General features: G+C 37.8%; 42 protein-coding genes, 2 riboswitches and 1 other annotated feature. Of the genes, 30 read left to right on the top strand and 12 right to left on the bottom strand.

Annotation, left to right across the window (positions count from 1 at the left end; all coding sequences use genetic code 11):
- Positions 1–204: 204 nt before the first annotated feature.
- A complete protein-coding gene (locus SNE38_RS17105; protein ID WP_336046959.1) occupies positions 205–984 on the bottom strand; it encodes a class I SAM-dependent methyltransferase in 780 nt (259 codons plus the stop codon).
- A gap of 349 nt (positions 985–1333) precedes the next feature.
- Here SNE38_RS17105 and guaC point away from each other — a divergent pair, with 349 nt between their 5' ends.
- Positions 1334–2317, top strand: coding sequence for a GMP reductase (guaC, locus tag SNE38_RS17100; RefSeq protein ID WP_191703470.1), 984 nt, complete (start codon positions 1334–1336; stop codon positions 2315–2317).
- Positions 2318–2386: 69 nt separating this feature from the next.
- Positions 2387–2618 (top strand) — a binding site (T-box leader).
- Between the two features lie 83 nt (positions 2619–2701).
- Positions 2702–4291, top strand: coding sequence for a 2-isopropylmalate synthase (locus SNE38_RS17095; RefSeq protein WP_336046958.1), 1590 nt, complete (start codon positions 2702–2704; stop codon positions 4289–4291).
- 322 nt (positions 4292–4613) lie between these two features.
- Here SNE38_RS17095 and SNE38_RS17090 read toward each other — a convergent pair whose 3' ends face one another.
- From SNE38_RS17090 to SNE38_RS17080, 3 genes are all read right to left on the bottom strand, one after another.
- On the bottom strand, positions 4614–5609 hold the full coding sequence (locus SNE38_RS17090) for an LLM class flavin-dependent oxidoreductase (RefSeq protein WP_336046957.1): 996 nt from the start codon (positions 5607–5609) through the stop codon (positions 4614–4616).
- A 60-nt stretch (positions 5610–5669) separates the two neighbouring features.
- On the bottom strand, positions 5670–6242 hold the full coding sequence (locus SNE38_RS17085; RefSeq protein ID WP_191703467.1) for a YdcF family protein: 573 nt from the start codon (positions 6240–6242) through the stop codon (positions 5670–5672).
- 64 nt (positions 6243–6306) lie between these two features.
- Positions 6307–7278, bottom strand: coding sequence for a TDT family transporter (locus SNE38_RS17080; RefSeq protein WP_336046955.1), 972 nt, complete (start codon positions 7276–7278; stop codon positions 6307–6309).
- A gap of 212 nt (positions 7279–7490) precedes the next feature.
- On the opposite strand from SNE38_RS17080, the gene SNE38_RS17075 reads away from it, so the two are divergent.
- Both SNE38_RS17075 and SNE38_RS17070 read left to right on the top strand, forming a co-directional pair.
- Positions 7491–8054, top strand: coding sequence for a DNA-3-methyladenine glycosylase I (locus SNE38_RS17075; RefSeq protein ID WP_336046954.1), 564 nt, complete (start codon positions 7491–7493; stop codon positions 8052–8054).
- The gene (locus SNE38_RS17070; RefSeq protein ID WP_336046953.1) at positions 8011–8400 is read left to right on the top strand and encodes a hypothetical protein; all 390 of its coding nucleotides are present in this window, start codon (positions 8011–8013) and stop codon (positions 8398–8400) included. Before SNE38_RS17075 ends, SNE38_RS17070 begins: the two co-directional genes overlap by 44 nt.
- A 380-nt stretch (positions 8401–8780) precedes the next feature.
- On the opposite strand, the gene SNE38_RS17065 is transcribed toward SNE38_RS17070, so the two are convergent.
- From SNE38_RS17065 to SNE38_RS17050, 4 genes are all read right to left on the bottom strand, one after another.
- Complete coding sequence (locus SNE38_RS17065) at positions 8781–9200, bottom strand: universal stress protein (RefSeq protein ID WP_191703464.1); 420 nt, start codon at positions 9198–9200, stop codon at positions 8781–8783.
- A 10-nt stretch (positions 9201–9210) separates the two neighbouring features.
- A complete protein-coding gene (locus tag SNE38_RS17060) occupies positions 9211–10644 on the bottom strand; it encodes a SulP family inorganic anion transporter (protein WP_336046952.1) in 1434 nt (477 codons plus the stop codon).
- A 183-nt stretch (positions 10645–10827) separates the two neighbouring features.
- A complete protein-coding gene (gene yfkAB, locus SNE38_RS17055) occupies positions 10828–11943 on the bottom strand; it encodes a radical SAM/CxCxxxxC motif protein YfkAB (RefSeq protein WP_191703462.1) in 1116 nt (371 codons plus the stop codon).
- 163 nt (positions 11944–12106) lie between these two features.
- Positions 12107–14041: a right-handed parallel beta-helix repeat-containing protein gene (locus tag SNE38_RS17050; protein ID WP_336046951.1), complete on the bottom strand. Its 1935-nt coding sequence runs from the start codon at positions 14039–14041 to the stop codon at positions 12107–12109.
- 274 nt (positions 14042–14315) lie between these two features.
- Here SNE38_RS17050 and SNE38_RS17045 point away from each other — a divergent pair, with 274 nt between their 5' ends.
- The 6 genes from SNE38_RS17045 to SNE38_RS17020 all read left to right on the top strand — a co-directional run bounded on the left by SNE38_RS17045 (position 14316) and on the right by SNE38_RS17020 (position 26234).
- A complete protein-coding gene (locus SNE38_RS17045) occupies positions 14316–15434 on the top strand; it encodes an AAA family ATPase (RefSeq protein WP_336046950.1) in 1119 nt (372 codons plus the stop codon).
- Between the two features lie 27 nt (positions 15435–15461).
- Complete coding sequence (locus SNE38_RS17040) at positions 15462–16817, top strand: vWA domain-containing protein (protein WP_336046949.1); 1356 nt, start codon at positions 15462–15464, stop codon at positions 16815–16817.
- A gap of 128 nt (positions 16818–16945) precedes the next feature.
- Positions 16946–17776, top strand: coding sequence for a DUF2785 domain-containing protein (locus tag SNE38_RS17035; protein WP_336046961.1), 831 nt, complete (start codon positions 16946–16948; stop codon positions 17774–17776).
- Positions 17777–18088: 312 nt separating this feature from the next.
- Complete coding sequence (gene acnA, locus SNE38_RS17030; RefSeq protein WP_336046948.1) at positions 18089–20785, top strand: aconitate hydratase AcnA; 2697 nt, start codon at positions 18089–18091, stop codon at positions 20783–20785.
- A 626-nt stretch (positions 20786–21411) separates the two neighbouring features.
- Entirely contained in the window at positions 21412–23580 is a 2169-nt protein-coding gene (locus SNE38_RS17025) for a 5'-nucleotidase C-terminal domain-containing protein (protein ID WP_336046947.1), read from the top strand.
- Positions 23581–23921: 341 nt separating this feature from the next.
- The gene (locus SNE38_RS17020; RefSeq protein WP_191703456.1) at positions 23922–26234 is read left to right on the top strand and encodes a YhgE/Pip domain-containing protein; all 2313 of its coding nucleotides are present in this window, start codon (positions 23922–23924) and stop codon (positions 26232–26234) included.
- A gap of 260 nt (positions 26235–26494) precedes the next feature.
- On the opposite strand, the gene SNE38_RS17015 is transcribed toward SNE38_RS17020, so the two are convergent.
- Together SNE38_RS17015 and SNE38_RS17010 are read right to left on the bottom strand one after the other, a co-directional pair.
- Positions 26495–26788 carry a YxcD family protein gene (locus SNE38_RS17015; protein WP_336046946.1) on the bottom strand — a complete coding sequence of 98 codons (294 nt, stop codon included), beginning with the start codon at positions 26786–26788 and terminating at the stop codon, positions 26495–26497.
- Complete coding sequence (locus SNE38_RS17010; protein WP_191703454.1) at positions 26776–27237, bottom strand: hypothetical protein; 462 nt, start codon at positions 27235–27237, stop codon at positions 26776–26778. The genes SNE38_RS17015 and SNE38_RS17010 overlap by 13 nt, the downstream gene beginning before the upstream one ends.
- Positions 27238–27483: 246 nt before the next feature.
- On the opposite strand from SNE38_RS17010, the gene SNE38_RS17005 reads away from it, so the two are divergent.
- From SNE38_RS17005 to SNE38_RS16970, 8 genes are all read left to right on the top strand, one after another.
- Entirely contained in the window at positions 27484–28467 is a 984-nt protein-coding gene (locus SNE38_RS17005; RefSeq protein WP_336046945.1) for a diaminopimelate dehydrogenase, read from the top strand.
- Positions 28468–28701: 234 nt separating this feature from the next.
- Positions 28702–28965 carry a YhdT family protein gene (locus SNE38_RS17000; protein WP_336046944.1) on the top strand — a complete coding sequence of 88 codons (264 nt, stop codon included), beginning with the start codon at positions 28702–28704 and terminating at the stop codon, positions 28963–28965.
- Positions 28965–30410 (top strand): sodium/pantothenate symporter, encoded by a 1446-nt coding sequence (gene panF, locus SNE38_RS16995; RefSeq protein ID WP_336046960.1) that lies wholly within the window; start codon positions 28965–28967, stop codon positions 30408–30410. Before SNE38_RS17000 ends, panF begins: the two co-directional genes overlap by 1 nt.
- A gap of 122 nt (positions 30411–30532) precedes the next feature.
- Positions 30533–31267 carry a GTP cyclohydrolase II gene (locus tag SNE38_RS16990; RefSeq protein WP_191703452.1) on the top strand — a complete coding sequence of 245 codons (735 nt, stop codon included), beginning with the start codon at positions 30533–30535 and terminating at the stop codon, positions 31265–31267.
- Between the two features lie 14 nt (positions 31268–31281).
- A complete protein-coding gene (ribD, locus tag SNE38_RS16985; protein WP_191703451.1) occupies positions 31282–32394 on the top strand; it encodes a bifunctional diaminohydroxyphosphoribosylaminopyrimidine deaminase/5-amino-6-(5-phosphoribosylamino)uracil reductase RibD in 1113 nt (370 codons plus the stop codon).
- Positions 32387–33460: an FAD-dependent monooxygenase gene (locus SNE38_RS16980; RefSeq protein WP_191703450.1), complete on the top strand. Its 1074-nt coding sequence runs from the start codon at positions 32387–32389 to the stop codon at positions 33458–33460. Before ribD ends, SNE38_RS16980 begins: the two co-directional genes overlap by 8 nt.
- 9 nt (positions 33461–33469) lie before the next feature.
- Entirely contained in the window at positions 33470–34042 is a 573-nt protein-coding gene (locus SNE38_RS16975) for a 5' nucleotidase, NT5C type (protein WP_191703449.1), read from the top strand.
- A gap of 148 nt (positions 34043–34190) precedes the next feature.
- Positions 34191–34787 carry a transcriptional regulator gene (locus SNE38_RS16970; protein ID WP_191703448.1) on the top strand — a complete coding sequence of 199 codons (597 nt, stop codon included), beginning with the start codon at positions 34191–34193 and terminating at the stop codon, positions 34785–34787.
- A gap of 42 nt (positions 34788–34829) precedes the next feature.
- Here the strand turns inward: SNE38_RS16970 and SNE38_RS16965 are convergent, their stop codons facing one another.
- Positions 34830–35210, bottom strand: a complete 381-nt coding sequence (locus tag SNE38_RS16965) for a nucleotide excision repair endonuclease (protein ID WP_191703447.1) — start codon at positions 35208–35210, stop codon at positions 34830–34832.
- Between the two features lie 359 nt (positions 35211–35569).
- Between SNE38_RS16965 and SNE38_RS16960 the strand changes: the two genes are divergently transcribed.
- Both SNE38_RS16960 and SNE38_RS16955 read left to right on the top strand, forming a co-directional pair.
- Entirely contained in the window at positions 35570–36442 is an 873-nt protein-coding gene (locus SNE38_RS16960; RefSeq protein ID WP_191703446.1) for a DMT family transporter, read from the top strand.
- Positions 36443–36553: 111 nt separating this feature from the next.
- Positions 36554–37294 carry an alpha/beta fold hydrolase gene (locus tag SNE38_RS16955; RefSeq protein ID WP_191703445.1) on the top strand — a complete coding sequence of 247 codons (741 nt, stop codon included), beginning with the start codon at positions 36554–36556 and terminating at the stop codon, positions 37292–37294.
- A gap of 125 nt (positions 37295–37419) precedes the next feature.
- On the opposite strand, the gene SNE38_RS16950 is transcribed toward SNE38_RS16955, so the two are convergent.
- Positions 37420–38241, bottom strand: coding sequence for a TetR/AcrR family transcriptional regulator (locus SNE38_RS16950; protein ID WP_191703444.1), 822 nt, complete (start codon positions 38239–38241; stop codon positions 37420–37422).
- 93 nt (positions 38242–38334) lie between these two features.
- Here SNE38_RS16950 and SNE38_RS16945 point away from each other — a divergent pair, with 93 nt between their 5' ends.
- From SNE38_RS16945 to SNE38_RS16900, 10 genes are all read left to right on the top strand, one after another.
- Entirely contained in the window at positions 38335–41421 is a 3087-nt protein-coding gene (locus SNE38_RS16945; protein ID WP_191703443.1) for an efflux RND transporter permease subunit, read from the top strand.
- A 100-nt stretch (positions 41422–41521) separates the two neighbouring features.
- A complete protein-coding gene (locus tag SNE38_RS16940) occupies positions 41522–42697 on the top strand; it encodes a M14 family zinc carboxypeptidase (protein WP_191703442.1) in 1176 nt (391 codons plus the stop codon).
- A gap of 67 nt (positions 42698–42764) precedes the next feature.
- A riboswitch (TPP riboswitch) is annotated at positions 42765–42863 on the top strand.
- Positions 42864–42916: 53 nt separating this feature from the next.
- Positions 42917–43015, top strand: a riboswitch (TPP riboswitch).
- 72 nt (positions 43016–43087) lie between these two features.
- Positions 43088–43780 (top strand): thiaminase II, encoded by a 693-nt coding sequence (gene tenA, locus SNE38_RS16935; RefSeq protein WP_191703441.1) that lies wholly within the window; start codon positions 43088–43090, stop codon positions 43778–43780.
- 23 nt (positions 43781–43803) lie between these two features.
- A complete protein-coding gene (locus SNE38_RS16930) occupies positions 43804–44412 on the top strand; it encodes a thiamine phosphate synthase (protein WP_191703440.1) in 609 nt (202 codons plus the stop codon).
- On the top strand, positions 44396–45502 hold the full coding sequence (gene thiO, locus SNE38_RS16925; RefSeq protein WP_191703439.1) for a glycine oxidase ThiO: 1107 nt from the start codon (positions 44396–44398) through the stop codon (positions 45500–45502). Before SNE38_RS16930 ends, thiO begins: the two co-directional genes overlap by 17 nt.
- Before the next feature lie 7 nt (positions 45503–45509).
- Positions 45510–45707: a sulfur carrier protein ThiS gene (gene thiS, locus SNE38_RS16920; RefSeq protein ID WP_191703438.1), complete on the top strand. Its 198-nt coding sequence runs from the start codon at positions 45510–45512 to the stop codon at positions 45705–45707.
- 3 nt (positions 45708–45710) lie between these two features.
- Complete coding sequence (locus SNE38_RS16915) at positions 45711–46478, top strand: thiazole synthase (protein ID WP_191703437.1); 768 nt, start codon at positions 45711–45713, stop codon at positions 46476–46478.
- The gene (locus SNE38_RS16910; protein ID WP_191703436.1) at positions 46475–47512 is read left to right on the top strand and encodes a ThiF family adenylyltransferase; all 1038 of its coding nucleotides are present in this window, start codon (positions 46475–46477) and stop codon (positions 47510–47512) included. Before SNE38_RS16915 ends, SNE38_RS16910 begins: the two co-directional genes overlap by 4 nt.
- Positions 47513–48255: 743 nt before the next feature.
- Positions 48256–49530 carry a histidine--tRNA ligase gene (locus tag SNE38_RS16905; RefSeq protein WP_336046941.1) on the top strand — a complete coding sequence of 425 codons (1275 nt, stop codon included), beginning with the start codon at positions 48256–48258 and terminating at the stop codon, positions 49528–49530.
- 339 nt (positions 49531–49869) lie between these two features.
- Positions 49870–49957 (top strand): cold-shock protein (locus SNE38_RS16900; RefSeq protein ID WP_336046590.1); only part of this gene is annotated, 88 nt, incomplete at its 3' end.

Here is a 49957-nt window from a genome sequence, read left to right as displayed (position 1 = left end):
GATATTTTATAAAATTGATTGGAATGGAGGGCGACTCCAGCGGGAACAGCACGACGCCTGAGACTACAGGCTCAGGCCGTGCCCGCGGAAAGCGTCCCGGAATGGAAATCAATTTTTACACATAGCAAAATAATGCCGTTTTTCTCTCAGAGAAAAATGGCATTATTGGTTTTGCCTCAACCTCTATATTTTTATAAATCTAGATTAAGCATCTGCACATAATACAAAGCTATTTAATGACAAAACAGCTTCTTGCTGTTCATTCATTAAGTAAGCAAAGCTTTCTACTAATGTTTGAATTTTGGCAGGAACTTGCGGGAATTCATTGAGAAGGTAATTGCTATAATCCACTTCCCATTGACCATCTTGCAAGTAGCTCGCATCAACCATCTGTTCATTCGTAATCGTGAACTCTGTACTTTCTAGTATTTTTTTGATATGTGATTTATGAAATAGATTCTGGATATTGCCATCATCTTCAATAAACGCTGTATATAATGCTAAAATATTTGCTGCGCAGAAATGTGCCCGCTGACTAGGCATCGTATAATCAATGTCCCACTCTGCAAAACATACTCGTTTCGCTACAGTCCGTATTTTCTGCATGTAAGCTTCCAATATTTCAGTACTTTGAAAATACCAAGAACAATGAGATAAAACAACGACATCAAATTGTTCTTCAATTTGAAACTGTAGAAAATCTGTTTCGTAATAAAAATCGATAATCTGTCCTAGAGGAGATTTTGCGATTGTTTCCGATGCTTCTCCTAATGTAATGGGCGCACCGTATTCTTTAGATGCAATATCAATGGCTACAACTTGCCCGGTAGGTCCAACTGCATCTGCCAATACAACCGTGGTGTCTCCTTGACCACATCCGATTTCCAATACTCTCATACCCTTATTTAATTGAAAAGCACGTACAAGTTCTAGGCGATGCATTAATTGCGTTCGTTGAATTATATCGTCTCCAATAATTTTCATACAGTTTAGTAGATGTTCCAATTTTTTCAGCTCCAATTATCTTTCATAATATTGAGCTACTTATTGTAAGCTCAATTTTGAACTAGGTTAACTTTCATAAACTTGACTACCATCAATTCATCGACTCCTTTTCCTCTGTTCATTAAATCATTTTCCTGTCTATTGGAGCAATGTTTATTTGAAGAAAGTATAAAAATCAGGGGAAAAAGACATAAAACCGAACAATTCTGATAAACATTAAAAAATAATTCGTTTTTAGTTGACATCGCTTTCATTATTTTGTAAAGTAACAAATGACGAATGATTATGTAAAAACAAATAAAAATGTTCGTGTTTAGGAGTGTTGAAAATGGTAGATACAGTTTTCGATTATGAGGATATTCAATTAATACCAGCAAAGTGTATAGTAAAAAGTCGCACAGAGTGTGATACTGCTATTACATTAGGAAACCATACATTTAAAATTCCAGTTGTACCTGCAAATATGCAGACGATTATTGATGAATCATTAGCTGAGAAGCTTGCTGCTGAAGGTTATTTTTACATAATGCACCGCTTCCAGCCGGAAAAGCGTGCAGAATTTATTCGCAGCATGCAGAAGCAGGGCTATATTGCTTCGATTTCGGTTGGCGTAAAAGATGAAGAATATACATTTATTGAAGAATTGAAAGATGCCCAGCTTGTACCGGAATACATTACAATTGATATTGCCCATGGTCATTCAAATCAAGTAATCGAAATGATTGGACATATTAAAAAGCATTTACCGAATAGCTTTGTTATTGCAGGAAATGTTGGGACGCCTGAAGCTGTTCGTGAGCTTGAAAATGCAGGCGCGGATGCTACTAAGGTAGGTATTGGACCAGGTAAAGTTTGTATTACTAAGATTAAAACAGGATTTGGTACAGGTGGCTGGCAATTAGCCGCACTTCGTTGGTGTTCAAAAGCTGCTACGAAGCCAATTATTGCTGACGGCGGAATTCGTACACATGGTGATATTGCAAAATCGATACGTTTCGGTGCATCAATGGTTATGATTGGTTCACTGTTTGCAGGTCATGAGGAATCACCAGGTCAAACGGTTGAAATTGATGGCAAGCAAATGAAAGAATATTTTGGTTCGGCATCGGAGTTCCAAAAAGGTGAGCGCAAAAATGTAGAAGGCAAGAAAATGTATGTCGATTCTAAAGGGTCTATTTTTGATACATTAACAGAAATGGAGCAGGATCTGCAGTCTTCCATCTCTTATTCAGGCGGTAAAACATTGGCGGCGATTCGCACGGTTGATTATGCAGTAGTAAAAAACTCAATTTTCAATGGCGATCGCATTTAATATTAATTAAATTTTCAGATAACTATTGACTTCTTTGGAAATTGTCGTTAAACTACATTTCAAGACAATAGTTAAGCAATGAATGGAAATAGTAAATAGCCTGTATACTTTTAGAGAGCCAGTGTGTGGTGGAAACTGGCAGATACAACTATTGAACTCGTCCATGAGCTACGACCTGAAAATGAGTAGGGAAGTCGGCAGTCACCGTTAAAAGACTAGACATCAATTGTCGTTAAGTGGAACGTTTCAGCAATGTGCGTTCAATTTAGAGTGGTACCGCGAGTTCAACCTCGTCTCTATCGTAGTGGATAGAGGCGGGGTTTTTTATTTTGAGCTCCTGTTTGTTGCATTGAAATGAATAAAAGATGAAAAGGGGAAATGAAAATGAGCAGAAAAATTTGGGTTTTTGATACGACATTACGTGATGGCGAGCAAGTGCCTGGGGCTAAACTGAATTTATACGAAAAAGTTGAGATTGCCCAGCAATTAAAAAAGCTTGGTGTTGATATTATTGAAGCCGGTTTCCCAGCATCTTCACAAGGCGATTTTGATGCAGTACAGGCAGTTGCAAAAAAAGTAGGAAACAGTTCAGACATCATGATTACTGCATTGGCACGGGCTGTAAAAGATGATATTGATTCGGTATACAATGCGGTGAAATATGCACACAATCCGATGATTCATATGGTGCTTGGCACATCGGACATACACGTAGAAAAGAAATTCAGTAAATCAAAAGATCAAATTCTGCAAATTGGTATCGATGCAGTGAAATATGCAAAAACACTTTTACCACAAGTTCAATATTCCACAGAAGATGCATCCCGTTCGGATTTTGAGTATCTTTGGAAGACGATTGAAGCCGTCATGAAAGCTGGAGCGACGATGATTAACGTCCCCGATACAGTCGGATATGCAGAGCCGGAACAGTGGGGTGAAATGATTGCGAAATTGAATTACCGCATGAAAAATTTAGACGACTCGGTACTACTTTCTGTACACTGTCATAATGACCTTGGGATGGCTACGGCCAATACATTGGCAGCCATTAAAAATGGTGCGGATAAAGTGGAAGTAACGATGAATGGTATTGGGGAACGCGCAGGTAATGCGGCGCTGGAAGAAGTAGTGATGGCCATTAAAACGCGCGGTGATGTTTATGATGTGTTTACCGATATTAATACGAAAGAAATTATGAATACATCCCGCCTAGTTTCAAGCTTTATGGGTCTTGATGTGCAAGTAAACAAAGCAATTACTGGAGACAATGCATTTGCACATTCTTCCGGTATTCACCAGGATGGTCTGTTAAAATCCCGTGATGCGTATGAAATCGTGCATCCGGAAGATGTTGGACTGGAAGATATGGAATTAATATTAACGGCAAGATCAGGACGTCATGCTGTTAAAAATTCACTTTCCAAATTAGGGTTTAATGATTTTACCGATGAAGAATTTGAAGGGGTATTTGCGGATTTCCTAAAGCTGGCTGACTCGAAAAAAGAAGTTTATGACCATGATTTATATGTCATTGTTGAAAATTACTATGAGAAATCGGAAAAGAATAATCCGAGTAAAGAAACATTCTCAGATCAATTTTATGATATTGAAGATCTGCAGATTATTTCAAATTCGACATTCCCTTCTGCCAGTGTGAAAATTCGACGTGGGGAGGATGTATTCAAATCAAGCGCAGTCGGTTCTGGACCGGTTGATGCACTGTACTCAGCCATTGCGGATGTAACAGGCATTCAAGTGAAGCTTATTGAATACAATATCAGCTCTGTATCGCGCGGACAGGAGGCGTTAGGAAAAGTAAAAATCATTGTCGAGCATAATGGTGAAAAATACATCGCAAAAGCGGCAGATACAGACATACTAAAAGCCTCTGCATTAGCCTATATTAATGCGATTAATAGTATCATCGTAGCAAGAATAGCACCGCAGCCTCAAGTGACGATCGCGACGGTATAATATATATTATTGGAAAAAAGTAGATTTTTTATTATATAAAGTAAGAGTTATTAAAAAGCTGATACTCTATGAATTGATTGGAGTATAGGGGCGAGTGTAGCTGACGGCTATCGCCTTTCGCTACAAGCAAAGCTTCCTACGCGAATAGCGAAATTATTTTTGTGACAATTAATCGCAGGAGTATGACGCTTGAGACTACAGGCTCAGGCCACGCCCGTGGAAAGCATCCCCGGATTGAAAAGCAATTCTAGCAAAAATCTAGAAAAATATCCATTTTCTCTGTGAGAAAATGGATATTTTTCGTTATGTCCCAGGTTGGTTCTTATTTATTAAACTGCTCCATCAACAAACGATAACTGTTTAAACGTTGGTCAATTGTATAGAGATTACAGTTAATCATCGCTTCATCAAAGCCGAAGTATTCCTGCTCCTCTTTTATCTGATTGGCAACTTCCTCTGCTGAACCGATTAACATAAGAGGACGGTTTTGTTGAAGAATCATTTTATCCATTTCCGTTAATGCGTAGTCATTCGCTTCTTCAGGAGAAAGTACGTTCAGCAGTTTGCCTCGCATTAAATTCAACCGGGTGATTTGCATTGGCATAGATAAGTATTCCGCTTCTTCTGTCGTTTCGGCAACACTGACAGCATATGTCGTAATGATATTAGGTTGTTCCATAAAATATGAAGGTTGGAAACTATTTCGATAGACATCAAAAATAGATTTCGACATTTGCCCATTGAAAAATTGAGCAAAAGAATAGCCAACACCGGTTTCTCCTGCCTGTTTCGCACTTTGTCCACTAGAGCCGAGCAGCCAACTTTGAGGGAGCTCTACTTTAAATGGGACAGCGACAACATTATCATAAACGGCTTCACCAGTCCGTTGTTCATTCATTAAACGTAAAATAATCTCAAGCTTATCATATTGCTCCGTTAAATCGGGTCTGCGTCCGCTGGCAAGGGCAGTCATAGCAGGCATATCCCCACCAGGTGCGCGTCCTGCACCGAAATCAATTCGCCCAGGCGCTAATGCAGCCAATGTTTTAAACACTTCAGCTACCTTAAATGGAGAATAATGCATCATCATAATGCCGCCTGTTCCAACGCGAATACTGTCAGTTTTCGCAGCAACATAAGCAGCAGTTACTTCAGGTGCTGAGCTTGCAAGCGATGTTGTATTGTGATGTTCAGCAAACCAAATTCGCTCATAGCCTAGCTCATCGCCAAGCTGAGCGAGTTTTACTGCATTTGCAAGGGCTTCTGTTGAAGACATCCCTTTGGATATAGGTACTTGATCTAATATACTAAGTTTCATTCAGTTCACCTCAACTATTCGATACTATTTACGATAACGAAATAGAGGCGGAATGTAAAATTATTGGCCTTTAACATATGCTTTTATTAATGCTAAACGCTCTCGTATACGAGATTTCGTGTTGACTACTTTCGGAGTGGGCGCTGCCAAAACATCTGCTTGCAGGCCGACTTTTTCTGCAAGTATGACAGCTCGCTTTAAATGGAAATCATTTGAGATAATCGTAATGTTTGTCACTTCGTCAGGCAAAAGTTCCTTCGCGTACAATAAGTTTTCGTAAGTGGAGGTGGATTGGTCTTCCAGCATAATTCTATTCTGATCAATACCATGTTCTATTAAATAAGCAGCCATGACAGATGCTTCTGTTCGATCCTCATCTGCACCTTGACCCCCAGTAACAATCGCTTTAACAGAGGGGTGCTTTTGTAAATAGTCCAAGGCCACATCCAGTCGATTCTTTAAAGAGAGGGAAGGTATACCACCTGGCTTAACTTTTGCGCCTAATATTACGACATACTCATTTGAACCGTCTGCCTCGTTTTTCAGTGCAGCGTCCATTTCGTTCCCAAGCCAGAAATAAATCAGGATTAATATTAAGATAATAATTAATAGTGCAAAAATGACTCTTTTCAAAAAAATCCCCCCTTTCAATATAATACGACGTCTAAAGGGGGAATGTTTCAATATTTGGATTTTATTATGAAATTGCCTCTTTTTTCTCAGCGGCAATAGCCCGTTTCTGGTGAAGTTGTACAGTTAAATAATTGATATAGCGTATCAAAACATAAAGCACTATAACGGATGAGAAGGTTAGCTGGAAATAGAAATAAGACGTTAACCATTGACTCGCAGTTTCTTTTTGTTCAAAGAAATGAATGACTGCATTGGTCGCGGTAGCCGAAATGACCAATGGGAAAGTGAAGGCTGCATAGCTCGGATAAAATGGGAGCTTAAGAGCACTCGGCAATTTCGTTAATACTAAAAGATACAACAGCTGAGCGACGATAAAGAAAGTGACGACAATAAATAATTGCGCTTCAAACTGCTTAAAGTAGGCTGCTAAACAAAGCGATGCTGGAGCGGTTAAAATCGTCAGCATCGGAATAGTAGGTTCAGGGAGATCTTTGCGAATAAAGCCACGTAAAATGATGATTGGTACTAAAATAACAATGGCACATACAGCAAAAATTAAAACGCCCTTAGTGAACGTTCCTGACAGATTACCTGCTGTTAAAGGCATTACAGCCGTACCGACAAATAAAATTAGCCAGCTTGGAAAGACCTGCGAGATCGTTACTTTATTTTTCCAAACAAACGTTTTAATGAAGTATAGAATAATTCCAATTTGCAAAGTAGCAGCAGCAATCCATAGCGTATGTATGAAAACTTCCTGAATGCCGTAGTAGTGTAACCCATTACTGATGGATAAAGTCCCCATTGTAAAGGTGGGGGATACGGATGCAATAATCGGATTTTGCATTTCCTTAACTACAGAAGAGAACGCAAAAAGAATTTTCCCCACGATTAAAAGAAATAGTACTATGCCAATAAAAAAGAAAAAATGTCCTGTTAAGGATTGATTCATACTCAATAATAAATTTCCCAATGAAATGAAAGCGAGCATAAGACCGCTTATCGGAATAGGGATAACCTGCAATAAATTTCTCACGATGTTCCTCCAAAATATAAAAAATAGGTGAAATGTCTCTATGAAACATTTCATAAAATGTACACATTTGTCCAGCATACCCTATTCTACTGCTTAATTTTTAATCCCACAACCGCAAACGTAAAATAGAATCATCTATCGTTACTGTTTTAATTGACACTGTTTCCGAAAATCCCTTACAGTGGAAAATAAAAGAAAGAGACGGTGATGAAATGGAGCGATGCAGTTGGGTGAAACTGGATGAGCCGGTTTATGTGAAATACCATGATGAGGAGTGGGGAGTACCGGTTTTTGATGACCGGAAATTGTTTGAAATGCTCTGTCTGGAAGGTGCACAGGCAGGATTGAGCTGGCTGACAATTTTAAAGCGCAGGGAAGGATACATAGAAGCATTTGATCAATTTGATGCTAATAAGATCGTCCATTACGATGAAGCCAAATTAACCGCATTAAAAAATGACGAGCGCATTATACGCAATCAGTTGAAAATCAATAGTGTTGTTACAAACGCGAAAAGCTACCTTGCCATTCAAAAGGAATATGGCTCTTTTTCAAATTATATATGGTCCTTTGTTGATGGCAAGCCAATTATCAACGAGTGGGAAAGCCCACAAGAGGTTCCAATTACAACCGAAATAAGTGATCGGATGAGTAAACAGTTAAAAAAAGACGGATTTAAATTTGTCGGAAGTATCATTTGCTATTCTTATATGCAGGCTGTCGGTATGGTAAATGATCATACAGTTAATTGCCATTGTTATAAAAACTTATCATGAGGTGAGTGCAATAAAGAAAAAATTTAGATGGGCAATTGCTATATTAGTCATTATATTAGGGATTATTTTAGTTTCTTCGAATTCTAATTATGAAATAACCGAAAATTTATACGGTTTCCCTATCCCAATAACAGCGGAATTAGTTCAAGAGAGTGAACGAGTGAAAAGTTATAATTGGTCAAGGGCTTCCGAGGAAAATGGGATACCACTTGATTATGAAATTGTTCTGAAATTAAATGGCTGGAAAAAAGGAGAACGAGAAGGGGCAAACGTTTTATATACAAAAGGGAATCATACCATCAATTTGGCTTCCTACCATAAAGTAATAGATATTATGGAGAGATAGCAGTTGCAAGCATTCTTTTAGAGAAGGACCTTTTTTCATGCTTGAAATTATGCAGAGATTTTTTTGATAAAGAAGAAAAATTAGTTGTTCGGAGTGAAGGCGGCGACTCCTTGGGGACAAGCAAAATTTATTTTGCGACGAGTAATCGCAGGAGCACGTGGGAGAGTGTAAGGAACAAAAGCTAAAAACGCCACGTCCTGTGGCAACGCTTTTGTGACCAACATCGTGTTGGCCTCGTGCCCCCAGGAAAGCGTCCACCGTAACGGAGAACAACGGCTACAGGGCAGATAAAAAAATAAAGCCGTTCAAATTTGAAGTGATCCCTAAAAGTTTGAACGGCTTTAAGTCTTGAGGAGGATTTTGTCCCAGCCTCTTATGCTTTATTTTACAATCATCGCCGGGCATTGAACACGTTTCATCACTTTATGGGAAACACTACCTAAAACCATTTCCTGCAAACTATTTAATCCACGGCTGCCGATTACAACTAAATCTACATTTTGTGTATTGGCATATTTAATAATCTCTGGTCCGGGTGATCCATGAATCATTTCAACTTGACATTTGATTTGCTCATCTTGGAATAGTTGTTCAATCGGTACAATCTTTTGGCGACGTTCCATATAAAGACCTTCATTGGAACTCGCATGCAATACTTCTGTTTTTACTTTAACCATATCAATGACAAAAATAATCGTTACCATTGTCTCGGCATTTATTTTCGCTATTTTTACAGCTTCCTTTGCTGCACGTAATGAGTTTTCTGAACCATCTGCGGCCAATAAAATATGTTGATACATAAAACCACTCCTAATCGGTTAATGTAGAACCTGTTAATTTTTTCATAAGCTGCTTGCTTGATTCATCAATATTTAAGAACGTTACTGTTATATTATTCGCTTTAAATTGGTCCTTTACCTTCATTAAAGCCCCAATTGCTGAATCATCCCATACTTTACATTGTGTAAAATCAATTTGGATGGAAGGTTGCTCCATTGAGATCGATTTGAAATAGTCCATAAAGCTTTCCGTTGACGCAAAGAATAACTGACCTTTAACGAAATAAGTCGTACCTTGCTGTGAAACCGAGACACGCGAAATTTCATTTACAAAGAATAGGGCACTTACAACAATACCAGCCACAACACCGAGTGCTAAATTGTGTGTATACAGTACGACGCCTATTGTAAGGAGCATAACAAAAACGTCTTTCTTTGGTGCTTTCACTGCATATTTAAATGACTGCCAGTCAAATTGTGTAATACACACAACGACCATTACACCAGCGAGTACAGGCATTGGAATCTGCACGACATAATCACCTAAAACTAATATTAAAAACATTAAAAATACCCCAGCCACAAATGTAGACAGACGACCTCTTGCGCCGGACTTTACATTAATAACCGATTGCCCAATCATGGCACAGCCGGCCATACCTCCAAAAAATCCATTGATAACATTGGCAATGCCCTGACCACGGGCTTCTTTATTTTTGTCGCTTTCAGAAGTAGTCATATCATCGAGAATAGAAGCCGTTAATAAAGATTCCACCAAGCCAACAACAGCTAAAGCTAAAGAATAAGGTAAAATAATCATCAATGTTTCAAATGTAAAAGGAATATCGGGAATGAAAAATGAAGGCAATGATTGTGTAATAGTCCCCATATCTCCAACTGTGTTCAGATTAAACCCAGAATAAATTGCTACTACTGTTAAGATGACGACTGCTATGAGAGGCGCCGGGATTCCTTTTATAAAAAGTGGAATTAAGTATATCAGTGCAATCGTCCCGAGTAAAAATAACCATGTCATGAGGCTTCCACCAATAAAGTGAGGTGTTTGAGCGATAAAAACTAAAATGGCTAGTGAGTTTACAAAGCCAATCATGACCGCATTCGGAATAAACTTCATTAGTCTAGCAATTTTTAAAGCGCCAAAAATAATTTGAATAATTCCAGTTAGGATAGTGGCGGCTAATAAATACTGTAATCCGTGGTCCTTTACAAGTGACACGATGACAAGGGCCATCGCACCTGTTGCTGCAGAGATCATCGCTGGGCGTCCGCCAACAAAGCTGATTGTTACAGCGATAACAAAGGAGGCATACAGTCCGACCATCGGATCTACTCCTGCTAAAATAGAAAAAGCAATTGCTTCCGGAATGAGTGCCAATGCAACAACTAAACCTGCCAGTACATCCGCACGTATATTTCCAAACCATTGCTCGCGTAAATTGTCCATATTTGGTATAGCTCCTTTAAATAATCTTCTACTATAATATCATGCGACCAAGATGGTGCAATAGCTTTTAAAAGTTCAACTGAGTTAATAAGCATTTGGACACAACGAAAATATCCATTTCCAAAAAAGGAAATGGATATTTTTCTGCATTTATTCCCAAATTGATTTCAGTTATTAACTCGGTTATTTTACTGAACCACTAATAAATTGTTCGTCCTGATAATACATGTTTTTAACGAGCACATTGGGGCCGAGGCATTTTACGGCAGGGCAGTGACAGTTTAGGCTTTTTGCTAAATCCGTTTCGAGCCATTTATCAAAGATTGCTGGTAAAGAATCAGTGCTAATGTTACCTAAAGCCGGTGTATCGCCAAAGTCTGTCACGATAACGTCACCCGTGAAAATATTAATATTTAAACGTGAACGGCCATCCGGGTCATTACGCATCGTTACATTCGGAGCGTTGCGTAATCGTTCTAGTAATTTTTGGTCTTCCTCGGTTTTACTGCACGGATAAAAGGGAAGAGTACCAAAAAGCATCCAAGTATTTTCATCACGATTATCCAATAAATGATGAATCGCTTCACGCGTTTCCTCAAGTGATAACGATGTTAAGGCACTGGCGAAATCTGATGGATACATCGGGTGAATTTCATGACGCGCACATTTCATTTCCTCTACAATTTGCTTATGGATATGGTCTAAATAAGGCAATGTTTTTTTGTTCAACATTGTTTCAGCCGATACCATTACACCATTTTCAGCAAGCATTTTAGAATTGTCAATCATCCGTTGAAATAAAGCAGCGCGTTGATCAAATGTCGGTTTTCGTTCCATCATGGCAAAGCCCGTTTCAACGAATTCCTCAATCGTACCCCAGTTATGGGAGATATGCATTACGTCCAGATATGGTGCGATTTCGAGGTAGCGTTCACCATCAATTGTTAAATTGGAGTTCATTTGTGTACGGACACCGCGACTATGCGCATATTTTAAAAGCGGTAAAACATATTCACGCACAGATTTGCGTGACATCATTGGTTCTCCGCCTGTAATCGAGATTGTTTGAAGATGAGGAATTTCATCTAACCGCTTTAAAATTAAGTCGATTGGTAAAGCATCGGGATCTTTTGTCTGTAATGTATAGCCAACAGCGCAGTGTGCACAGCGCATATTGCATAATGTAGTTGTAGTAAATTCAATATTTGATAAAGTCAACTTACCATGTTTTTCTATATCCATATAGGCTTCCCATGGGTCGTAGCTTGTCGTAATATTTTGTTTTTCTAATGTAGTCATTTTAGTTCGATACTTCCTTTCCAACAATTTATTTTCTCATAAATTGGTTGAGATGCAACCTAAAACCTTATTTAACTTGGATTTATTATGAAGGAGAGAGCACCTGGAAACGAATCAACAAAAAAACTACCTGACGTTTTTTAACATACAGGTAGCATGCTATTTAGCTTATTTCATCCATGTTGTAAGTAATCTGACTGTTGTTCTCGCTGTAAAATTTCGAGCCAAACGAATTGTCTACCATTGTTTCAGCGAGATAAATTTTAGAAAAATTGACTGCCTGAATATTAAAATTGAACTTTGCATTTTGAATGATGCAGTTAGTCGCATGCAAAACAGAGTTGTTCTGCACATAAATATCCGATTCGCGACCTTCTGTTAACTGTGTTGCTTTAAGTTCCACGGTAGATTCCGAATCAATCCATATTTGCGGATAGCCGTGATTGGAAATGAATGAATCCTGAATAAGTGCCTCGGCATGATTTTTGATAATAAAGCCATTCCGTTCGCCTTCCAAGAGTTCACTGTTTTTAAAAATGATTGAACTATCATTGACGATTATCTGTGGCATTTTATGCGAGGAAATTTGACTTTCCATAATATGCACCGATGTATCTTTCATCGCTATTATGCCGTTCGTTTGCCCGTCAATGATTTTGGAATTTTGAATATTAGCATTTATATGATCAATCATTTCTATTTGAGCGCCTGTTCCATCCTTAATAATGGAATCGATAATGTCCAGTTGGCAATGGTCAATAACAAAAATACTTTTTCCTCCGATCAATTCACTATGACTAATATGAATCGAACTATTGTTTTTTCCTGCAATATGCGCCAAGTCATTATGATTGAATTGGCAGTTATCTACTGTCGTCTTAGCATTATTAACCGCAAATAATCCATTCCCATTATTGTGATGAATTGTTGTATTCAATAAAAAAAGTTCTGCGTCGATTACTGTAAGTGCAGCATTTTTATGGCCTGTAATTGTACTGGATACAATGGAGCACGATGCCCCTTTCTCCGTAAAGACACCAATTTGCTTACCATCCTCAATCGTTACACTTTTTAATGTACATATTGAATTTTCTGTGATGAATAGTTGTGGTAGTACATTGTGCGCGAAAACTGTATCGATAAAGTTTGCAATCGATTTTTCCTTTAATTGAATTCCTACACCCTGGCAATTGAATATTTCGCTATTTGTCATATTCAGCAAAGATTCGAAAGTGAGCTGTACATTTGCTATTTTATGAAAAGATACTAAAGTATCGGAAATCGTTGCTTCCGCATATTCTCGCAGCATAATACCCGATTCACTTCCATGCTGTATTTGACTCTCGCTTACGTTCAATGTGCTTTTTTGAATCCATAGTTGAGGAAGGGTATGATGATGAACGATAGTTTGAGCGAGATGAATTTTCGAATGTTCCGATGCATATATACCATTACCTTCGCCTTGCTTTATCTCACATTCTTTCAAATCCAGTAGCGAATGGTCCTGTACGACAATTTGCGTACCTGTATGGTGATGGACTTTTACATTATTTAAAAAGGCATTGGATTTCGATTTAGCCCAAATGGCTTGATTTCCTTTAGATAGCTCACAATTTTCCAGATGGACAGTGGAGTTTTCTACGAGTAGATGCACTTTTTTGTTTCGTTCAAAATGGCAGTATTCAAAATTTGCTTTACTGTCTGAAATAAGTGTTATGCCAATATCTGTGGCATCTCTGAAATGAGTTTTTTCACATTGCGCGGTGCCACCATTCATTGCGATTAGGACATTTGTTAGCCCCCCTTGAACGACACAGTTTTTTAAAATCAATTGACCTTCCACAAAAATTTGAGACGTAGGTTGAATGGTCATGTTTTCAAAAGTAACGACAGCCTCTTTAGCAATGAGTATCGCACCTTCAATGACAACGGTTCCTGCACTTTTAGCAGTAATCGTTTTACTGTCGAGAAAAGTTAACGTCTCTTTATATTTGCCGGCATTAACGACGATTATATCGTCATTCGTTGCCTTTTGAACTGCTCGGCTGATTGTTTTAACCTTTGAAAAAAATGAAGTAGACACTTTTACTATCACCATACGATTCCTCCTGCAAAACATGCTATATGTAATATGTTCACGTAAAATAACGAAAATAATCATTTAGTTTTAAATTTACATTAAAAAATTGTTTCAGTTGCTACTATTTAAAGTAGTATGAAACGAACTGAATTATTCCTCCAATTAAATGAAAGACATGTCAAATTCAAGAAAATAGGTTTAAAAATCAGTTAGGAAGTGAAATTTATTATGTAGAGTAATACATAAAATCCATACATTGCAGATTTCTTAGTAGAAGAAAAGGGAGTGTAATATGGTAAAAAGATTACAAATAATACAACAACAATTAAATGAGTGTTTTTATGATAGAGAGGAAGAAATCGAAGCGTTATTAATTGCGCTATTATCTAAACAACATGTGTTATTTATAGGTCCAGCGGGTACAGGTAAGAGTGTCTTATCGTCCATGCTTGGCTCCATTGTCGATGAAAGTCGCTACTTTCAGCATTTGCTCACACCTTTCAGTACACCCGAAGAGTTATTTGGTGTGCTGTCATTGAAAGATTTGGAACAGGGAATTTATAGGCGGAATGTTACAAATATGCTTCCGGAAGCGCATTTTGCTTTTATCGATGAAATTTTCAAAGCGAATTCAGCTATATTAAATTCATTGCTAACACTGATTAATGAGCGGGTTTATTATAACAACGGGGTGCCCGTTCCTTCTCCTCTTTTAACGATGGTAGGCTCCTCCAATGAATATATAGAAGAAGGGGAAGGACTGGAAGCGTTATTTGACCGCTTCTTACTTCGCTATGAGGTGGATTATATTCGTGATGAGGATTCATTCATCTCCATGCTAAAGGATCAAACTGATAAGACCGTTTCAAAAATGTCGCTGGAAGAGCTGTATGAACATCAGGGAAGAGCAGCCCAAATTGTTGTTTCGGATGGAATCTTAAAAATAATTGCTAAAATTCGTCAAGCATTGCAGGATGAGGGGATTAGACCTTCTGATCGCCGGTTTAAACAGTCGCTGTCCATTTTAAAGGCTAAAGCTTACTTAGCTGAAAGAACCGAAGTTGTTAGAGAAGATTTAGCGATTATGGCGAATGTTTTATGGGAAACAATTGATCAAAAAAACACTGCTAAAGAAATTATTCATGAAGTTGCTTTCGATACAGTCGATGCATTTATTCAACGTACGACAACTGAATTCGAAATGATTATGATGACTGCACAGACTACATTACTTCATAGGACACCATTAGCAAAAACAGAACTTAGCCAATTATTATTACAGGGGAAAACATTATTTATGGAAGTTCAAAATATGAATCGCCAAATGCCTAACCGTCCGGAATTACAAAGTTTAAAAACGGAAATGCATAAACAATTACTCCGAATTACGTCGGATGTTATCGGCTTTTAATCAAAGCTTTAAGGTGGTGAACGGTGTTTGAGTAACGTACTTGTTTTGTATAATCGTTCGGTTTTCGAAATAGGTGGGAGCTATAAAGTACGGTTTAATGAGCTTTTAAAAATGGCTGCAAGGTTAAATGACTGCTGTATAGCAGGAGAAAAGAAGATAGCTGGCTTTACGAATTTAATTGGGGATTGCTGGTATGCCTTTTATCATAAAGAGCCTATCTTAAAAGGGAATATAAATCATGTCGGTGATACACAATATGAATTTATCCAACATTTACTGAAAAATGACGAATATGCAAAATGGCACACTTTGACACAAGGAGACGATTTATTAAGCGTCCTTACATCAATCAGTATTGCGGAACAGCTACTTCAAAATTTAGAGCTTTTAAATAATAAAACGTATGCAAAAAATTCCCAACAGAGCGTCCAGGATATTACCGGCAATACTGCACAAATGAAAGCGCATATTCAACAGCTTGGAAAAACTTCGATTAGTATGATGCTTCAGGAAAATAAAAAGAAAATCCGCAATACAAAAAAAGCGGTTCGAACAGTCGGTACAATGGACGGCAAAAAAATTGAAAACATACCTTTGTCGGAACAATTTAAGCTAGCATCACTTATTGGGCAGCGAAAGGAACTGCAACGAATTGCCGACTTAGTTGGTCGTTTTAAAAAAATCGCCATGAAAAAACAAAAGATGAAAAATCAGCAAAATATGGAATTTCGAAATATTTCAATTGGACATGAAGTGTCGCGAATACTACCGCTCGAATTAGCCAATTATATGATGAGGCCAAGTAAGCTGGATTTTTTAAAACGACTAAGTGAACAGCAGACCTTCGTATTTGGTACGAAAGGGAAAGCACGTAAAGGGAAGGGACCCATTATTGTCTGTATTGATGAAAGCAGTTCCATGACATCGATAAAAGAGCAAAGCAAAGCATTTTGTATTGCACTATTAACAATCGCCAAAAAGCAAAAAAGAGACTTTGCCATTGTTCCATTTGCAACCAATTTAGGAGAAGTCGTATTTTTTAGAAAAGGTCAAGCGACTACCGACGATTTAATCCAATTCAGCAATAGCTTCCTAGGTGGCGGTACGAATTACGAGTTACCACTTCGTGAATCGTTAAATATTTTATTGAAAAGTGAGTTCAATAAAGCGGATCTATTGTTTGTTACGGATGGTTCGAGTTTTCTGCCAACAAGATTTGTCGAAGAATTTAATCAATTAAAAAAGAAAAAACAATTCGAATGTACAGCTGTTGTTTTAACAAATTTATATAATGCAATTGATTTAAATGTCGTCCAAAAATTTTCAGATCGTGTCATTGAAGTAAATGAACTATTTGAAGCTGGTGATGCGTTCGTTCTATAGGTGCGAATTGGTGTTATGAAATCATCCCTTTCCAAATTTGCGTATGTTCTCCTAGTCAAAAAGCTTACCGTCTCTTACAATGGTATAGATAATAATGGGTATATGATTTAGGGGGCGTTTTTTTGTTAGTGGAAGATTATGATGAATTATTTGAAATGTCGGTAGATGAACGAAAACATTATATTCAGTTGAATCCTACCATTGTGGAAAATTTACTGGACGGAGTTGGCAAAGAAGATGCTGCCATTCGAGACAAGTTAAATTATCGTTTGTTTATCCAACTTTTATCGGAAAATGCGCTAAGCGAAAAGATGATTAATCAATTTGTCGATCATCTTTTTGCGGATAAAGGTCTACTTTCCAATATTGGTGAAAGTGGGACAGGCGCTGTTTTCCAACGGTCATATTCTGCCCTGTATTTGGCGGCAATTGTAAATGCTGATCGACAACTTTCTTATTTAAATAAGGAACAACTCGAACAGATCACACAAAATGCGATTGATTTATTAATGAAGGAACAGGATCTACGCAGCTATGTTAATTTACAGTCCGGTTGGGCGCATAGTGTTGCAAATGCGTGTGAGCTCTTATGTGCAATTATCGAACACCCCGAGTATTCAATTCGCTTTACTTTCCAAATATTGCAGGCGATCCGTGCAAATCTATGGAAAGACTATGTATTCATTGATGATGAAGACGAACGTTTTTGCAATGTCATTAACGCTTTGATAGTAAAGGGTATTGAGGAAGATTTATTCATTGAATGGTTTGAACAGCTTTTTGACCAGCTGGAAGCAGCTGCTTACTCGCAGGGGTACAGTGCACTTTGGTATAAAGCAAGAACTAATCAATTAAATTTAAGCAAAACACTTTACTTCTATTTGAAATTTGCAAATCGACATGAAAAGTTACGGAGTATCGTATCAATATTCATACAGCGGTGGATAAAGTTAGGTTAACTTTTGTTTTACTGCTATAATGAATTTTGTGAAAAAAGTGTTATGAAGCAATCAAAACCTTCCATATAAATAGGATTTAATTTTGGTAAGGAAATTGTTGGTAAGTATAGTGTGAGGCTAACTTTCTAACGACATAGGATTTCTAAATAATATTGTAGAATAAATATGTATTTCCGATAGGTCATAATTAAAACTTATTGTAAAAGATAATAATAATGCAATTTACTTATGTATAAAAATGCGCTATTATTGAGTGTGGAGAAAAGAGCTTTATAACCTTTTCGATTATAAAAACTAGGGGGAACACAAAAAATGGCAAACTTACACAACAGTCGTGCTTCATTTGAAGTGAACGGTAAGACTTACAACTACTACCGTTTAGCTGCTCTTGAAGAAGCTGGTATCGCAAAAATTTCACGCCTACCTTACTCAATTAAAGTATTATTAGAATCAGTATTACGTCAATATGACAACTATGTAATTAAAGAAGAGCATGTAAACGAATTAGCAAAATTCGGTTCTCACAACAAAGAAGCTGAAGTACCATTCAAGCCTTCACGCGTTGTATTACAAGATTTCACTGGTGTACCAGTAGTAGTTGACTTAGCTTCATTACGTTCTGCAATGAAAGAAATGGGTGGAGACCCAGCTAAAATCAACCCAGCTATCCCAGTTGACCTTGTAATTGACCACTCAGTACAAGTAGACAAATACGGTAACGCTGCAGCTTTACAAGCGAACATGGATTTAGAGTTCGAACGTAACGCTGAACGTTATAACTTCTTAAAATGGGCTCAAACTGCTTATGATAACTTCCGTGCTGTACCACCTGCAACAGGTATCGTACACCAAGTTAACTTAGAGTATTTAGCTCCAATCGTACACGTTAACGAAACAGAAGAAGGTTTAGTAGCATTCCCTGACTCAGTAGTAGGTACTGACTCTCACACAACTATGATCAACGGTATCGGTGTTCTAGGTTGGGGTGTTGGTGGTATCGAAGCTGAAGCTGGTATGTTAGGTCAACCATCTTACTTCCCAATTCCTGATGTTATCGGTGTTAAATTAGTTGGCGAATTACCAAACGGTACAACTGCTACTGACTTAGCATTAAAAGTAACACAAGTATTACGTGCTCGTGGCGTAGTAAACAAATTCGTTGAGTTCTTCGGACCTGGCGTACCTGCTTTACCACTTGCTGACCGTGCAACAATCTCTAACATGGCTCCAGAATATGGTGCTACTTGTGGTTTCTTCGCAGTTGACGAAGAATCATTAAAATACATGCGTTTAACTGGCCGTGACGAAGAGCATATTGCTGTTGTTGAAGCTTACTTAAAAGCTAACGACATGTTCTTTGATGCTTCTATTGAGCCAGTATACACAGACGTAATAGAAATTAACCTTGGGGACATCGAAGCAAACCTTTCTGGTCCTAAACGTCCACAAGATTTAATTCCTTTAACTGAAATGAAACGTGTTTACCGTGAATCAGTAGTAGCTCCACAAGGTACTCAAGGTTTCGGTTTAACAGAAGAAGAATTCTCTAAAACATCAACTGCTAAATTTGCAGAAGGCGATTTAGAAATTCCAGCAGGTGCTGTAGCAATCGCTGCCATCACTTCTTGTACAAACACTTCTAACCCATACGTATTATTAGCTGCTGGTTTAGTTGCTAAAAAAGCGGTTGAGTTAGGAATCAAACCTGCTAAGTGGGTTAAAACTTCTTTAGCACCAGGTTCTAAAGTAGTAACTGGTTACCTAGAAGAGTCAGGTTTACAAGACTACTTCGACCAAATCGGTTTCAACACTGTAGGTTACGGTTGTACAACATGTATCGGTAACTCAGGTCCGTTATTACCTGAATTAGAAGAAGCAATCAAATCAAACGATTTATTCGTAACTTCTGTATTATCAGGTAACCGTAACTTTGAAGGCCGTGTACACCCATTAGTAAAAGCTAACTTCTTAGCTTCACCACCATTAGTTGTTGCTTACGCTTTAGCTGGTACTGTAGATATCGACTTACAAAAAGACGCTATCGCACAAACTCCAGACGGTAAAGATGTATTCTTCGCTGACATCTGGCCATCAACTGAAGAAGTTAATGAAGTATTAAATAGAGTTGTTACTCGTGAATTATTCCAAAAAGAATACGAAACAGTATTCACTGCTAACGAAGCTTGGAATGCAATCGAAACTTCAACTGAAAACTTATATACTTTCGATGAAAAATCAACTTACATCCAAAACCCACCATTCTTCACTGGTCTTTCTAAAGAGCCAGATGCTATCCAAACATTAGCTGGAATGCGTGTAATGGCTAAGTTCGGTGACTCTATCACTACTGACCATATCTCTCCTGCAGGTGCGATTGGTAAAGATACACCAGCTGGTAAGTATTTAATCGAAAACGGTGTTGCAATCCGTGACTTCAACTCTTACGGATCTCGTCGTGGTAACCACGAAGTTATGATGCGCGGTACATTCGCGAACATCCGTATCCGTAACCAAATCGCTCCAGGTACAGAAGGTGGTTTCACTACTTACTGGCCAACAGGCGAAGTTGAGTACATTTACGATGCTTGCATGAAGTACCAAGAGCAAGGTACTGGCTTAGTAGTATTAGCTGGTAACGACTACGGTATGGGTTCATCTCGTGACTGGGCTGCTAAAGGTACATTCTTATTAGGCGTTAAAACTGTAATCGCACAATCTTATGAGCGTATTCACCGTTCTAACCTAGTAATGATGGGCGTATTACCACTACAATTTATGGATGGCGATTCTGCTGATTCATTAGGATTAAAAGGTGACGAAATCATCGACGTTAACTTAACTGATGATGTTAAACCACGCGATATCCTAACTGTTACTGCAACTTCTCCAGAAGGTAAAGTAACTGAGTTCAAAGCGTTAGCTCGTTTCGACTCAGAAGTAGAAGTAGACTACTACCGTCACGGTGGTATCCTACAAATGGTATTACGTGCTAAAGCTGCACAACAATAATACTGTTCAATAAATAAACAGATTAACAAAAGTAGCACAAACCATTAACCTGGTTTGTGCTACTTTTTTTATGAAGAAAAGTCTCGATCGACCAGCTTTTGGGAGTGTATATATAAAATTATACTAACAGTCTTTAAGTGCCGAATACTGGAGCTGTACTGTCGAATAAGTACTCTGAAGTGTCGAATAAAAATAAAAGTGGCGAAAAAAAGATGTTAAGTGACGAATATCTTGGTTGTATTGACGATTAAGCTGTGCGAAGTGGCGATTAAGTGGAATGAAATGTCTAATATCTCAAAACTAATGGCGAATAAATCGCCCAACACTCAAAATTGGCGAATATATTATTTTAAGTGGCGAATACCGGAGTTGTACTGGCGAATAAGTGCTTTGAAGTGACGAAAAAAATAAAGGTGACGAAAAAAGGATGTTAAGTGGCGAATATCTCGGTTGCCTTGACTATTAAGCTCGAGTAATTAAGTGACAATAATGGAAAGCTAAAAAATTTTCTTACAAAAAAACTCAATATTTTGTTAATTCTACGTTAATTTTCCGGAAAATGTAGAAATTTTTATAATATTCAGCTACTATCAAAAGGTAGGTAAAAAATTATTGGGGGTTTTTTAATGAAGAAGAGAATGTATTCAGCAACAGCTTTAGCGGCATTTACCGCAGTAGCTGTAGGCGCAACAGGTATTTTAGCAGAAGAAGCAATTTTTACAGATGTAAGTGCGAATCATCCATATGCTGAGGGCATTAATGCATTAACAGCTGCCGGCGTCGTAAAAGGCTTTGGAGATGGTACATTCAAGCCAGATACAACTGTTACGCGTGGACAAGCAGCTAAGATGATTACAGGTGCATTGAAACTAGATACTACAAACGTAAAAAATCCAAACTTCAAAGATATCGAAACTTCGAATCAATACTACAGCCAAATCGCAGCATTAGTCGCAACAGGCTTTGTAAATGGCTATGAAGACGGTACATTCCGTACAGCAGATAAAATTACACATAGTCAATTCGCAAAAATTCTAACAAATGTTTCTGCCGTTTATCCAGTTGATGTAACAGCATTATTAACTGAAGCAAAAGTAGTGTTCAATCCAACAAAACAGCTTACGCGTGGAGAACTTTCAAGCGTATTAGCAACGATGTTAGCAGGTGCTACACCGGCTCCAGAACCACAGCCAGAGCCAACTCCAGAACCAGAAACAAATAATTATAAATTATCAATTATGCATGTTAACGATACACATGGACGTGTTGAAGAGTTCCCTAAACTAATGACAGCAGTCAATGAGCAACGTGCTAAAAATCCAGATGCATTGCTTTTACATGCAGGGGATATTTTTAGTGGGACATTATACTCCAATGAATTTGAAGGACAAGCTGATCTACCTTTCATTAATGCATTGAAGTTTGATGCCATTACATTAGGGAATCATGAATTTGATTTAGGCTCTTCACCTGAAGGACATAAAGCGCTAGTTGACTTTATTAAAGCGGCACAATTCCCGGTTTTAACTGCAAATGTTGATTTTTCAAAAGATGCATTATTTACTGGTATGTTCTCAGATTTAGTATCAAGTGAGCCAGAAAACGGCAAAATATACAGCGGTATGATTAAAGAAGTGAATGGCGAAAAAGTTGGTATTTTCGGCTTAACAACTGCTGAAACAAAGGATATTTCATCTCCAGGTAGTATCGTATTCGAAGATTACATCGAAGAAGCGACAAAAGCGGTAAAAGCGTTTGAAGACAAAGGTGTAAATAAAATTATCGCGCTTACACATATTGGTTTCGATGACAATGCAGCATATGATAATGACCAAATTCTAGCAAAATCTGTGCCAGGAATTGATATTATCGTAGGTGGTCACACACATACAGAATTAAAAGAACCATTTATTGTTGATACAAATACTGTTGGCGAGAAAAAGGATGCTACATTAATCGTACAGGCTAAAGAGTATGCAGGTTTCCTAGGTACATTAAATGTTGATTTTGATGAAAAGGGTGTCATCGTTAAGCATGATGGACAATTAATTGAGGTAGGCAAACTTGCGGATGATGCGGAAGGCTTAAAAATGTTAGCACCATTTAAAGAAAAAGTGGATGCTATTTCTGCAACTGAAATTGGGGTTACATTAACGGAAGAGTTAGTAAGTCCACGTACTTCAGAAACTGTTACAGTAGGAGTACGTAACAGTGAAACAGTTTTAGGAAACATTATTACAGACGGTATGCTTACTAAAGCGAAACAGTTTACTGATAAAAAAGTAGTATTGGCAATGCAAAATGGCGGTGGAATTCGTGCTGCTATCCCAGCAGGCAATATTACGACAGGTCAAGTAATTACTGTGTTGCCATTTGGTAATACGCTAGCATTAATGGACGTTACAGGTGCAGAATTAAAAGAGGCATTTGAACATTCTGTAAAAGATGCTCCTAAAGAAAGTGGTGGTTTCCTGCACATTTCTGGTGCTAAGCTAGAATACGATTCTTCTAAGGAAGTAGGATCTCGTGTCGTTTCATTGAAATACTATGACGAAGCAACAAAAGCGTATGTAGATGTAGCGGATAACGAAACATATACAGTTGCAACAAATGCCTTTACAGCTAAAGGTGGCGACGGATTTAATATGTTTAAAAAGGCATACGAAGCCGGCCGTGTAACAGACTTAGGCTTATCTGATTGGGAAAACTTAAAAGAACAACTGTTATCAATGAAAGAAATTAAGTTTACAACAGAAGGTCGCATCGTAGACACAGCTGCAACACAAGAAAAATAATAAACATTTTAAAAACCACTAATTTAGGCGACTATTTTAGTGGTTTTTTTATTTTTTTTTTTAGCAATATTATTATGTAAAATGAATCATTATTTTATCGTTAAATAATGATTGCAGATAGAATATTCTGAAAAATGGACGAATATACTATGATAGATTGTTATATAACAATTACTTTGTCCTATTTTTTGAATATCAATATGAACAAAATTCACGTACCATAGAGAAAATATTTACATTTTATAGTAGAAATATGTAAAAACTTAGAATATATTTATGTATATACGTAATGAGTCTTAATTCATTCGTATATTAGTAATAGTTCAAAAAGGGGGGATTTTATGGGGTCATTTCAGTTGTTCGGAAAAGAGCTAAGTTCGCTCAAAAATCGCAAAGGATTACTTTTTACATTGATTGGCGTTATGTTAATTCCAATTGTTTATGTAGCTGTATTGCTTTCTGCTACATGGGGGCCATATGACAATTTGGATAATTTGCCGGTCGCATTCGTCAATAAAGATGCAGGCGGTGTATCAAGTGGTCAACCGATCAATGTCGGCAATGATTTAATGGAAACATTGAAGGAAAGTAAATCATTGGGGTGGCATTTCGTTACAGAAAAAGAGGCAATGGATGGGCTCGAAAAGCAGGAATTTTATTTAGTAGTGGAAGTACCTGAGGACTTTTCACAAAAGGTAACTACAGTACTTGATGCAAATCCGCAAGTACCAGAGCTTCGATACATCCAAAATGAAGGCTTAAATTTCATGGGTGCCCAAGTGACGAATAGTGCGGTGGAAAAGCTTCGTGAACAACTAGGGGACAAGATTACTGCAACTTATGCCAGAACAGTATTTGCTAGATTTACAGATATTGAGACTGGATTTGCAAGTGGTGCAGATGGGTCGAAGCAAATTCTAACTGGTACAGAACAGCTAGCTGAAGGCACGAACACATTGCTATCATCATTAACTGATAAATCAGCCGATATTAATCAACTAGCTGTTGGTGCAAAAACTGCCGATGATGGTGCAGGTCAAATTTTATCTGCTATTAATGGCGGGACAAGTAATATTAACCGTTTAGCTAGTGGAGCGAAAGAAGTAGCAAACGGGGCAGGTCAACTAAAGAACGGTTCTGAACAAGTTTTGGCTGGCTTAACTTCAATCCAAGGGGCAACGAATCAGGTTTATAATGGTCTGCAACAATTACAGCCGGGTTCGGAAAATTTATTAAATGGTTTACAACAACTATCAACTGGTGCGAATCAGTTATATGCAGGAATTGCTATAGGTGATGGAACTGCAGCTAATCCGGGGTTAGCTAATGGCTTAGCTCAATTGGCTACAGTTCTTCAATCAAAACAAGCGGATATTGAGCAATTAGGTCAAGGCGCACAACTTCTGCAAGGGTTGGCACAAGCACCAGGCCTGGAAACATATCGTGCTAATTTATTGGCTTTAAGTGAAGGCTTAACAGAATTAGCGACAATTTATCCGGTTGCTGTTCAGAGTGCAAGCGCTTTAAATAATGGTGCCCAACAAATCGCACAATCGATGCCAAGCTTAACGACAGGATTGGAAAGTGCAATCGTTGGCCAAAAAACAATTGTAGGCGGCATTGATGCACTCGTAACAGGTCAAGGCCAGACAGTAGCAGGAGTGGGTCAGTTAGTAAACGGACAAAAAGCGGTAGTATCAGGTGCCACTCAATTAGCTAGTGGTGCTTCACAAGTAGCCAATGGTAACCAAACGTTAACAAGCTCTTGGAATCAGTTGGGCGCAGGTGTTTCTAACCTGAAAAACGGCCTAACACAAATAAGTACTGGAAATGAAACGGTAGCTGTAGGCTGGCAAACGATGACAGAGGGCGTTACTTCAATCAATGATGGAGTTAATCGTCTTCAAGCAGGTTCATCTGATTTAGCTACTGGTTTAGAAGGTGGACGTGATCAAGTGGCGTCATTACGAATTACCGATGAAAATATTGCGATGTTCTCTTCACCAGTAGTACTAGCTGGTGAGAAGGTGAATCCATATGAATATTACCGTGATTCAACAGCACCGTATATTTTATCGTTAGCATTATTCGTAGGTATGCTTGTATTATCACTATTTGTTGATTTCAAGAAGCCAGCAGTACTGCCAAAATCAGCGGTAAGCTGGTTCGTTAGTAAATGGATGCAATTAGCAATGTTTGCAACAATACAGGCGGTGCTCGTTACTGTATTTACGCTACTAGTATTACAGTTATCGGTAGATAATGTATTGTTATTCATTCTATTCGCTATTTTTGTAAGTATTGTATTCATGTCAATTATCTTCTTCCTAGTATCGGTTGCAGGTCATATCGGACGCTTTGTCGCACTTGTGTTAGTAGTAGCGCAATTATCGATTACAGGTTCGAATTTACCAATTCCGATGTTGCCGGAAAACTTACAGGCAGTAAGTTCGTTCTTACCATTTACGTATTCGATATCAGGCTTTAAATCGGTTATTTCATTAGGCGATGTTTCATTATTATCTTCTAATGCCGCCATACTTGCCATCTATTTAGTAGGTGCATCGGTGCTGGCGTTCATCGCATTTATCGTAAGCTACAAAACGCTTACGACAAAGTACACACCGGAAGTGGAAGCTCAACCGACTGTTTAATAGTCAGGTAAGCGCCATTCTATTTATTTAATAAAAAGAAAAATATCCATTTCCCAAAGAGGAAATGGATATTTTCTGCTTATCCCTAAATTGATTTCCGTTACGGGGACGCTTTCCACGGGCGTGGCCTGAGCCTGTAGTCTCAGACGTCACGCTATTCCCGTAGGAGTCGCCCCTCCACTCCAATCAATTCATAGAGTATCAACTTTAATTTAGATTTTTCCTTATTTATTAGAAATATCTCAATCTGTCCCTATCTCTTAAAATTCAACACGTGCAACCATGCCTTCTTCATCATCAATGTCGAGTGAAATACGTGCTGACATTGAGTCGCGGCCTAGTTGCTCGTCGATGTATAGACGAAGTGCCATAATGAAATTGACTGAGTTGTATACATCCAACTGACCATTATAGAATGCTTCTGCTGAATAGCCTGCTACATCATCGTACATAAGCTCGACTTCAACTTCATCAGGTGTTACATTTTTGAATTTTGCATGGAATAAACATACGGCATTAATTAAATCTTGTTCAAGTAATGTTAGCTTTTCCAAGTATCTGTTACCTCATTATCTTTTTTGCGTTTAATGATCTGATAAATTTTAACTAGGAAGAATACGATTGCTGCAATTGCTGCAACGTTTATAAGTAAGCCTAAAATGTTGCCTAACATTCCCATACCGGCAAATAAACTACCGAATAATAGTCCAGCTAAACCACCAAGCATAAGACCTTTCATAAGACCGCCTTTATTAGAAGATGCTGTATTTGTATCTTTTTTTGCAGTTGTGCCGTTATTTTGTTTGGCAGTTGTTGGGTTTGTAGCATCATTATTATTTTTTTGAATATTTGTGTTGTTATTGTTGTTATTGCTGAAACCTTTTTTCCCTGATTTATAAGACTTTGCTTCAACTGTCTGTGCATCGCTAGCGAATAGAATTGTCGAACCTACACTTGAAAACACTAGTGCAAACGCTAACATTATTGCTGATAATTTTTTCATGTCTTTCCCCCATATAATCTTTTTTATTTACTTTAGTAGTATACCAAAATAAGAACTAAATAGAAAATGAAAACTCTCTCAAGAAATAGAACGTGCATTACTTAAAAGATGACATTTACTTGTTGAATAATCGAAAAATATTGTATTCACAATATTGAAAATGTATGATGGATAGAATATTCAGTGGAAAATTCTGAATTCACATAACTATGTAAATTATAGGGTAAAAGCTAGGGGGAAGTAATGATGAGTAAAATTCGTATTGGTATTGTAGGTTACGGAAATTTAGGGAGAGGGGTAGAAGCAGCGATTAGTCAGAATGATGACATGGAATTGGTAGCTGTTTTCACGCGTCGAGACCCTAGTACAGTTGCCATAAAGTCAGCGAATGTACCGGTCTATTTAGTGAAAGATGCACCGAAATATAAAGAACAAATTGATGTCATGATTTTATGTGGAGGTTCTGCTACAGATTTACCGGAGCAAGTACCTCATTTTGCACAATGGTTTAACACAATTGATAGCTATGACACACATGCCAATATTCCGTCGTTTTATGAGGCGGCAGATGCAGTTGCGCAAAAGAATAATACTGTATCGATTATTTCAGTTGGATGGGATCCGGGTTTATTTTCTTTAAATCGTTTGTTGGGAGAAGCAGTGCTGCCGGCAGGTCATACATATACATTTTGGGGTGACGGCTTAAGTCAAGGTCACTCGGATGCTGTCCGTCGCATTAAGGGTGTGAAAAAAGCAGTCCAATATACTTTACCTATTAAAGAAGCGGTGAATCGTGTCCGTAATGGTGAAAATCCAGAGCTGACAACGAGAGAAAAGCATGCTCGTGAATGCTATGTTGTAATGGAAGAAGGCGCAGATGCAAACGTCATTGAAACAGAAATTAAAGAAATGCCGAATTATTTTGCAGATTATGATACGTCTGTAAATTTCATTACAGAAATTGAATTTGATGAAAATCATCAAGGTATGCCACATGGAGGTTTCGTAATTCGTTCTGGTCAGTCAGGTGAAGGGGATAAACAAATTTTAGAGTTTTCATTAAATCTAGAATCAAATCCTATGTTTACATCGAGTGTTTTAGTTGCCTATGCACGTGCAGCCTATAAACTGCATGCTAAAGGAGATAAAGGAGCTAAAACGGTATTCGATATTCCGTTTGGCTTACTATCACCTAAATCTCCAGCAGACTTGCGAAAAGAATTACTTTAATTGGAAGAAAAAACGACGTCTATTTATAATTAGAAGTCGTTTTTTTGATGAAATTAATAATATTGTTTGCGAATTTCGTGAGATTTGTACATTTCTATATAGAAAGTCTTTTCTTCTAACGCTTTGCCACGTATGATAGAGAAGATTATTCAACTTCTTTTGTAGAAGGATTGAAGTAGGGCATCTCAGCAAGTTGCCAATGTAAAATTGATTTTTAAAGAAAGGATGTTTACTGTGCAGGATAAGCGTTTTAAAATCGCACATAAAGAAGCATTAATCGGAGTTGTTCTTGTCATAATAAACTTTTCGATTTGGTATGGTTTTGCTTATGGACTCGGTTCAGGCGATCCGCTTCAATATAAATATGTTTTAGGGTTCCCGGCCTGGTTTTTCTATAGCTGTATTGCTGGAACAGTTTTTATGATTATTTGTATTTGGCTTGCGATGAAGCTTTTCTTCAAAGATATTTCACTTGAAGAGGAGGACAAGCATCAATGATTCACTGGCAAGTAATAGTACCACTTTTCATATTTTTGATCGTAATATTCGGAATAGGAATTTGGTCAAATAAACAAGTTCGGACTTCGACTTCTTTTATGCAGGAATATTTTTTAGGCGGCCGTGAAATGGGTGGCTTCCTGCTTGCAATGACTATGATGGCTACATACGGAAGTGCATCAAGCTTTATCGGGGGGCCAGGTGTTGCTTATAACACGGGTCTAGGTTGGGTATTGCTCGCAATGGCGCAGCTTCCTGCCGGCTATTTTGTACTGATGGTTCTTGGAAAGAAATTTGCAATTGTATCACGTCGTATTGAGGCAATTACATTAATCGACTTTTTAAAGAAACGCTATAACAGTCATACGATTGTTATTTTATCGGCGATAAGTATCATTATTTTCCTGTTTGCTTCGATGACAGCACAATGGGTAGGTGGGGCGCGGTTAATTGAATCGTTGACTGGGCTTTCCTATACGAACGCATTATTGATTTTTGCAGTGGCTGTTTTAGCATATGTAATCATAGGAGGTTTCCGTGCCGTGGCATTAACAGATGCCTTGCAAGGGTCGATTATGATTATCGGCACAGTTATTTTATTGATTGCTACTGTAATTGCCGGTGGCGGTGTAGAAAATATAATGCAAGGCCTGGTTGCGGAAAATCCGAATTTAGTTTCACCATTTGGAGCAACAGGAAACTTAACTCCTTTATATGTTTCAACGTTCTGGATTTTAATCGGGTTAGGTGTAATCGGTTTACCTCAAATTGCGGTGCGTGCAATGAGCTATAAAGATTCAAAAAGCTTACATCGTGCAATTTTAATTGGTACTATAGGAATTGGAACAATTATGTTCGGAATGCATTTAATCGGTGTATTTGCGCGTCCTGTAATGCCAGGGATTGAAGTTGGCGATAAGGTGATGCCTTTATTAACGCTTGAAGTACTACCACCTCTTTTAGCAGGAATTGTTCTTGCTGCTCCAATGGCGGCCATTATGTCGACGGTTAATGCATTGTTGATATTAGTAAGCTCTACTGTTGTGAAAGATATTTATTTAAATTATATCAATCCAAAAGCTAGTGATACACAAATTAAAAATCGCAGCTTCTGGGTAACGACAATTATTGGAATTACAGTCGTTATTTTTGCCGTAAAACCGCCTGAACTATTAATTATGCTGAACTTATTTGCGTTTGGCGGATTGGAATCAGCATTCCTATGGAGCGTTGTGTTTGGACTCTATTGGAAAAAGGCGAATAAATATGGAGCAATTAGTTCGATGATTGTTGGTATAGTGCTGTATATTGTTATTTATAGCTTTGCAGAAAATATATACGGCATGCATTCGGTGACAATTCCTATTTTTGCATCTTTATTTACATTTGTAGTTGTAAGTTTAATTGCAAATAAAGTAAAGAAAATAGAGGATTATCATTTTTAAGAGCCCTTTCAAAAAAGCCGAAGCAATCATATGATAGATTGCTTCGGTTTATTTGACGTTATTAACTTATTATTATAAACTAGGTTACGTAAAGTAACTTAAAGGAAACAAGGTGATAATATATGGAAAATATAATGGCAATTTTAAAAGATAAAATTCAGCTTATCCGTCGAGACGATTTGCAAAATATTGCACTTGTTGGACCGGTAAAGCTACCAATAAAACAAGGTGATTTTGAAGCGACTTTCCAATGGTATTCGTGGACTACTGTCGGGAAGGATTTAACGAAAGAGCAGGTAGTACAGTCAATACCATCGATGAATTTAGCTTTCGGGCAGCAATCATCGGTATTAGTATATGGCGATTTTACACATCATGAGAATGCTTTAATTCGCATGCACAGCATTTGTCATACAGGTGATATTTTCGGGTCACAACGCTGTGATTGCGGCTACCAATTGCATGAATCTATGAAAATGATAGTCGATCATGGCTGTGGAGCAATATTATATTTGGCAGATCATGAAGGGCGCGGCATTGGTTTGTTTTCAAAATCACTCGCGTATTTATTACAAGAGGAAGCATTTGATACAGTAGAGGCAAATCATGCACTAGGCTTTGAAGATGACACTCGTTCATATGACGATGCCATCCGTGTATTACAAGTACTCCGTGCAAAACCAGTGACACTTATTACAAATAACCCGAAAAAGCTGGACGCCTTGCAAAAAAGCGGGCTTCTAGTGGCTGGTCATATACCTTTATGGGGTGGCCTAACCGAAACAAATGAACAGTATTTGCAAACGAAAGTACAAAAGTCTGGACACATGGGTTTAGTTGAAAAGCTAACAGTTTAAGGGGAATGAATTATATGAAAACAGATCAGGACTATATGCAACTGGCACTCCAATTAGCGGCAAGTGCAAAAGGGAATACGAATCCGAATCCACTAGTCGGAGCTGTCATTGTGAAAGATGGTGTCATTGTAGGTACAGGGCTTCATCGAAAAGCAGGAGAGCCACACGCTGAAGTTCATGCAGTGAAAATGGCAGGCGACCATGCAAAAGGAGCTACTATTTATGTGACGTTAGAACCATGTTCCCACTATGGTAAAACACCACCTTGTGCAAATCTAGTAAAAGAAAGTGGAGTTGCCCGTGTTGTTGTTGCCACAGAAGATCCGAACCCTGAAGTAGCAGGACGCGGAATTAAACTTTTACGGGAAGCAGGGATTGAGGTAGAAGTAGGCATTTTACAGCAGGAAGCTCAAAAATTAAATGAACGCTTTATCCATAATATGCTGACAGAGCGGCCGTTTGTTGTGGCAAAATTTGCAATGACTTTGGACGGCAAAATCGCTACATATAATGGACATTCCCAGTGGATTACGAACGAAGAAGCACGTGCTGATGTTCATGAACTGCGACATGAAGTGGATGGGATACTCGTAGGCGTCCAAACCGTGATCAATGATAACCCGAAACTGACAACCCGTCTTGCAGATCGCCAAGGTCGCAATCCAATCCGTGTTGTGTTGGATCGTACATTGAGAACACCTTTGAATGGTCATATAGTCAATACGACCGAAGCACGTACTATTATCGTGACGTCACACGATGCAAACGAAAATGACATTAAGCAATATGAAAAGCAAGGTGTTGAAATTATACAAGTAACGGCAAATTCAACGGGTCTTAATTTGGAGGAAACTTTAAAAGCATTATATAAAAAGGGAATTACGCATTTATTGGTTGAAGGTGGCGGTACTGTAAATGCTTCATTTTTACGGAATAATTTCATCGATCAATTTATTGTCTATATCGCCCCGAAAGTCTTAGGCGGCAAACATTCGATAACACCATTTACCGGAGACGATGTTGAAACAATTGATTTTGCTTCACTCGTTGAGTTTGATGAAGTGACACGAATTGGGGAAGATTTACGCATTATCGCTTATCCTAAAAAGGTGAAGTCCGATGAATAGAAAAGTGGATGTATGCATTGTGGGCGGTGGTCCAGGTGGGACGTTACTTGCAAGCATTTTAGCAGAGCATAATATTTCAGTCCTTTTACTGGAACGTACAAATGGCTTTGCGAAAGCATTTAGGGGAGAGCACTTAAATGAAGAAGGAGAGCAAGTTTTAAAGCAGTATGGATTATTCGAACGGATTGAAGAGCTCGGGTTACTTCGAATGGAAACATTGGAATATTGGATGGATGGGCAAAAATTCAATACAGTTTACCCTGATCCAGCGATTGGACATTTAGGCATTCATGTACCGCAAGCGCACCTTTTACAGGCGATTGTCGAACAAGCTCAAAAATATACTAGTTTTGAATATCTATTAAATACGACGGTTAAAGAGCTTATACAGGATGAACACGGTCATTATACAGCTGTAAAGGCGCTTCAAGACGATCAAGTCATACAAATAGATGCACAGCTTATTATTGGGGCAGATGGACGCCATTCAACAATTCGTAAATTGGCAAATTTGGACGTGACGATTCATAATCATGGCTATGATTTACTATGGGCAAGAATACCGGCACCGGAAAACTGGACTCCGTCAATTAAGATGGCGCTCGTAGATGGCATGCAAATATCGCTTTTTACCCAAACAAACGGTTTTGTACAAATCGGATGGAATATAGAAAAGGGAAGCTATCCGTCTTTACGAACACAGCTATTCCATCCATTTATTGAAAAATTAATAGAAGCATTTCCGCAATTAGCCGATTCAGTCAACGAGCATATACAGTCTTGGCGTGACTTTGTACTGCTTGATGTTTTTAGTACAACAACAGAACAATGGGAAAAAAACGGTGTGATATTGATTGGGGATGCAGTCCATACAATGACCCCAACCGGAGCATTCGGTTTAAACAGTTCACTAATGGATGCTCATATATTAGCGCAATGGGTTCTTCAAAAGAATCCATTTGATTATAGCTGTGCTATCGAACGCCAGAAACAAATTGCAGAAATTCAAGCATTACAAATCGAAAAAGAACAAAAGTTTCAAGATGCTTTTGTTATTTTAAGTTAGGTGAGAAAAATGAAATTTGGTTTTGATATTGATGATACACTAATTGATTTACGTCGACATGCGTTTCATTTATATAATAAGAAGTTAAACAAATCGATTGGTGAGGACCTGTTCGATAAGATTCTGACAGTTGAAATTCATGAAGCATTTGGAATGACGAATGAAGAAGGCAGTAAAATGTGGAATGATTCGATGGAAGATATCTATTTTACAGATTGCCCAAGCTATGAAGGGGCGAAAGAGGTTTTACAAGCCTTAGCAGAAGAAGGGCATGAAATTTACTATATTACATCACGTCCGAAAGGCTATTGTGAACAAACGCGTGAGTGGGTAAAGGCACAAGGATTTCCTGTTGTAAATGAGCGCTTTTTTTGTGGTATGAAAGATCATGAGAAAATTGATATTATAAAAAAATTACAGCTTGATGTCTATGTTGATGATAAGCCGGCCGTTTTAAATACGCTAACAGGGACAAAAACGAAAGTCATCGTTAAAAATCAGTCATATAATCAAGGGATTGAATGTACACGACTATTAAACTGGCGGGAATTTCATGCATTAATCGAGCAATTTTCATCGTAATTGTATAAGGGTGAAACTTAAAAAATCTATCAGAATCCCATATTATCGCTAAATAAAGTTATAATAGTTTGAATTTTTTACTTTCAACTCGTAAAATCTATGGTATTGTTATGAGTATATTGTTAAGGGTTGGGGGATAAATAAAACTATGATTACAGAACAACATTACGAAGCAAGCATAAATTATAATGGGATTATTTTGCTATCGGCCTACTTGCAGCGCCAGTATGTGTACCGTACCATTCAAGTCCGTTTAAATGGTGCGAGTGAAGAGCCTTTAAATAAAGTGAAAAATATGCTTGATCATACAGAGGCTATGCTAAACGTCTTTGAAGAAGCGAAAAGTCTATTGGATGGTCAACGAAATAAATTGAAGTCCTTTGCAGATGAAGTGAGCTTAATGATGCAAAATTATATAAAGGAAAATCCGGATTTTAATGAACGTCTAGCGGTTGTTGGTTCTACACTTTATTCGGAACAATTGATGAATAATGGGATTATTAAACTAGGCTATATTTTCAAGCAAAACATCGGAAAAGATTTCCCGGCTCGAGTTAAATTTTATGAAGAGCGAACAAAGGTTATCGATGTGATGGTTCAATTAGTGTCTGATGGAAAAGAGATTGAGCAAGGTATGCAGGACATTTTAAACAAATGGTATGAAGGCATTGCCAATCAGAAAAAAGGTATTATGGACGATCTATCGAAAATCAATGAAATGCTTGATTATAAAATACCGCGATAAAAAACCTTGCCATTTAAAATAAATGGCAAGGCTTTTTTGAGATTATAGACGTTCGAAGAATACTTTATCGATATTGTATTTAGCTTGGAATTGGTTAATCGCGTATGTTTCGTAAATTTCACGTTCCATTGGATCCTCAATTTCATATACTTCAATTTTATTGATTTCTTCACGATGGTTTTTCATTGGTGATACATTGTCTTCAAAGTGCTTTTTAATGCGTTGACGAATTTTACGTGCTTTCCCAACGAATAAAAGTTCATTTTTCTCATTATAGAAGAAGAAAATTCCGCCTTTATCACGCGTAATTTTGTGGAAATCAATAAAGCCGAAATAAGGTGTAATTTCCACTTCTCCTTGTTTTAAAACTTGCTCACGCTGACGAATTACTAAATCAGGTTTTGGCATTTCAATTTTAATCAATTTGTTCACGTCCCTAAAGTATTATAAAGGCTTATTTTACATGAAATTCACATAAATAGCTATCTATATAGATAATACCCATTTTTTATTGTATAAATCATATAAAAAACATTCATTACTTTACATATTATCCGACACTAAATAGTGAAGATATTAAAGTATCTCTTCGAACAAAATACTTTTAATACATTATCATTTCTCCTTTTTGTTAATAAAAAACCAATTATCAATGCTCTAGTCAAGCAATAAATATGAAATTTATTCAATATTTCCTTATATTTTGGAATTTTCACTTTCTTTTTTATGCAATATTGATTATTGTATATCTAATTGTGTTTAAAGAGAGAGAAGGAATAATTATGCAAAAATATAAAGGCGAACTGTTAATGCTTATTACCGCAGTTATGTGGGGAAGCGGATTTGTTGGAATGGCGAAAGGTTTGGAGCATTGGACCGTATTTCAATTAATGGCGGGACGTTTTTTGTTGGCTTCTATTTTATTAAGTATGATTTTCTATAAAAAAATTCGGTTAATAACGAAAGCCGTCTTGTGGAAGGGCGCAGTGCTGGGAGCTATTTTGTTTACTGCTTTTGCATTACAGACTATGGGATTGGAATATACGACTCCATCCAAAAATGCATTTTTAACGGCGATTAATGTTATTATCGTGCCTATTATCGCCTATGTCATCTACAAAAGACGCATCGATCGCTTTGAATTTATCGCTGCCGGAATTGCGGTTGTCGGGATTGGCTTCTTATCGCTGCAGGATTCATTGATTATTAATGTTGGGGATTTCTTATCGATACTTTGTGCGGTAGGGTTTGCATTTGATATTTTTTATACAAATGTATTTGTAAAGACAGAGGACGCATTGGCTTTAACGATCGTTCAATTTTATACTGCAGCCGTGTTAAGTGTGATCGCTGTCTTAATATTAGGTGAAGTACCGACTAGCTATAGTTCTGAAGGACTTGGGATCATTGTGTATTTAGCCGTTTTTTGTACCGGCGTTGCGTATGTTTGCCAAAATATTGGGATGCAATATGCGAATCCTACAAAATCAGCGATCATTTTATCAACCGAATCATTGTTCGGTACGATGTTCTCTGTACTGATTTTACATGAAATTTTAACGGGACGTATGCTTGTAGGATGTGTGCTTATTTTTATCGCCATTCTTTTTGCCGAAGTGAAACCTACATTTAGACGGAAAAAGTCCTTTATTTAAATAAGTAGAGAGCTGTATTTAAAGTCTTTGAAACTTTAATACAGCTCTTTGTTTATGTTTACGTAAATACGGAAAAAGATAAGAGAAGAAAAAAGGGGAGGACTGATATTAATGTTAAATTATACGCGAAAAGGATCTGGAGAAGTGGTCGTGTTGGTCCACGGCTTCTTAGGTTCAACATCAATTTTTGATAAAATTATCGAACCATTAACAAAGTGCTTCGATGTCATTGCAATTGATTTACCCGGACATGGAAAGAGTGAGGCTCCTGAAGGGGAATACACTGTGTACCAGTATGCAGAAGATATTATCGATATTTTAACGTTAGAAAAAGTTGAAAGGTCATATTGGATTGGCCATTCAATGGGCGGGTACATTACGCTGGCAGCCATCGAAAAGCAATATACGAACATTGAAAAGGCTGTTTTATTGTATTCATCTGATGCACCTGATACCCCAGAAGCGATCGAAAAACGAGCGAAACAACAGGAAGAAATATTATTGCATGGAGTCGGACCGTTTGTAGATGGCATTATCCATAACTTCTTGGCACCAAATGCAGATGCAGAAGATGTACTGTTTGCAAAAGAAGTCGCCTATGAAGCGAATGCGGAAGGACTCGTAACGGCACTTGGTGCAATGAAATCACGTCCAAATCAAAAGGATTTAATGGATACAACATCTACACCAATTTTAGTCATTGAAGGTGAACAGGACAAAGCTGTTACACCAATTGTGACATCAAACCCTCATGTTAAAAAAGTGAAAACAAATACAGGGCATCTCGGTATGCTGGAAGATTCCAAATCCGTAACCCGCGAAATATTAAATTTCTTGAATGAAGAAAATTAATAGATGTAGCATGTCCTTGGAGAACAACGGCTACGAGGAAGAAACCAAAAATAAAGCAGTTCAAACTTTACTCATCGTAAAATTTGAACTGCTTTTGTTTTGAGAAGGGTTTAGTCATAGCCTTTTTAATTGAAACGATCTTTTAAATATATTGTAATCCAATTAAAATTCTCGTTTTTTTCTAAATTGGAAATAAGACCAACGATGATGGCAGGTCTTGGCATTTCCATCATTAGCTCTTCCTTCAGCAATTGGATGGATTCCAGCTCTAGCCGATCATTTGTTTGTTGCTGTAAATAATCCAATTCCTCAACGATATGTTCAATTGAATAGTTCTTTATCCGACTGTAAAGCTGTGATGAATCCTGTAAAAAAACAATTTCACTTTTCGTAGCTAATAGCGTCGTTTTCTCTACGAGTGAATCAGCAAGTTTTATGACATCGAACGGTTTGCACGATTCGAAGAAATTTTGTAAATACGCCTGTACCATCCCGTTAACAACGAGCACTAAATCGTATTGCTTCCCTTCAATCTGATCTCCAAATACTTCGAATAATAACTTCTCCAAACTTTTCTTGGCCAAATCAACATAATATTGAATTCGTTCAATCAACGTCTCATTAATCGCAGAAACCTTTTCCTTCATCAATATTTCCGCAAAGCCTGTATATTGTGACATAACTTTAAATGTATGAACAAAATAAATGTGGAGCTTTTCTGATGGTGTGGAGCCTTCTTTGACTGCTCGGTCAACTTCTCTTATTATATTGTTCATAAAATGTTCAATTATTGAATAAATAAGTTCATCTTTTGATTTAAATGAAAGATAGAAAGCACCTTTAGAAATGCCGCAGTGATCAGTGATTTGTTGAACTGACGTAGCTTCTATCCCTTTTTCTGCAAAAAGCTGTAGGGCAGAATCCATTATTAATTGTTTTCTTGTCATAATAATTTTGAGCCCCTTTCAATTGACACGTGACCGGCTAGTCATTATTATAGAATGGTGGTTACATATAGTCAAGAAAGGTAAGGTGGAACCGTGAAAGGCTTAGTAAATTTCGTATTGAAAAATAAGCTTGCCGTATGGTTACTAACAATCATAATCGTGTTCTCAGGTATTTATTCATCTACACGTATGAAAATGGAATCGATTCCAGACATATCGATCCCGTTCTTAATCGTTATGGGTGTTTATCCTGGTGCAACACCAGAGCAAGTAATGGATGACCTTTCAATTCCTTATGAAAAGGCAGTTGAAAGTTTAGAAGATGTTAAGGCTGTATACTCTACATCGAGTTCGAATGTTTCACAAGTTCAAGTGGAATATGAATATGGCGTAGATATGGATGAAAAGAAACGTCAATTAGAAGCTGCTTTAGATGATATTGCACTTCCTGAAGGTGCTCAAGAGCCTTCTATTATGGCAATCAGTATGAATATGATGCCAGTTATTGCGTTATCAGTAAGTAGTTCAGATGAGGATATTGTCGAATTAACATCTACAGTAGAACAAATTATCCTTCCAAAGTTAAACAAAATTGACGGTGTAGCATCAGCTACGGTTACTGGTCAGCATTTGGAAGAAGTAGCTTTCACATATGATGAAGCAAAAATGAATGAATTAGGCCTAACAGAAGATTCCGTTAAGCAAATGATTCAAGCAAGCGACTTAGCTGTTTCTTTAGGTTTATATAAATTTGAAGAGGGCGAGCAGGCTGTTGCAGTTGATGGTAAGTTCAAAACAGTGGAAGATTTAAAAGAAATGTTAATCCCTGTTACACCATCTGAAACAAATCCAGTACCGTTTGTGAAGCTAGGCGATATTGCTGAGATTGAAAAGGTTGGTAAAGTTCAATCAGTTTCTCGTACAAATGGTAAAGATGCTATTGCCATTCAAGTTATTAAAGGTCAGGATGCAAATACAGTAACAGTTGTAAATGCAGTAAAAGAATTAATTGAAGAAGAGCAGGAGTTAATTTCCGGTCTTCAAATCGATATTTCTTTAGACCAAGGTAAGCCGATTGAAGACTCTGTTTTCACAATGGTTGAAAAGGCAGTATTCGGGGGATTAATTGCGATTTTAATTATCCTATTATTCCTACGTGACTTTAAATCAACAATCATTTCGATTATTTCGATTCCAGTTTCAGTATTTATGGCATTAATGCTATTGCACTGGATGGATATTACATTAAATATTATGACGTTAGGTGCCATTACCGTTGCAATCGGTCGTGTAATTGATGACTCGATTGTAGTAGTGGAAAACATATACCGTCGAATGCACTTAAAAGAAGAAAAATTACAAGGCCGTGCATTAATTCGTGAAGCAACGATTGAAATGTTTAAGCCAATTATGTCTTCAACATTAGTAACAATTGCGGTATTCGCACCATTAGTATTTGTAGGTGGTATGGTTGGAGAATTATTCGTACCATTCGCTCTTACAATGTCATTTGCATTAATCGCTTCATTAATCGTTGCGGTTACAATTGTACCAGCACTTTCTCATACATTATTCCGTAAGAAAATTTACGGTGAAAAATCAGAAAGTCAACATAAAGAAGTTGGTAAATTAGCATTAACTTACCGTGGATTCTTAGAAAAATGTTTAAATCACAAATGGATTACTTCTATTATTGCGATTGTAATGTTAGTAGGTTCATTAGCGTTAACGCCATTAATCGGCTTCAGCTTCATGGGTTCTCAAGAAGAGAAGGTAATGTATTTAACATATACACCTAAAACGGGTGAGTTAATGGAAGATACATTAGCTAACATTGAAGAAGTTGAACAAGAATTAATTAAGCGTAAAGATATCGATATTTTACAATTATCGGTGAATACTGAACCTTCAACAGATGCAGCCTCAATGATGACTGGCGGCGGTGCTGGCGGTGGTTTAATTTATGCGATTTTCGATCCGGATATGGATGATTTCCCTGGAGCGAAAAAAGAAGTAGAAGACTATATCTTCAACGTTGGCCAATCAGGTGAATGGAAAACACAAAACTTCGCGATGGGTATGTCATCGAATGAAGTAAGCTATACGTTATACAGTGAAGACTTAGATAAGTTAAACGAAGCTGTAGCTCAAGTGGAAGAAGTATTAGTGGATATCGACGGACTAGATGAAGTTGAATCAAATGCTTCTGAGCCTTATGTAGAAAATGTCATCAAAGTAGATCAACAAAACGTATTACAATACGGTTTAACTACTGGACAAATTTTAATGGCTTTACAAACAAATACAGCAAAAGAAGTATTAACAACTGTTGAGAGTGATGGTAGTGATATTAATGTTGTTGTACAACGTGAAGCAAGATCTGCAGCTGCTGACATTGATGAACTATTGGAAACACCAATTCAAACTGCAACAGGTCAAACAATGAAACTTGGTGACATTGTTGAACTTGAAGAAGGTACTACATTAAATTCTTTATCTCGTCAAAAAGGCGAATACTTTGCGACAGTATCTGCAACGATTACAGATAAAGATATTTCGAAGGCTACATCTGCAGCAGACGAAAAGATTGCTGATTTAGAATTACCTAAAGGTGTTACGACTGGTGTAGGTGGTGTTGCGGCTGATATGACTGAAACATTCACTCAATTAGGGGTAGCGATGATTGCAGCAATTGCCATTGTATACTTCATCTTAGTTGTAACATTCGGTGAAGGTTTGGCACCATTTGCGATTTTATTCTCATTACCATTTACTGTGATCGGTTCATGGATTGGGCTATTCGCGACAGGCCAAACAATTTCTGTATCGGTTATGATGGGATTACTGATGTTAATCGGTATTGTTGTCACGAACGCTATCGTACTTGTTGACCGTATTATCCGTATGGAACATGAAGGTATGAATATGCGTGAAGCAATATTGGAAGCTGGGGCAACCCGTTTACGACCAATTTTAATGACCGCGATTGCAACAATTGGTGCGATGTTACCAATGGCATTCGGTGGTGCTGGTGGCGGACTAATATCTCAGGACTTAGCCGTAACAGTAATTGGTGGTTTATTATCATCAACAGTATTAACATTAGTCATCGTTCCGATTGTATATGAAGTATTATCGAAAATGCTGAAGAAAAATCGTAAAGATGTAAAAGACAATTAATATGGGCGGCCTGTAGGAATAATATTCTTACAGGCTGTTTTTTATTGTACAGTTAAGGGTAAAGAAGTTAAGTTTTAAAGACCTAAGCGGGAGGGATTTCATGAGAAAAATATTGCTTTTTAGTTTTATATTTTTTGCAACAGCCATTTTTCATCCAATGACTACAAATGCTGCTACAGAAAAGATTGACCTTGGTAAGTACCCAGTACAAGTAATCGCAAAAAAGGATACGGAACTAAAGGATAAGAATGGGGCTGTTTTAAAAAGAGTAGCAAAAGGGGAAAAGCTTTTATTAACCGGGATACAAGGGAAGCAAGGTATCGTAAGAAATTCTTCTAAAACAGCTTTCCTTACTTTAACTGATGTTCACTATGCTCAATTAGTTGACGGTTCAAAAATGTTAACATTTGATGAAATAGCCTCTAAGTTAAAAATGATTTCCCTGATGTATCCTTCACTTACGCAATTACAGGAAATTGGACAATCTGTTGAAGGGCGCTCTATCTATTCAATAAAGCTCGGAACTGGTAAAAAGGAAGTTTTATTTGATGCGGCATTTCATGGCCGGGAACATATGACGACGAATGTGCTGATGGAAATGATTGATACATATTTAAAGGCCTACGTGAATGGCACGAAGATAGAAAAATATGATGTGAAAACGATATTAAGTGAGGTAAGTATTGTGTTTGTACCAATGGTTAACCCAGATGGTGTAACACTTTCACAAGGTGGAAAAGTGAAAACATCTATGGCCAAGTTGAGAGCGATGAATGGGAGCTCCAATTTTAATCGTTGGAAAGCAAATATAAATGGTGTCGATTTAAACCGTCAATTCAATGTGAACTGGCAATTAATTAAAATGACAAAGCCTTCGTATAAAGAATATAAAGGAAAAGCGCCGAATACAGAGCCTGAAGCACTTGCAATGAAAAGACTGATTGATCGCGGCAATCACTTAGCCTATGTATCTTATCATTCATCCGGTCAAATTATATATTGGAGTCGAGCGAAGAACCAATTTGAACGTACGAAAAAGCTAGTAAAGGGAGTTTCTTCAATTACAGGCTATAAAATGATGCCTGTAACAACAAAAAACGAACCAATTGCAGCTTCTGAGGACTACTTCACAAAAGTTAAAGACCGACCTGCGATGACGGTTGAAATAGCACCATATGCCGGTGAAGCTTCGGTACCACTGAAACGCTGGAACAATGTTTGGAAGCAAAATAAAACTGTCGCACTATACGTAGCGAATGAAGCGAGAAAATGGTAGGTAGTAGGAAATAATTTAAAATACCATTGCATTTATTCAGAATTATCAGTAGACTAGTAGTAATTAAATGAATTTGCAGGGGGACACGTAAGTGTTGAGAAGGTAAAACCTGACCCTTAGAACCTGTTCCGTTAACACGGGCGTAGGGAGCAAAATGTACAAGCTAATAATCGTACGTGGCGCTCTCCATCTTTTTGGAGAGCTTTTCTTTTGCAAATTTTTTAATTGCGGGGGGACACAATTGTGTTGAGAAGGTTAAAACCTGACCCTTAGAACCTGACAGTTAATACTGGCGTAGGGAGCAATAAGTGCGTACATATGCACTTTTTTAGGCATCTCTACTTTTCGTAGAGGTGCCTTTTTTGCTTACGCCTCCAAGGAGGAATTAGGATGGATTTTTGTGGAGAAGTAAGAAAGCAAACGGAATATTATTGGGAGGCCAGTTTGAAGCATCCATTTGTACAAGGTATTGCTGATGGAACATTGGAGCTGGAAAAGTTTAAATTTTATATGCTGCAGGACTCATATTATTTAAAGCATTATATGAAACTACTTGCGATGCTGGCGGCAAAAGCTAATGAGGATGAGGATGTAGCTTATTTCCTGGAAACCGCGAACTTTATCCGGGAAGCAGAGTTAGAGCTACACCGTTCGACTTTTAATGAGTTGCAGGTTACGCCTGAAGAAATCAGTAATTTTGAACCAGCACCTGCAGCGTACAATTATGTCAGTCACATGTATCAAGCATTTTATACAGGGATGATTGCCGACGCATACGCTGCGATACTACCTTGCCCGTGGTTATATCAGGAAATCGGAGCCGCATTACGAAAAGCAACACCGGGTGTTAAGTTGTATCAGCAGTGGATTGATTTATATGCCTCCGCTGAGATGGAACAAACAATTGAAAAACAAAAGGAAATGATGAATCGATTTGCACAGATGCCAGGAAATGATGAACGTGAATTGACAGCCCATTTCAAGCGCAGTTGCTATTATGAGTGGCAGTTTTGGGAAATGTCCTGGACTTGTCAGGATTGGCAACAGGAAGTGTATAGGAATGAGCATGTTACGAACTTGTAAACATCCTGGAGGGGCGTAGTTATATGAAGTTAATGGCAGTAACAGATGATAGTCAGCCAATTTTAGTATTAGCACAAAAAATCATTCAAATTCAGCAAATCGTGGATTATATCCAAATACGTGAAAAAACAAAAACAGCAAAAGAAGTGGTGACTTTACTGGAATATTTGGATAAGGGAGCTGTCCCGAAAGACAAAATCATCGTAAATAGTCATTTGGATATTGCCTTGAGCAACGGTATTCAAACGATTCATTTACCGGAGAGAGGCTTATCGGGACAACAGGTTAAAGATCAATATCCACAACTTCGAATAGGTAGATCGATTCATGATTATGTGGGCGCCATGGAGGCAGAGCGGCAAGGGGCTGATTATGTTCTTTATGGACATTGCTTTGAAACAAACAGTAAAAAAGGAAAGGTTCCAAACGGTCTTTCTCCCATACATGAAATGAAAAAGAACTTAAAAATTCCCGTCTTCGCGATTGGTGGGATTCATGTGGATCGAGTACAGGCACTCCTAGATGTTAAGGCAGATGGGATAGCGGTTATGTCCGGTATTTTTTCGGCAACGCATCCATTTGCAGCAGCACACCAATATAGGGAGGCCATTAAAGATGCAATCAAGCTATGACGTAGTCGTAATTGGCGGAGGGATTATTGGAAGTGCGATTGCCTATTATTTAGCAAAGGATCAAGTCGAGGTAGCCGTCCTTGAGGAAAGTCGAATTGGTCTAAAAGCGACAAGTGCAGCGGCGGGTATGCTTGGTGCACATTCGGAATATGAGGGCGATGGAAAGGACTTCTTCACTTTTGCGAGATACAGTCAGGCGCTCTATTCGAAGATACAGGATGAACTATACGGGCTAAGTGGCATTGATATTGGCTGCAAAAAGGGAGGGATTTTAAAGCTGGCCTTTTCTGAACGTGACAAGAAAGAATTAGGGACAATACTCGCACTGCCTACTGTGACATGGCTTGAAGCAAATGAAGTAAAAAATCTAGAACCCGATGTTTCCCCGCATATAATAGGGGCTGCCTATATTGAAGAGGATACTAGTGTACTGCCGTATCGTGTATGCCAGGCTTTTTTTAAAGGGGCACAAGTTTACGGTGCATCCATTTTTGAGCATACAAAGGTGTTAAAGATTCAAAAGCAGCAGGATACTTTTCAAATAGATACAACACTAGGAATGATCAAAGCAAAACGAGTTGTCATTGCTACGGGTGCTTGGAGTAATCCCTTTTTTCAGCAGCTAGGTATAGAGCAGCAAATAACACCGGTCAAAGGGGAATGTATTGCTGTTGAAGGGAGAAGCACTTTATTAAAACATACTATTTTTCATGATAAATACTATATCGTTCCTAGAAATAATGGGGAGCTAGTTATTGGCGCTACTATGAAGGGAAATGATTGGTCAGAACACGTAAGCCTGGATGGCATGGAAACATTAATTCAAAAAGCGAAGGAACTCTTTCCTGCAGTTGGTCAGATGAAGATTAATGCTGCCTGGTCAGGATTGCGTCCACAAACATTCGATCAAAAACCGTTTATAGGCTTTCATCCACATGATGATGCGATATTATTTGCAACAGGACATTATAGAAACGGGATTTTATTAGCACCAGCAACAGGTGAGATGATTGCGAGCTTCATATTAAAAAAAGCTGTAAAAAAAGAATGGGTCGAGGCTTTTCAAATGAATCGACCGAACAGGAGATGAGTAAGCGATGTCTATTACAGTGAATGGGAGAAAGCAACTCGAGCTTTTTCAAAATGTTCAGCAATTACTGAAACATTATGGCTTAGAAAATCGCATTGTTGTCGTAGAGGTTAATCAGGAAATTGTTATGAAAGAAAACTATGAAATGACGAGCTTATCAAAAGGTGATGTGGTAGAGATTGTTCATTTTGTTGGAGGAGGATGAAATATGTTAAAAATTGCAGATCGCACGTTTCAATCCAGATTGCTGTTAGGGACAGGGAAATATCCGTCGTTTGAGGTGCAGAAAAAAGCAGTAGAAGTATCACAGGCAGAAATTTTAACGTTTGCCGTAAGAAGAATGAATATTTTTTCAGAAGAGCAGCCTAACTTTTTGGAGCAGCTCGATCTGACGAAATATACGCTGCTGCCTAATACAGCAGGGGCAAAAAATGCTGAGGAAGCAGTTCGTATTGCTAAACTCGCTAGGGCATCCGGATTGTGTGACATGATAAAAGTCGAAGTCATTGGAGACTGGCATACATTACTGCCGGATCCCCTTGAAACTTTAAAGGCGTCAGAAATGCTGTTAGAAGAAGGATTTATCGTTTTACCGTATACATCGGATGACGTCGTTCTAGCAAAACGCCTTGAAAGCTTGGGTGTTCATGCGATTATGCCAGGTGCTTCACCAATCGGCTCAGGCAAAGGTATTATAAATCCAATGAATTTAAAGTTTATTATAGAGCAGTCAACTATTCCGATTATTGTAGATGCAGGAATTGGCTCTCCTAAAGATGCTGCCTATGCGATGGAGTTAGGGGCAGATGCGGTATTACTGAATACAGCTGTAGCTGGAGCAAAGGATCCTGTAAGAATGGCTGAGGCAATGAAGCTCGCAATAGATGCTGGCAGATTAGGCTTTGAGGCAGGCAGAATAGAAGAAAAAGAGTATGCAACTCCGAGCAGCCCGACAGCAGGAATGGTGACGCCTTGAACAATCGTTATGCAAGACAATCCTTATTTTTAGGGCAAAACACGCAACAGCGTATCCAGCAGGCAAAAGTCTTAATTATTGGGGTAGGGGCACTTGGTTCAGCGAGTTCTGAAATGCTGGCGAGAGCAGGAATTGGGCATTTGACGATTGTTGATAGAGACTATGTTGAATGGAGCAATTTGCAACGCCAGCAGCTCTACGTCGAGACGGATGTCCATCACAAATTACCAAAGGCTATCGCTGCTAAACAAAGGCTGGAGCAAATAAACAGTGAAATTATTGTTGAAGGTATTGTGAAGGATGTGCACGGACTAAATATAGAAACGTTAATGCAAGGACATATGATTGTTGTCGATGCAACGGATAATTTTGAAACAAGCTTAATCATTAATGATGCGGCAAATAAGAAAGGGATTCCGTATATATTTGGTGCCTGTGTCGGGAGCTATGGTCTCACATTACCTATCGTCCCAGGAGAAACCCCATGCTTACATTGTTTGCTGCATCATTTACCAATGGACACGATGACCTGTGATACAGTCGGTGTCATTAGCCCAATTGTTCAAGTTACGGCTGCGTACCAAGTAACATCCGTAATGAAATGGCTTTCAGGGATTCCATTGGAACCAATTGTTCAATCGGTCGATCTATGGAAGGAAGAGCAGGCAAAAATTCATGTATCGAAGCTTAAAAATCCACATTGCCTTACTTGCGGAGAACAACCAATTTACCCTTTTCTACAATTAAATCAGCAAATGAAGGTAGGGGTGCTTTGCGGGAGGGATGCCGTTCAGCTAAGACCTGGCCAATCTTATAAGTATTCGTTAGAACAAATTGCAGAAAACATAAGTAAGCAAGTGAAACATCTAATAGTAAATCCATATTTACTATCATGTCAGTTTGAGACATACCGCATCGTTTTCTTTGAAGATGGTCGCGCCATTATACATGGTGTTTCAGATCCGATGTTAGCAAGAGTTGTTTATAACCAATTTATACAAATAGGCGGAAGCGGTCAAAGAGTGCAAGTGTAAATATTTAAAATGAAATGTGGTGAACAAAAGGGTACGAAACATAAAATCGTACCCTTATCCTATTTGGTCTGATCAATTGCCCTCCTAAAATAAGGGGAGCTTTTACCGTTATTTGAATGATGTAGCTCATTTTAGGATAAATAAGGGAACGTTTTACCGTTATTTTCAATAAAATCATGAAACTTCATACTTTTTAGGTCAATAACGGAAATCTCTTCCCTTATTTTCACTATTTTTTATGTTATTTTAGAAATAACGGAAATTCATTCCTCTATTTATCTCGTTACGCAATTCAATTTACAAAAGCTTTGGAGCCACGCCGCCGCCCGGAAAGCCTGCCTCGGAATGGATTACAACGGACGACAGCTTCAAAAACACTTGCTTCAACGCCTTTTCCCGTAGCGCAGCAGAACGGACTTCATTAGAAAATCTTATTTTCAATTTTGTCTTCCCTAACTTATTGTTATTAAATGTAATATTTCCACAAAAGATATTAGTTATTGCAAATGGAAATAAGTTCCTGTATAGTAATGGACAACTTTAGAAGGAGGAATGTTTATGCTGAAATTGAAGGCATCCATATTTTCTACAACACATCATCATACAAAGTAGTCTTGCTATCTTTATTAATTTATTAATATTGAATAGGAAGACTATTTTTCGTGGAATCGTATACATAAAGCCGTTTTAGGAGCTTTATATAGACGATTTTTTTTATTGCCAAAAATAAAGGAGGAATCACTATGAAAAAAATGGATTATCAAAATGTACGAGGTACACAGGATTTTTTACCAGAGCAAGAGGTAGTACGACGTAAAATTCGCCGTACGTTGGAGGATACTTTTATTTTATATGGCTGTAAACCAATAGAAACTCCGATGATTAATTATACCGATTTAATGGCATCCAAATATGGAGGTGGGGCAGAAATTTTGCAGGAAATGTACACATTAACAGATCGTGGCGAACGTGAATTGGCACTTCGTTATGATTTAACCATTCCATTCGCAAAAGTGGTAGCGATGAATCCAGGGCTTGCGATGCCATTTAAGCGTTATGAAATCGGGAAAGTGTTTCGTGATGGTCCGATTAAAGCTGGACGATTCCGTGAGTTTACACAATGTGATGTCGATATCGTCGGTGTAAAGTCACAAGCTGCGGAAGCTGAACTGATGATGATGGCAGTCAATGCTTTTGAAAAATTAGACGTAAACATCTTTATTCAATATAATAACCGCAAGCTTTTGTACGGGTTACTGCAAGTGCTTGAAGTGGATGAACAAAAAATGAATCGGGTTATTTTAGTTTTAGACAAGATGGAAAAAATCGACCGTATGACATTAGCGAAGGAATTAACGGAGTTGGGGATAAGTCAAAAGTCGCTAAAAAATATAGAAAGCTTTTTAGACGCAGCACCGACACTTTCGTATTTTGAAACATTTCAAGACGAAAACAACTTCATAAAGCAAGGTGTAGCTGAAGTACATGAATTAATGGATTATTTAAACGCGCTTAATATTGCTCAAACCTGTATTTTCAATCCGTTTTTAGCACGAGGTCTGGAAATTTATACAGGAACTATTTATGAAATCTTCTTAGCAGACGGTGTAATTAAATCAAGTATTGGCAGTGGCGGTCGCTATGATAATGCGATTGGTGGACTGATTGGCACAGATGAGGAATTTGCAACGGTTGGTATTTCATTCGGCCTTGATGTTATTTATACAGCGCTTGAATTAGCTGGTAAAATTGAAGGAAAGCCTACAGAGATCGATATTTATATTATTCCCATTGGTACAGAAAAGCAGGCACTACAACTTGCATCAAGCTTACGCAAAGAAGGTAATCGGGTTGAAGTAGAACTCGGTGGCAAAAAGGTACGTAAGGCAATGGAAAAGGCTAATCGTGAAAATGTATCAAAGATTATTGTGCTGGGGGAAGATGAAATAGCTAAAGGGAAGTATGGATTGAGGGATATGAAGACAGGGGATATTGAAGAAAAATCATTGACGTACTAAATAAGAAGTAGGAAATTACATCACCTTCGATCCTTAGTTAGTATTAATAAGAGGTGATGTAATTTCTACTGCATAATGTTAGAGTAATACGTTCCTTACTAAATGGACCGGATAGGGAAGGTTTAATTAAATGCGCAATAAAGAGTGTAGTAGGCTATGCACTAGACAAATTCATTTTTATGGTATATACTAGGTTTAATAAGAGTTACACAAGACAACAATAAATTCACCTATTACAAAAAGTATTTGGATTTTGTTTGGTACTTTTTGTAATATGTGAATTTTTTTCTTTTTAAGGAAATTGTCATCTTATTAATACGAATAATGGAGGTCATTTAAATGACACAAGGTACAGTAAAATGGTTTAACGCAGAAAAAGGTTTTGGATTTATCGAAGTTGAAGGCGGAAACGACGTATTCGCTCACT

Source organism: Solibacillus ferritrahens, assembly GCF_037027585.1.
In the GTDB taxonomy this organism is placed as follows: domain Bacteria; phylum Bacillota; class Bacilli; order Bacillales_A; family Planococcaceae; genus Solibacillus; species Solibacillus ferritrahens.
This window is presented reverse-complemented; position numbering and strand designations above follow the sequence as displayed.

Coding starts and splice junctions, on each gene's coding strand:
- SNE38_RS17105 (WP_336046959.1), bottom strand. CDS start 984: ATGAAAATTATTGGAGACGATATAATTCAACGAACGCAATTAATGCAT.
- guaC (WP_191703470.1), top strand. CDS start 1,334: ATGGTAGATACAGTTTTCGATTATGAGGATATTCAATTAATACCAGCA.
- SNE38_RS17095 (WP_336046958.1), top strand. CDS start 2,702: ATGAGCAGAAAAATTTGGGTTTTTGATACGACATTACGTGATGGCGAG.
- SNE38_RS17090 (WP_336046957.1), bottom strand. CDS start 5,609: ATGAAACTTAGTATATTAGATCAAGTACCTATATCCAAAGGGATGTCT.
- SNE38_RS17075 (WP_336046954.1), top strand. CDS start 7,491: ATGGAGCGATGCAGTTGGGTGAAACTGGATGAGCCGGTTTATGTGAAA.
- SNE38_RS17070 (WP_336046953.1), top strand. CDS start 8,011: ATGATCATACAGTTAATTGCCATTGTTATAAAAACTTATCATGAGGTG.
- SNE38_RS17065 (WP_191703464.1), bottom strand. CDS start 9,200: ATGTATCAACATATTTTATTGGCCGCAGATGGTTCAGAAAACTCATTA.
- SNE38_RS17060 (WP_336046952.1), bottom strand. CDS start 10,644: ATGGACAATTTACGCGAGCAATGGTTTGGAAATATACGTGCGGATGTA.
- yfkAB (WP_191703462.1), bottom strand. CDS start 11,943: ATGACTACATTAGAAAAACAAAATATTACGACAAGCTACGACCCATGG.
- SNE38_RS17050 (WP_336046951.1), bottom strand. CDS start 14,041: ATGGTGATAGTAAAAGTGTCTACTTCATTTTTTTCAAAGGTTAAAACA.
- SNE38_RS17045 (WP_336046950.1), top strand. CDS start 14,316: ATGGTAAAAAGATTACAAATAATACAACAACAATTAAATGAGTGTTTT.
- acnA (WP_336046948.1), top strand. CDS start 18,089: ATGGCAAACTTACACAACAGTCGTGCTTCATTTGAAGTGAACGGTAAG.
- SNE38_RS17025 (WP_336046947.1), top strand. CDS start 21,412: ATGAAGAAGAGAATGTATTCAGCAACAGCTTTAGCGGCATTTACCGCA.
- SNE38_RS17020 (WP_191703456.1), top strand. CDS start 23,922: ATGGGGTCATTTCAGTTGTTCGGAAAAGAGCTAAGTTCGCTCAAAAAT.
- SNE38_RS17010 (WP_191703454.1), bottom strand. CDS start 27,237: ATGAAAAAATTATCAGCAATAATGTTAGCGTTTGCACTAGTGTTTTCA.
- SNE38_RS17005 (WP_336046945.1), top strand. CDS start 27,484: ATGAGTAAAATTCGTATTGGTATTGTAGGTTACGGAAATTTAGGGAGA.
- SNE38_RS16990 (WP_191703452.1), top strand. CDS start 30,533: ATGGAAAATATAATGGCAATTTTAAAAGATAAAATTCAGCTTATCCGT.
- ribD (WP_191703451.1), top strand. CDS start 31,282: ATGAAAACAGATCAGGACTATATGCAACTGGCACTCCAATTAGCGGCA.
- SNE38_RS16980 (WP_191703450.1), top strand. CDS start 32,387: ATGAATAGAAAAGTGGATGTATGCATTGTGGGCGGTGGTCCAGGTGGG.
- SNE38_RS16975 (WP_191703449.1), top strand. CDS start 33,470: ATGAAATTTGGTTTTGATATTGATGATACACTAATTGATTTACGTCGA.
- SNE38_RS16970 (WP_191703448.1), top strand. CDS start 34,191: ATGATTACAGAACAACATTACGAAGCAAGCATAAATTATAATGGGATT.
- SNE38_RS16960 (WP_191703446.1), top strand. CDS start 35,570: ATGCAAAAATATAAAGGCGAACTGTTAATGCTTATTACCGCAGTTATG.
- SNE38_RS16955 (WP_191703445.1), top strand. CDS start 36,554: ATGTTAAATTATACGCGAAAAGGATCTGGAGAAGTGGTCGTGTTGGTC.
- SNE38_RS16950 (WP_191703444.1), bottom strand. CDS start 38,241: ATGACAAGAAAACAATTAATAATGGATTCTGCCCTACAGCTTTTTGCA.
- SNE38_RS16940 (WP_191703442.1), top strand. CDS start 41,522: ATGAGAAAAATATTGCTTTTTAGTTTTATATTTTTTGCAACAGCCATT.
- tenA (WP_191703441.1), top strand. CDS start 43,088: ATGGATTTTTGTGGAGAAGTAAGAAAGCAAACGGAATATTATTGGGAG.
- SNE38_RS16930 (WP_191703440.1), top strand. CDS start 43,804: ATGAAGTTAATGGCAGTAACAGATGATAGTCAGCCAATTTTAGTATTA.
- thiO (WP_191703439.1), top strand. CDS start 44,396: ATGCAATCAAGCTATGACGTAGTCGTAATTGGCGGAGGGATTATTGGA.
- thiS (WP_191703438.1), top strand. CDS start 45,510: ATGTCTATTACAGTGAATGGGAGAAAGCAACTCGAGCTTTTTCAAAAT.
- SNE38_RS16915 (WP_191703437.1), top strand. CDS start 45,711: ATGTTAAAAATTGCAGATCGCACGTTTCAATCCAGATTGCTGTTAGGG.
- SNE38_RS16905 (WP_336046941.1), top strand. CDS start 48,256: ATGAAAAAAATGGATTATCAAAATGTACGAGGTACACAGGATTTTTTA.